This is a genomic window from Mesorhizobium sp. WSM1293 (assembly GCF_000513875.1).
GTDB classification, from domain to species: Bacteria; Pseudomonadota; Alphaproteobacteria; order Rhizobiales; family Rhizobiaceae; genus Mesorhizobium; species Mesorhizobium ciceri.
Map to the genome: position 1 here is coordinate 1 of NZ_AZUV01000013.1, position 55,507 is coordinate 55,507.

Here is a 55,507-nt window from a genome sequence, read left to right on the forward strand (position 1 = left end):
CTGAACGTGCTCATCGCCAAACTCGAAGGCAAGACCCAAAAGCAGAAGAACCCCCACCCCACGCACACGCTCGCCTGGGCCGCCTGGTGTATCGCCAGGCTCGGAGGCTGGAACGGCTACGAAAAGGAACGCCCGCCAGGACCCATCACCTTCACCCAAGGCCTCAGACGCTTCAACGCCATCGTCGACGGCTTCGTTCTCGCCTCACAAAAATGAACCCGAAGCAAATGTGTGCGCACGCTAGCCCCTGTGGGAGAAGGTGGATCGGCGCGCAACGCCGCGACGGTTGAGGGGTGCTCCAGCTTGGCGCAGCCCTCAAATCAAGCCTTGCCAGGCACAGTCCTGATCACCGTGCCCCATGGATCTTCGCGGGTCACCGGGCTGGTCACATTGTCCGAACGCATCTCGACCCAGGCCAGACCCGACCGGCTGGGATCGCGGCGGCCGGCGCCCGAACTCTGCCAGGCGTTGGCGCCGATGTGGTGGTGATAGCCGCCTGACGACAGGAACACCGCCTGGCCGCCATATTTGGCCACCGTGTCGAAGCCGAATTCCTGGTTCCACCAGGCTTCGGCGTCTTCCGGCCTGCCGACGCGCAGGTGGACATGGCCGACGACGCTGTTTTCCGGCGCGCCCTGCCAGCCGGCGTCACCCGCAGGCACTTCGGCAACGACGGACGGAATGTTCATCCGCTCGGTCGCCATCGCCACCTTGTCGCCATTCCACTTCCAGTCCTGCGGACGGCGGTCGGCATAGATCTCGATGCCATTGCCTTCGGGATCGGTCAGGTACAGTGCTTCGCTGACCAGATGGTCGGAAGCGCCCTCGATGGCGATCTTGTTTGATATGGCGTGGTTGATCCAGCGGCCGAGATCGGCACGGCTGGGCAGCAGGAAGGCAGTATGGAACAGGCCTGCGCTGCGAGGATCATCCGGCTTGGCCGAAGGATCGGCCTCGATGACCAGCAACGGACGGTTGGCGGCGCCCAGCGTGATCGCCCCATCGGCGCGGCTCAGTTCCTGCAGACCGACGATGCTGCGATAATATGCGGCAAGGCTTTCCGCGTCGCGCGCCTTCAGCCCGACGCGGGCAACGCTGACCGGGGTGGTGGCGGCAAAAGGCAACTCGCTCATCAAATGCTCCGTTCGACCGGCCTGCGATGAAGCTCCCAAAGCGAGAAACCCCACTCCGCCGATCATTGTACGTCGTGTCAGTTCCAAAGTCAGGGTTCCCGCGCACGGCTGTTTCTTTTCCTGACCACAGATCGTCCATCCGCATCGTTCACACAAGACGCGAAGAAGCGAACATGGTGTTCACTATTGTGATCAAACGTGGCGTTTCTGCCGGTTGCACGAAGCGATGCCGCTCGCTATCTCAGCGCCATGAAGGTCAGAGACGCAGATATTCTCATCGTGCCGGGCTACACCAATTCCGGCCCCGACCATTGGCAGAGCCGCTGGCAGTCGAAGCTGTCGACGGCGCGCCGCGTCGAACAGGCGGAGTGGTCGAAGCCGGTGCGCGAGGACTGGACGGCGAGCGTCGCCAAGGCGGTCAACGAGGCCGAGCGGCCGGTCGTCCTGGTGGCGCACTCGCTCGGCGTCGCCGCGGCGGTGCAAGCCATTCCGCAGTTCCGCAAGCCCGTTGCGGGAGCCTTCTTCGTGGCACCGCCCGATGTCGCCAATCCCGAGATCAGGCCCAGGCACCTGATGACCTTCGGCCCCTACCCGCGTGAGCCGCTGCCCTTTGCCTCGATCGTGATCGCCAGCCGCAACGATCCGTTCTGCGCCTTCGATGTCGCCGAAGACATTGCCGGTGCATGGGGCTCGCTGTTCATCGATGCCGGTGAGACCGGTCATCTGAACGCGGATTCAGGCTTCGGGCCGTGGCCCGAAGGTTCAATGACCTTCGCCAAATTCCTGACGGATTTGAAACCCTGAGCGTCTTCAGGACCCAATCGAATCGCGGACGCTCTTGATCAGCGTTTTTGCCCCAAGCCCGATCAGCGAATGCTCGGAGCCCATGGCCAGCAGGCGATAGCCCATCGACACGACACGGCCGGCAATTGCGGGCTCGACAACATAGATCGCCGCATGTTTGCCGGCCTTGCGGGTGCGCTCGGCAACCGATGCCACCGTCTCCATCATGCTTTCCAGCGTCGAATTGACCGTGGCGCCATTGCTCCAGGCGATCGAGAAATCCGATGGGCCGAGGAAGATGCCGTCGATGCCGGGCGTGTCGAGAATGCCGTCGAGCGCGTCGAGGGCCGCACGCGTCTCGACCATGGCGAAGGCCATCGTGCGCTGATTGGTGTCGCGCAGCCATTCGGCCTGGTCACCCTTGCCGTGGCGCGGAAAAGCGTAGGTCGGACCCCATGAGCGCTCGCCGAGCGGCGGGTATTTCATGGCGGCGGCGAACAGTTTTGCGTCGGCAACCGAGTTCACCATCGGCGCGATGACCGCCTCGGCGCCGAAATCGAGCGCGCGGCTTGCCATGTCGAAACGGCCAACGGGAATGCGCACAAGCGCCGGCTTACCGGTAGCGAGCACCGGCACCAGGCCACGCAGCACGCTGTCTTCGTGATGGCCGCCATGCTGCATGTCGAGCGTGACGGCATCGAAGCCCTGCTTGGCGACGATCTCGACGGTCAAGGCATCCGGCACGCCGGACCATGCGGTGAGCAGCGTTTCGTCGGCCGCGAGGCGGGACTTCAGGGACATGGATACTTTCCTTGTTAACTCCGGCAGTTTCAGCCGGAAATCGCGACAAAGGCAAAGAAAAACCGCCCGGATAGGCCGGGCGGTCGATTGGTCCAGCGTATGCCGGGATCAGCGCATGGCCCGGATCAGGTGTTCTTGATCTGCTCGATCGCCTGCGCCATCAGTTCGTCCATGGTGCGGCGGATCTGGTGGTCCGACTGCTCGACGCCGGCCGCGTCGAAATCCCCGCGGATCTTGCGGAACACGTCGTGGTCGCCGGCTTCCTCGATGTCGGAGATAACCACTTCCTTGGCATAGGCGTCGGCATCAGCGCCGGACTTTCCGAGCTTTTCGGCGGCCCACAGGCCGAGCGCCTTGTTGCGGCGCGCCGAGGCCTTGAACCGAAGCTCCTCGTCGAATGCGAATTTACGCTCAAAGCCCTCTTCGCGGTCTTTCATGCTGCTCATGGCGTCCCTCCGGGTCAAATTCGATTCGTTGGCGGTGAATATGTGCGTTGCCAAAGCACAAACCAAAAGGTCGCGGGCCGGTCAATACGCTTCATCGCATGCTGCGCTGCGGCATTTCAGTCCCGAAAGCGGTTGATTGGAAGGATTTGCCGATTGAGCAAACGATGTGATTGGGATAGACCCGGCATTGAACCCTACCGTAGCCGCACTATTTCAGGCAGACGGACAGGAAATGGTCTGATACCGCCCTGTCCGGAACCCCAGAGAAAAATCCAGATGAAAAATCGCCGCCGCATTTATGAAGGCAAGGCCAAGATACTCTATGAGGGACCCGAACCGGGCACGCTTATCCAGTTCTTCAAGGATGACGCCACCGCGTTCAACAAGAAGAAGCATGAAGTCATCGACGGCAAGGGCGTCCTCAACAACCGCATTTCCGAGTATATTTTCAACCATTTGAACCGCATGGGCATTCCGACCCACTTCATCCGCCGGCTCAACATGCGCGAGCAGCTGATCAAGGAAGTCGAGATCATTCCGCTCGAAGTGGTGGTGCGCAATGTCGCTGCCGGTTCGCTGTCCAAGCGGCTCGGCATCGAGGAAGGCACCGTTTTGCCGCGCTCGATCATCGAATTCTATTACAAGGCCGACGCGCTCGACGACCCGATGGTGTCGGAAGAGCACATCACCGCGTTCGGCTGGGCGAGCCCGCAGGAAATCGACGACGTCATGGCGCTGGCCATCCGCGTCAATGACTTCCTCTCCGGCCTGTTCATGGGCGTTGGCATCCAGCTCGTCGACTTCAAGATCGAGTGCGGCCGCCTGTTCGAGGGCGACATGATGCGCATCGTCGTCGCCGACGAGATCTCGCCGGACTCCTGCCGCCTGTGGGACGTGGCGACGCAGGACAAGCTCGACAAGGACCGTTTCCGCCGCGACATGGGCGGCCTCGTCGAGGCCTACCAGGAAGTTGCCCGCCGCCTCGGCATCATGAACGAGAACGAGCCGCCGCGCCCGACCGGCCCGGTGCTTGTCGCCTCGACCGACGGCCTCAAAGGCAAGCCGCACTAACACGGATTCGAACAGGAGCATGTCCAGCGTGATCAAGGCCCGCATTACCGTCACCCTCAAGAACGGCGTGCTCGACCCGCAGGGCAAGGCGATCGAACATGCCTTGTCCGGCCTGGGCTTCGGCGGTGTCGGCACGGTGCGGCAGGGCAAGGTGTTCGACGTCGAGCTGGCGGAAAGCGACAAGGCCAAGGCCGAAGCGGACCTCAAGGCCATGTGCGACAAGCTGCTGGCGAATACGGTGATTGAGAATTACGCGGTGGAGATCGCCTAAATTGAAAGCAGCCGTCGTCCTTCTGCCCGGCCTCAACCGCGACCGCGACATGATCGCGGCGTTGACCAAGATTTCGGGAACGCCGCCGGTCACCGTCTGGCAAACCGACACCGAAATCCCCGATGTCGACCTGATCGCCATTCCGGGCGGCTTCTCCTTCGGCGACTATCTGCGCTGTGGCGCGATCGCTGCGCGCATGCCGGTCATGCGGGCAGTGGCCGAAAAAGCGGCCGCGGGCGTGACGGTCATTGGCGTCTGCAACGGTTTCCAGATCCTGGTCGAGGCCGGCCTTTTGCCGGGCGCCTTGATGCGCAACACCTCGCTGAAATTCGTCTGCCGGCAGGTGAAGCTCGAGATCACCAACGCCAACACCATGTTCACCCGCCGCTATCAGCCGGGCCAGATCATCCGCTCGCCGGTCGCGCATCATGACGGCAATTATTTCGCCGACGCCGACACGCTTGCCCGTCTCGAAGGCGAAGGCCAGGTGGTGTTCCGCTATGCCGAGGACACCAACCCCAACGGCTCGATCAACGACATTGCCGGCATCGTCAACAGCCAAGGCAATGTGCTCGGGCTGATGCCGCATCCGGAAAACCTGATCGAAGCAGCCCATGGCGGTACCGACGGCCGCGGACTGTTCGAGAGCGCCCTCGGCATCGCTGCCTGACGATATCGAAGCGAACAGCTTGAAAACAGCCGGACATTCCTGTCTCTTTGGAGCAAGTCTGGTTCATTGGGGAGAGAGACGGTCATGAAACTCTATTCGCGGCCGTTGTCGCCCTACTCGTCGATCGTGCGAGCATTGGCCTACATCAAGGACGTACCACTCAAGATCATCGCGCCGCCGCCCGGTTTTCCCATCCCGGAAGAGTTTCGCGCCATCTCGCCGATGAACCGGGTTCCGGTGCTGATCACCGGCTCGGGCGAGACGATCGTCGAATCGGTGGTCATCGCCGAATATCTCGAGGAACGGTTTCCGGAACCGGCGCTGCTGCCGCCCGATTCCAAGGATCGCGCGCTGGTGCGTATGTTCGCCCGCATCACCGATCTCGATGTGCTGACCCCGATGATGAAGCTTTTCGAGCTTCATTCCGTACCGAAGCGAAACAATGCCGAGATCGACGCCCAGTTCGCCCGCCTGCATCATGGACTGGCGGCGATCGAGGCGCGCATGGCGCAAGGGCCCTTCGCACTCGGTGACGACATCAGTTTCGCCGATGCCTGGCTGACGCCGACACGGTTCATCTTCAACAATTTCCGCGCCATGACGGGACGCCACGACCTGCTCGACGCCTATCCCAAATTCGATGCCTATGAGCAGATCGCCTCGCAACACCCGGCATTGTCGCGTGTATGGGGCGAGATGACCGATGGTTTGAAGATTTTTCTGTCCGAACTCGAGATGGGTGCCGCTTGATCAGACGCAAGACGATCGCGCTGGTCGCCGCGGCGGGCTTTGTGCTGGCATCCTGCCAGTCGACGCCAAAGAGCACGCCTGTTCCCTCGGGCAAAAGTGCAGCGCTGCTGGCCATGGAACAAGTGGCGATCGCCGCCCACAAATGCTGGATCGCCAGCAAGGACCCGGCCTTCAAACCGTATCAGATGGCCAATGAGCTGAATTCGTTCAGCGGCACGCCGCGTTTCCTGCTGGTTCCGGCCAAGCACTATGGCGGCAAACCTTTGCTGGTCGTGCAGGCGCAAGGCAATTCTAGCCGTGTCGACGTCTTCGGACCGCTGATGAACGATCCGCTCGGCGCCCGCATCGGCTCCGACATTTCCCGCTGGCAGGCCGGCAATCCGGCCTGCGCCGCGACGGCCTAGCCCATGGGCCGCTTTCTGCAGATTGTGGGGCTGGTCATCGGTCTGGCCGGGCTCATCCTGCAGTTCTGCATCAGCATTCCTGCATCGATGGAAGCAGGCCGCAGCCTGCTTGGCTCCGTCATTTTCGTCTTCAGCTTCTTCACCATCCTGACCAACATCGGCGCGGTGCTGGTGTACACGTCCCTGCTGTCACCCACCTTCTATGCCTGGCTGCCGGCCTTTGCAGGGGCGCGGATGCGCACCGGCGTTGCGGTTTCGATCGCACTGGTCTTCATCATCTACGCAACGGTTCTGGCACGACTCTGGCAGCCGCAGGGACTGTTCCTGCTCTGCGATGTTCTCCTGCACTACGTCACGCCGGTGCTGTTCGTGCTGTGGTGGCTGATATCGGGCGCCGACGGCCGGACACGCTGGAGCGACATTTCGTGGTGGGTGATCTATCCCATCGCTTATCTGGTCTATGCGCTGGTGCGGGCGCCGCTTGCCGGCGAGGTGCCCTACCCTTTCCTGAACATCGCCAAGAACGGCGCGACCAGCGTCGTCATCTCAGCTGCAGCCATCACCGGACTTTTCCTCGTGCTGTGCGTGGTCGCCGTCCTTGCGGACCATGCCGTTGCACGCACCAGGGCGTCGAGGGTCCGTTAGAACTGTGCGGACCTTCTGTCCGGATTTCCCGGGACCATCATCTTTCCCAAACCGGTTCCCACTTTTGGGATCACGGTCAGTCCCAGAACGGCCTGATGCCCTCGCGGTGGGCGTCGCAGCGCGTGACGCCGATATCCTTGAGCTGGTCGTCGGTCATCTCCAGCAGAGCCAACCGGCTGCGGCGGCGATCCAGCAGGTTGTCGATCCATCCTGCCAGCGACCTCAGCACGCGCACAAGGCGGCTGACAAAGCCGCGCTGAGCCGACGGGCGTGTCGATTGGGCCGATAATGCAGCGCTCGAATGACGTATTGTCGCAATTGTATTCATTTTCTTTCTGCCAAAGTCCTAAATTGTACCCTTTTGGCACGCGATTGATATGTATTGACTCATCTATCGGTGCAATATAGAAAATTGTCACCATGACAAATTGGCTTCCAGATCTCACTGCCGGCTCCGGCCCGCTGTATCAGCGGCTGGCGGATTCCATCGAGACGGACATCGATCGGGGCGTGATCGATGCCGGCGCAAAGTTGCCGCCGCAGCGCGACCTCGCCTACGACATCGGCACCACCGTCGGCACTGTCGGCCGGGCCTATCAATTGCTGCGCGAGCGTGGGCTGGTGAGCGGCGAGGTCGGGCGTGGAACCTATGTGCTCGGCCAGCGCGCGAAGCCGGATTTTCCGACTCCGGACGTCGGCGGCGAAGGCACGCGCTATATCGATGCGCCTAAAGGCAAGCTGCGTTTCGACAGCACCGCAGCACCTGATATCGGCCAGGGCGACATTGTCGCCGGTGTCCTGTCGCGCACGGCGCAGGACCATCCGCATGAGATTTCGAGCTACACCAGGGATTTCCCCGAACGATGGTACGAAGCCGGCGCCCGCTGGTTGGCGCGCAATTCCTTTCGCCCGGATGCCGACACCATCGTTCCCACGCTCGGCACCCATGCGGCGGTGATGGCGGCGATCGCGGCGCTCACCATGCCTGGCGACTATGTTGCCTTCGAGCACCTCACCTACTCGCAGGTTTCCCGCAGTGCCGGCTTGATCGGCAGGCGCACCGCGTTGGTGGCATCGGACGATGAAGGCATCGATCCGCAGGATTTCGAGCGCGTCTGCGCGCAAAAGCATCCCAAAATGATCTTCCTGATGCCGACGGCGCAGAATCCGACGCTGGCCACCTTGTCGGCGGCGCGCCGCGAAGCGATCGCCCATGTCGCACGCGAATACAATGTCGTCCTCATCGAGGACGACCTCTATGGCAATCTGACCGATGATCCGACGCCGTTGCTGGCCGAATATGCTCCTGAGAGGACCATTGTCGCGGGCGGCCTGTCGAAGTCGGTCGCAGCCGGTGTGCGCGGCGGCTGGCTTTCCTGCCCGCCCGCCTACCGCCACCGCATCCGCGTCGCCCACAAGATGATGACCGGCGGCATGCCCTTCCTGCTGGCGGAGGTGAATACAAGGCTGGTGCTGTCCGGTCAGGCGGATGAGATACGAAAGCGCAGCATCGCCGAAATCAGCGCCCGCATCGCCATCGTACGCGAGACTTTGGCCGGCTTCGCCTTCAAGTCGCATGACAGGGTGCCCTTTGTCTGGCTGACCCTGCCCGACCCCTGGCTTTCCGGCACCTTCAAGAACGCTTGCCTGGAGCACGGCGTGCTGATCGACGACGAGGACGAATTCAAGGCCGGCCGTTCCGAGCAGGTTTTCCATGGCGTCCGCTTCGGCGTTTCGCAGCCGAGACAGCGCGGGGATATCGCTGAAGGCGTTGCAGTGATCCGGCGACTTCTCGATGAAGGCCGCGCCGGCTACGACAGCTTCTCCTGACACTGCGTGGCTTTGTCCGGTTTTCCGTCGTTTTTCGTCAATCCATGGGTGTATCGGCCGCAAGGCTTGCGATAAGACGGGACTCAAAATCCCAACGTCCCGGATAAAAATCGCCGCCCATGACCATTTCCAATTCCGTGCCGATCACCCCCGAGCTCATTGCCTCACACGGGCTCAAGCCCGACGAGTACCAGCGCATTCTCGACCTCGTCGGGCGCGAGCCGAGCTTCACCGAACTCGGCATCTTCTCGGCGATGTGGAATGAGCACTGCTCCTACAAATCCTCGAAGAAATGGCTGCGCACGCTGCCGACCACCGGACCTCAGGTCATCCAGGGGCCGGGCGAGAATGCTGGCGTGGTCGACATCGGCGATGGCGACTGCGTCGTCTTCAAGATGGAGAGTCACAACCACCCATCCTACATCGAGCCCTACCAGGGTGCGGCGACCGGCGTCGGCGGCATATTGCGCGACGTCTTCACCATGGGCGCGCGGCCGATCGCGGCGATGAATGCGCTGCGTTTTGGTGCGCCCGACCATCCCAAGACCAGGCACCTCGTTTCAGGCGTGGTTTCCGGCGTCGGCGGCTATGGCAACGCGTTCGGCGTGCCGACGGTCGGCGGCGAGGTCAATTTCGATGCCCGCTACAATGGCAACATCCTGGTCAACGCCTTTGCAGCGGGCCTTGCCAAGACCGATGCGATCTTCCTGTCCGAAGCCAAGGGAGTCGGCCTGCCGGTCGTCTATCTCGGCGCCAAGACCGGCCGCGACGGCGTCGGCGGCGCCACCATGGCTTCGGCCGAATTCGACGACAAGATCGATGAGAAGCGTCCGACAGTGCAGGTCGGCGATCCCTTCACCGAAAAGTGCCTGCTGGAAGCCAGCCTCGAACTGATGGCCTCGGGCGCCGTCATCGCCATCCAGGACATGGGTGCGGCCGGCCTCACCTGCTCGGCGGTCGAAATGGGCGCCAAGGGCGACCTCGGCATCGAGCTCGATCTCGACAAGGTGCCGGTGCGCGAAGAGCGCATGAGCGCCTACGAAATGATGCTTTCGGAAAGCCAGGAGCGCATGCTGATGGTGCTGCGCCCGGAAAAGGAAAAGGAAGCCGAGGCGATCTTCCACAAATGGGGGCTCGACTTCGCCATCGTCGGCAAGACCACCGACGATCTGCGCTTCCGCGTGCTGCACCAGGGCGACGAGGTTGCCAACCTGCCGATCAAGGATCTTGGCGACAAGGCTCCGGAATATGACCGGCCGTGGACCGAACCGAAGAAGCCGGCGCCGCTGGCCGCCAATGACGTTCCGCAGGCCGATGTTGCCGATGCGCTGCTGAAGCTGCTCGGCGGTCCCGACCTGTCTTCGCGCCGCTGGGTCTGGGAGCAGTATGACACGCTGATCCAGGGCAATTCGCTGCAGCTTCCAGGCGGCGATGCCGGCGTGGTGCGGGTCGAAGGCCATGCGACCAAGGCGCTCGCCTTCTCGTCCGACGTGACGCCGCGCTATTGCGAGGCTGACCCTTACGAGGGCGGCAAGCAGGCGGTGGCCGAATGCTGGCGCAACTTGACCGCCACCGGCGCTCTGCCGCTGGCCGCAACCGACAACCTCAATTTCGGCAACCCGGAACGGCCCGAGATCATGGGCCAGCTGGTCGGTGCCGTGAAGGGCATCGGCGACGCCTGTCGCGCGCTCGAATTCCCGATCGTCTCCGGCAATGTCTCGCTCTACAACGAGACCAACGGCCAGGGCATCCTGCCAACCCCGACCATTGGCGGCGTCGGACTGATCGCCGACTGGTCGAAGATGGTGCGGGCCGGCTTTGCGGCCGAGGGCCAAATGATCCTGCTGGTCGGCGCGCCGGCGTCCTGGGGAACGCATCTCGGGCAATCGGTCTATTTCAGGGACATACACGGCCGCACGGATGGACCGCCGCCGCCGGTCGACCTCGAGCATGAAAAGCGCGTCGGCGACCATGTGCGCGCGCTCATCGCCTCCGGCATCGTCACGGCGGCGCACGACGTTTCCGATGGCGGTGTCGCCGTGGCACTTGCCGAAATGGCGATGGCGTCCGGCATCGGCGCCACCGTCCCCGGGCTTGTCGGCACCGACCCGATCCCGGTCTGGTTCGGCGAGGATCAGGGCCGTTATCTGCTGACGCTGTCGATCGATCCGCATGGTGACGAATGGGACGCCATTCGCAAGCAGCAGGGCGAGCTTGGCATCTTCGCGCCGTGGATCGGCTCCACAGGCGGCAGCGCGCTGAAGCTTGGCGACGCCAGGGCAATCCCGGTCAGCGAACTCTCCTCGGCTCACGAAGGCTGGTTCCCGCGCTTCATGGATCAGGCTAGTTGACCACACTGGCTGCCCGGGCGCTGCTTGCAGTCGTTTTCTGGCCGTCGCTGTTCTTCTTCTGGTTCCTGGGACCGTTCGTCTTTTTCCTGCTGTCGACGACCTCGAGCGAGGTTTGTATGCGGCTGGAAACACGTGCGGAGTTCCTTGCCGCGGCGAACGGCGCCATCCCGATGCTGGCGCTGCAGAACGTCCTCTACGCGGTATCGATCATCTGCCTGGTGCTCTGGGGCCGCCTTTTCCCGGATCCGGCACGGGCAAGGCACATCGTCACCTGCGTCAAGCTTTTCGCCGGCACGGTGGTCGTGGGCGCGTTGTGGGAGTACGGCTCGTCGCTCATCTGCGACGGCTATGGTCAGGGGTTCTTCTCGCCGGCTTGGCAAATGACGAGCTATCTCCCCATTGTCAGCCTGCTGCTCAACGCGCCGCTCTATGTGCTTGCCTTCGGCCTTGGCCGCGCTTTCTCGACACGCGAGGACGTTGCCGAGGATGAAGCAAGCCCACCGGCCTAGTCTTTCTCTGAAGCCGTGTGGCCGTTGGCGGGACAGAACGGCTTCAATCCGGACCGGAAAGGCTTTAGGCTCACCCGACTCTCATCTTATGGCCGGCTACCGGCCGCTCGAAACAGGATTTTGCCATGGCAATGGATGCCCACGACATCGAAAAACTGATCAAGGACGGCATTCCGGACGCCAAGGTGACGATTCGCGATCTCGCCGGCGACGGCGACCACTATGCGGCCGAGGTGGTGGCCGAGAGCTTTCGCGGCAAGAGCCGCGTCCAGCAGCACCAGATGGTCTATGACGCGCTGAAGGGCAATATGGGCGGCGTGTTGCACGCATTGGCGCTGCAGACCAGCGTTCCCGACTGACCCTTAGCGCTTGGCCCAACACGGCTCATCCTTTGCGCCATTTCAGCCACGGCGCGGCTAACGTCTTGTTTCGAGCAATCGTTGGGTTTATTTGAAGGGTATGTTTCGAGCCTGACTCCCACAGGCGGGAAAGGATATTCCATGAGCGGCATCAACGACTACATTGACAATGAAGTGAAGGGCAACGACGTCGTCCTTTTCATGAAGGGCACACCTGGTTTCCCGCAATGCGGATTTTCCGGCCAGGTCGTCCAGATCCTCGACTATATCGGCGCCGACTACAAAGGCGTGAACGTCCTGGACTCGGCTGAACTGCGCCAGGGCATCAAGGAATACTCCAACTGGCCGACGATCCCTCAGCTCTACGTCAAGGGAGAATTCGTCGGCGGTTGCGACATCGTGCGCGAGATGTTCCAGGCGGGCGAGCTGCAGACGTTCCTCGTCGAGAAGGGCGTCAGCGTCAAAGGCGCCGCCTGATTTCTGTTTTGTGCATGCCCGAAATCGACGTTGATTTTCGGGCATCGAGCACCAGGCACCGGGGCAACCTCACCTCGGCAATTTTCATGTCCTGACCCCAGGACCAGGACGAGCCAATGCGCCGGCCCGCCGGCGCATTTTCGTTTGAAAGATCGGACTTGCCGTGGACCAGCCAAAACCAGCGCCGCAATCGGCAAGCAAACTGCCCATTCCGCGCTGGGAGTTCATCGCTCTGTGCGCGGCACTGATGGCGCTGAACTCGTTGGCCATCGATATCATGCTGCCGGCTCTGCAGCAGATCGGCGCCTCGCTCGGCGTCGAAAATGAAAACCACCGGCAGTACGTCATAACGGCCTACATTCTGGGCTTCGGTGGCGGGCAGCTGTTCTTCGGGCCGATCTCGGATCGCTTCGGACGTCGCGCACCACTGGTCGCCGGGCTGGTGATTTATGTCGCCGCGGCTGCGGCCGCCGCCGTTGCACCAAGCTTTGAAACACTTCTGCTGTGCCGGGCCGTGCAAGGCATCGGTGCAGCCGCCACCCGCGTCATCGCGGTCTCGATCGTGCGCGATACGTTCGACGGCCGGCGCATGGCCGAGGTGATGTCGCTGATCTTCATGGTGTTCATGGCGATACCGGTCATTGCTCCCGGCATCGGCCAATTTATCATGCTGTTTGCGACCTGGCATTGGATCTTCGTCACCATGGCCGTCGGTGCGCTGCTCGTCTCGGCCTGGTCGCTGCTGCGCCTTCCTGAAACGCTGCATCCCGAACATCGCCGGCCGCTGACGCTCAACTCCATTGTCGGCGGGTTTCGTATCGTTCTCACCAACCGCATTGCGATCTGCTATGCCTTCGCCAGCACCTTCATTTTCGGCGCCATGTTCGGCTTCATCGCTTCGGCGCAGCAGATCTATGTCGACATTTTCAAAGTCGGCGAGATGTTCCCGGTCATCTTTGCTGGGGTTGCGGGCGTGCTCGCCTTCTCCAACTTTCTGAACTCGCGCCTTGTCGGCCGCATCGGCATGCGCCGCCTGTCGCAGAGTGCGTTGCTGCTGTTCCTGGTCATCAGCCTTGCCTGGCTGGTGATTTCGCTGGAGATGAAGATGCCGCTCTGGCTGTTCATCACCTTCTTTGCCTGCGCCATGCTTCCATTCGGTGCGCTCGGCGCGAACTTCAACGCGCTGGCCATGGAGCCGCTCGGCCAACTGGCCGGCACGGCTTCGTCGATCCTCGGTTTCATGCAGACGTTTCTCGGCGGCATTCTCGGCACGCTGATCGGCCAGGCCTTCAACGGCACGGTGACGCCGCTGGCCGCCGGCTTCTGCAGCGTCTCGGTCGCCGCGCTGCTGATGATCTTCATCGCCGAGCGCGGCAAGATGTTCCAGCCACAGAACCCGCCCGTTTCAGGGCACATCACCGACTTGCATTAGGACGCACCTTCAAGGGCTGCCGTGAACCGAGGGGCAAGCATGCGCCCCGCAATTGCTTCGCCCATGCTGTCCGAAAAGTGCAATGGCAGAGCGTCATCGAGTGCCCTGAGGATGGATGCCACGAAGGCCCGGCTGCGCTGGGCATCGGTTCCCAGATCGGAATATGTGGCGCGAGGTTTGCCGATCAGCGTGCCGTTGCGGCGAAGCGAGAACCGCAGCGTGAGGGACATGCCCGCGGTTCCGGGTGGCGGCTTCCAGCAGGCATAGATCGCGTCCGACATCTCCTTTATCGTGTCGACGGGATCGGTACTGCGACAGCTGCGCTCTTGCGACCTTGCTTCCAGGGAACTGGCGAACAGACCGGCGGCAAGAGCCACCGCGACAAATGCAAACCGAGGTTTCATTCGAGAGCCTCCGGATTTGCGCGAGATTGTACTGCTTTCGGCTAACGCAGCAATCGATCCTACTGCGCCCAGAGCTCGCGGCGCAATTCGTGCCAGCTTTCCTTGTCTGGCGCGACAAGCAGGCCGCCGCCGAGATGCGAGGGCAGATAGGCGCTGCCGTCGAAGCGCGCCGCATGGCCGCCGGCCTCGGCATGGATCAGCACGCCGGCCAGGTGGTCCCACGGCATCAGCTTGTTGTAGACGACGAAGTGGGCATGGCCGCTCGCCAGCAGGCGGTATTCGTGCGCGGCGCAGCGATAGGCGAACTGCGACAGGATCTTGGTCTGGTTGCGCGCCAGCCGTGTCCGTTCCGGCTCGGCCATATATTGCCAGGAGACAGAGCCGGTCATCTCCGAGATCGGCGCGGGTACCGCTACATGCACCTTCTCGATGCTGCCGTGCGCATGCCGGATATGGCTGCCGGCACCCCTGGCGCCAATCAGCCAGTCCTTGCCGACGGGATCGTGGATGATGCCGGCGACAGTCTCGCCCTTGACCACGACCGCCAGCATGACGCCGAACAGCGGCACGCCGGAGGCGAAATTGAAAGTACCGTCGACCGGGTCGATGACGAAGGCCAGATCGGCATCGCCCAACCCGTTTAAAAGCGCTGGATTGTCGGAACAGGCCTCCTCGCCGACGACCATCGCTGAGGGATACCGCTCGCGCAGCCGCGCGGTGATCAGCCGCTCGGCATTGACGTCGGCTTCGGTCACCAGGTCGGCGGCCGACGTCTTCTGCCTGACATCGCCATCGCCCAACCGGCGAAAGCGCGGCATGATCTCGGCAAGTGCCGCCTCGGCCAGAATGCCGGCCAGCCAGTCGATCGCGGTGTCGTCAAATGTCATCGGCTTGCCTTGTGGTGAGGGTCTCGTTGAGGGCAGCGAAATCGAACAGCTTTCTGTCGAGCAGATGCGATGGCCTGCTGTTCGACAGCGCGCGCAGCATCGTATCCTTGCGGCCCGGCATGCGCTTTTCCAGGTCCTCGAGCATCGCCTTCATGGCGTTGCGCTGAAGACCTTCCTGGCTGCCGCAGAGATCGCAGGGAATGATCGGGAATCGCATGGCGGCAGCGAATTTTTCCAGATCAACCTCGGCGCAATAGCTCAATGGCCGCAGCACCATGACGTCGCCTTCGTCATTGAGCAGTTTTGGCGGCATGGCGGCGAGACGCCCGCCATGGAAGAGGTTCATGAAGAAGGTTTCGAGAATGTCCTCGCGATGGTGGCCGAGCACCAGCGCCGAGCACCCCTCCTCGCGTGCAATGCGGTAGAGATGGCCGCGCCTGAGACGCGAGCAGAGCGAGCAATAGGTGCTGCCCGCCGGCAGCTTGTCGGTGACGACGGAATAGGTGTCCTGATATTCGATCCGGTGCGCAATGCCGTTGCTGTCGAGATAGTCCGGCAGGATATGTTTGGGGAAATTCGGCTGGCCCTGGTCGAGATTGCAGGCCAGAAGATCGACCGGCAAGAGCCCGCGCCATTTTAGGTCGAGCAGCACCGCGAGCAGGCCGTAGGAATCCTTGCCGCCCGATAGCGCTACGAGCCAGCGCTGGCCGGGCTTGACCATCGAGAAATCCTCGATCGCCTGCCGGGTCAGCCGCAGCAGCCGCTTGCGCAGTTTGTTGAACTCGACCGAGGACGGCACGTCGGCGAACAGCGGATGGAAACCGCCTTCGCTGTCGGCGACCGGTTCGAGCGTTTCAATGTCTGGAAGCATGTTCATGGCATGTCGCTTTCAATGGCCCAGAGCGCCGGATTAGCGGACATGACCGACAAAGAAAAGGCCGCCTCGACGGGCGGCCTTCGCAGGATGTCGCAGAACGCGCTCGTTTAGCGCGAATAGAATTCGACGACCAGGTTCGGTTCCATCTGCACGGCGAACGGAACATCCGCCAGGCCGGGGATGCGCGAGAAGGTCGCGACCATCTTGTTGTGATCGGCTTCGATGTAGTCCGGCACGTCGCGCTCGGCGAGACCGACCGCTTCCAGAACGATGACCAGCTGCTTGGACTTTTCGCGGATTTCGACGACATCGCCCGGCTTGCAGCGGTACGAGCCGATGTTGACGCGCTTGCCGTTGACGTTGACGTGACCGTGGTTGACGAACTGACGGGCGGCGAAAATGGTCGGCACGAACTTGGCGCGGTAGACGACCGCGTCGAGACGCGACTCGAGCAGGCCGATCAGGTTCTCCGAGGTGTCGCCCTTGCGGCGGTCAGCCTCTTCATAAACCTTGCGGAACTGCTTTTCCGAAACGTCGCCATAGTGCCCCTTCAGCTTCTGCTTGGCGCGCAGCTGCAGGCCGAAATCGGAAAGCTTGCCCTTGCGGCGCTGGCCATGCTGGCCGGGGCCGTATTCACGCTTGTTGACCGGGGACTTCGGGCGGCCCCAGATGTTTTCGCCGAGACGGCGGTCGATCTTGTACTTTGCGGATTCGCGCTTGCTCATCGCATTCCCTTTTCAAAACAAACACACCCGGAACCTCATGGTCCGGGTGAAGGAAACGCGCCCTCCTCTGGCCTCCGTTTTCGAGACCTGACAGGGTTTTCCCACGCAACGCGGCGGAAAACCCACGGGACACGTCAGTTCAAACAAGATAGTAGAATTGGATTTCCACGCATCTTGCGCACATAAAGAAAACCACCGGGCATTGCGGCCCGGTGTTGGCGCGCTGATTAAACGGAGATTTAACCGGTGTCAAGCTTGTGGCTGGCGTAGGCCATGGCGACGATATAGCGTCTCTGGGTTGAGTACAGTGCCGGATGTGGCGGGAGGTTGCGCCAGCGGCATCAGGAAGGGACCGGAGCAGAGGAGCTACATTCGCATGAAGAAATTCTTCCTTACCCTGACAGGAGCCGCTGTGTTGGCGGGATCCATGGCGGTCATGACACCGGAGCCGGCTGAGGCCAGGCATTGGCAAGGGCACCGGCACCACCAGGCTTGCCGCATCGTGATCAAGAAGAAAATTATCTGGCGGCACGGCCACAAGAAGGTCATCCGCTACAAGATCAAGCAGTGCAGAGGGCGCTGGTAGGCTCCAATCCCGTCTCAGGCGGCCGACATCACTTCAAAGCCCGCGGTTTGGCCGCGGGCTTTCGATTCCGGCTCGTGTTCTTCGGCGTTTCCCTTGAACGGCGGACCGCACTCTAGCCTTTCGACTTCTTCTCCGGCAGGCCCTTGCGCTTCGTCTCGGCGAATTCCTCGAGCTGCTTTTCGCTCATCGATTCGTACATTCCCTTGGAAGCGCCCTGGAGTTCGCTCTTCTTGGTCTCGCCGCGCTTGGCCGACAGAGCCGCGCCGGCGGCTTTCTGCTGGGCTTTCGAGGTGGCTGGCATGGCTCTTTCTCCCGTTGGCATCAGGAGAAAAACGCAACGACTGCCGTGATGTTCCGCTTCGCAATCACGACATCGCCAACCCGAACCCCTGCATCAGGCGGCGGGTGGGGAAATCGGCTCTTTTCGATGTGAAGACGGCAAGGTCGGGCCCTTCAGGCAACATCTCGCCACGACCGCTCGGATCGATGTCGGCGAGAAGCGACAGCGCCCGGCGCGCGATCGCTTCGGCGGGGTCGAGCCAGTCGACCGGCCAAGGCGCCGTCTTGCGCATACGATTGGCCAGAAAGGGGTAGTGTGTGCAGGCGAGCACGACGATATCCGTACGCAGCGCATCACGTTCGACGAAGCATGGCGTGATCTCGGCGCGCACGGCCTCCTCATCGACGAAGCCCTCACGCATGTAGATCTCAGCCAGTCCCGCCAGCCTGTCGCTGCCGACCAGGCGGACATGGCATTTCTGCGCCCATTTGCTGATCAGGTCGCGCGTGTACTGGCGCTTGACGGTGCCAGGCGTCGCCAGCACCGAAACCAGCCCTGAGCGCGTGCGTTCCGCCGCCGGCTTGATCGCAGGCACCATGCCGACAAAAGGATGCTCGGGAAATCTGTCGCGCAGCGCGTCGATCACCAACGTCGAGGCGGTGTTGCAGGCGATGACCGAAATGGCCGGCGCAAACCGCTCAAGCAGTTTGCCGAACAATTCAAGGATATGCACCCTCAGCGCCGGCTCTTCCCAGGCGCCATAGGGAAACGCAGCGTCGTCGGCGACATAGATGAAGCGGCGGTCGGGCATCAGCACGCGCGCCTCGCGCAGTACGGTGAGCCCGCCGATGCCCGAATCGAACATCAGGATCGGCCGCTCAGTCATTGTCGGTTCCTTTTCCGCCAAGCGGCGGTATGTCATCGTCCTTGCCGGCGCCGGCAAGGCGCGCCGCTTCCGCCTTGCGGGCCCGCGCGGCGGCCGCGGGCAAGCGCCGTGGATCATCGCCAGGGGACCCGTCGCCGCGCGGCATCGCCGGCGAAAACCTGTCGAGCGACGAGATGATGCCGCGCAGCACCTTCAGCTCCGGTTCGGCAAAACCGGCGCGCGTCAGCACCGCACGCAGATTGTCGATCATTTTCGGCTTCTTCGGTGCCGGCCGGAAATAGCCGCGTGCTTCCAGTGCGCCTTCGAGATAGGCGAACAGGCCGTGCAATTCCTCCTTGCTTGCCGGCTTCATGTCCGGGCCGGAAAAATTGGTCTTGGTCTCGTCCTCCAGGCCGGACTTCATCCATTCGTAGGACATCAGAAGCGCGGCCTGGGCGATGTTGAGCGACGAGAAATCGGGATCGACCGGGAACGTGACGATCTCGTCGGCAAGGCCGACCTCGTCATTGTAGAGGCCGAAGCGCTCGCGGCCGAACAGGATGCCGGTGCGCTGGCCCATTGCGTGGCGCGCCCGCAGCAATCTGCCCGCCTCCACCGGCCCGCGCACGGATTTGAAGCCGTCGCGCTGCCTGGCCGTGGTGGCGAAGACGAAGTTCAGGTCAGCGAGCGCCGAGGCCAGATCGTCAAAGACGGTGACGGCGTCGATGACATGATCGGCGCGGCTCGCCGCCGCGCGTGCCTTCTCGCTCGGCCAACCGTCACGCGGATTGACGAGGCGCAGCTCCGACAGACCGAAATTGGCCATGGCGCGCGCGACCATGCCGATGTTCTCGCCAAGCTGAGGCTCGACGAGGATGATCGCCGGGCCGGCGACTGCAATGCTATCAGGATCTTTGGTGACGGGCATGATTGTCAATGAACTGCTGTTTGCGGCATTTCAGCGTCCCCTGCCATATTCGGCCGGGAAAATGAAGCCTTCGCAAATGACGACGGCTCTGGCCTCCAATTCGTGACCGATCGCCGTTTGCGTGGCCAAAAGCGCTTTGATATACGGGCGACATCTCCCGGCCCAACGCCACGCGGGCAAGGCCGTCCCACATCCCAGCAACGAGGCATTCTTTCCATGGCGAAGATCAAGGTGGCGAACCCGGTCGTCGAGCTCGACGGCGACGAGATGACCCGCATCATCTGGCAGTTCATCAAGGACAAGCTGATCCACCCTTATCTCGACCTCAGGCTCGAATATTATGACCTCGGCATCGAGCATCGCGATGCCACCAACGACCAGGTGACGATCGATTCGGCCAACGCCATCAAGAAATACGGCGTCGGCGTGAAATGCGCGACGATCACGCCCGACGAGCAGCGCGTCGAGGAGTTCAAGCTGAAGAAGATGTGGAAGTCGCCGAACGGCACTATCCGCAACATCCTTGGCGGCACGATCTTCCGCGAGCCGATCATCATGAAGAACGTGCCGCGCCTGGTGCCCGGCTGGACCAAGCCGATCATCGTCGGCCGTCACGCTTTCGGTGACCAGTACCGCGCCACCGATTTCCGCTTTCCCGGCAAGGGCAAGCTGACGATCAAGTTCGTCGGCGAGGACGGCAAGGTGATCGAGCACGACGTGTATGATGCGCCCGGCGCCGGCGTCGCCATGGCCATGTACAATCTGGACGAGTCCATCCGCGAGTTTGCCCGCGCCTCGCTGAACTATGGCCTGCTGCGCAATTATCCGGTCTATCTGTCGACCAAGAACACCATCCTGAAGGCCTATGACGGCCGCTTCAAGGACATCTTCCAGGAAGTCTACGAGGCTGAATTCGAGGCCGAGTTCAAGGCGAAGAAGCTGTGGTACGAACACCGCCTGATCGACGACATGGTTGCCTCCGCCCTGAAATGGTCGGGCGGCTATGTCTGGGCCTGCAAGAACTATGACGGCGACGTCCAGTCCGACACGGTGGCCCAGGGTTTTGGCTCGCTCGGCCTGATGACCTCGGTGCTGATGACGCCGGACGGCAAGACGGTGGAAGCCGAAGCCGCGCACGGCACCGTTACCCGCCACTATCGCCAGCACCAGAAGGGCGAGGAAACCTCGACCAATTCGATCGCCTCGATCTTCGCCTGGACGCGGGGGCTCGCCCACCGCGCCAAGCTCGACGACAATGCCGAGCTGAAGCGCTTTGCCGACACGCTGGAAAAGGTCTGCATCCAGACGGTCGAGTCCGGCTTCATGACCAAGGACCTGTCGCTGCTGATCGGCCCCGACCAGCCCTGGCTGTCGACCACCGGTTTCCTCGACAAGATCGACGAGAATTTGCAGAAAGCGATGGCGTAGGCATGTCGTCCAAAGGCTTCGCTCGATATTGATCTCGTGCGCGACAGCACTAAGTTAACGACAAAGACTTGAGGCGTGTCGAAGTGCAAATCTGTCTTCCGTGGATGAGCTGGATTTGCGAAAATAGGTAGATGTAAATGGCTATGTGGTTCGATCAGCAAGAACGGCTAAAGAGTACCAAGGGCAAAGAGCTCTTGGACTCCATGCCGAAGTTTGAGGTGCAAGCTGCCAATGTCGCTCCCGCTCCGGCGGAGCTTGGAGGCAAGATCACGCTCGTCATCGAAGATGGCAAGCCCGTTGTGAAGATAAAAGAATAGAGCGTCGCCCGCATCGATCATAGCGTCAACACCACATCGTCGAGCAAGCCCATCGTCTACGGGGCGGACTATAGCGTCTATGTGCGCATCGTCCGCCTCGTGCTTGAGGAAAAAGGCATCGACTACGAGCTTGTGCCGGTCGATGTCTTTGCCGCCGAGGGCGTTCCCGCCTGGTATTTCGAGCATCATCCGTTCGGCCGCATCCCGGCCTTCGCGCATGACGGGTTTCGGCTGTTCGAGACCAATGCGATCGCCCGCTATATCGACGAAGCCTTCGACGGGCCGGCGCTGCAGCCTGCCGATGCGCGCATCCGCGCAACCATGAACCTGATCATCGGCTTGCTCGATGCCTATGCCTACAGGTCGATGGTCTGGGATGTCGCCGTCGAGCGGCTGGAGAAGGCTCAGCCGGATGAGGCGTTGATCGCCGGCGGCCTTGCTCAGGCGAGCAAAGCGCTTCGGACGCTGTCCGCGCTGAAAGCGCCGGGACCGTGGCTGCTGGGCGGCCAACTGACGCTGGCCGACCTGCATGCCGCACCGATCATCGGTTATTTCGTCAAGGTCGCCGAGGGGCGAAATCTGCTGGCCGAGTTCCCTGATATCCGGGACTGGTATGCGCGCATTGCGGCTCGGCCTAGCTTCGTGCGGACTGAAAAAATCGGCTGATAAGTGACGTCCGCTGTCCCTCCAACCGTTGCTTTAAATTCAGTCCACTCGCCTACGCCGCTTCGAGTGCCGCCCTTACCGCAGCAATCGCATCATCGGCCTTGGAAGCGTCGGGGCCGCCGGCCTGGGCCATGTCGGGCCGTCCGCCGCCGCCCTGCCCGCCGAGTGCCGCCGAGGCCACTCGGACAAGGTCGACGGCGCTGAAGCGGCCGACGAGATCGTCGGTGACGGCCACCACGACGCTTGCCTTGTTGTCTTCGCCGGCGCCGACGAAGACGACGACGCCGGAGCCGAGCGACGTCTTGCCGGCATCGGCCAGCGGCTTCAGGTCCTTCGGTGAGACACCTGAGACCGTCTTGCCGAGGAAGCCGACACCGGCGACCGTCTCATTGGCGGCTGGAGCATCGGCAGACGATCCGCCGCCCAATGCCAGCTTCTTGCGCGCTTCGGTCAGTTCCTTTTCGAGCTTCTTGCGCTCTTCGAGCAGCGTCTCGACGCGCGCCGGTACATCGGCCGGCGAAATCTTCAACACGGCTGCCGTCGCCTTCAAACGCCTGTCCTGCTCGTCGAGATGTTTGCGCGCGGCTTCGCCCGTCAATGCCTCGATGCGGCGCACGCCGGCGGCGACCGCGCTGTCCGATACGACACGCACGAGGCCGATATCGCCGGTCGCCCGGACATGGGTGCCACCGCAGAGCTCGACCGAATAGGGCCGGTTCGCCTTGGCGCCGTGCAGGCCGGTGCCCATCGACACGACGCGCACTTCGTCGCCGTACTTTTCGCCAAACAGCGCCATGGCGCCCTCGGCGATGGCATCGTCGACCGACATCAGGCGCGTGGTCACCGGGCCGTTCTGGACGACGATCTCGTTGGCCATGCGCTCGACCTCTTCGAGGTCTTCGGCCGAAATCGGCTTGTTGTGCGAGATGTCAAAGCGCAGGCGCTCGGGCGCGACCAGCGAGCCCTTCTGTGCGACATGGCTGCCCAGCACTTCGCGCAGCGCCTCATGGATCAGATGCGTCGCGGAATGGTTGGCGCGCAGCCTCGAGCGCCTTGCATGATCGACCTTCAGCTCGACAGCCGCGCCCGTCTTGACGGTGCCGCTGGCCACCTTGCCGATATGCACGAACAGCCCGTCGGCCTTCTTCTGCGTATCCGAAACCTCGATCGAGAACCCCTCGCCGGAGATGACGCCGGTGTCGCCCATCTGGCCGCCGGACTCGGCATAGAACGGCGTCTGGTTGACGACGATCGCCACCGCGTCGCCCTTGCCGGCGCCGTCGACAGCCTTGCCGTCCCGGACAAGCGCCTGGATGATGCCTTCCGCAGCTTCAGTCTCATAGCCGAGGAACTCGGTGGCGCCGGCCTTCTCGCGCACCGAGAACCAGATGGTCTCGGTGGCGGCGTCGCCGGACCCGGCCCAATGCTTGCGCGCCTCGGCCTTCTGCTGCTCCATCGCGTTGGTGAAGCCGGCAATATCGACCGAGATGCTGCGCTGGCGCAGTGCGTCCTGCGTCAGGTCGAGCGGGAAGCCATAGGTGTCGTAGAGCTTGAAGGCCGTCTCGCCATCCAGCATGTCGCCGGCATGCAGCGTTTCGGTCGCCTCGGAAAGCAGGCCGAGGCCGCGCACCAGCGTCTTGCGAAACCTGGTCTCCTCGAGCTTCAGCGTCTCAGTGATCAATTGTTCGCCGCGCAGCAGTTCCGGATAGGCCTGGCCCATTTCGCGCACCAGCGCCGGCACCAGCTTCCACATCAGCGGTTCGTTGGCACCGAGCAGCTGTGCATGGCGCATGGCGCGGCGCATGATGCGGCGCAGGACGTAGCCCCTGCCTTCGTTCGAGGGCAGCACGCCATCGGCGACCAGGAAGGAGGACGAGCGCAGATGATCGGCAATGACCCGGTAGGAGGCGACCGTCTCCTTGTCGGGACCATGCCCGATCGCGGACGAGGCCGCGTCGATCAGGTGACGGAACAGATCGGTCTCGAAGACGCTTTCCACCCCTTGCAGGATGGACGCCATGCGCTCCAGGCCCATGCCGGTGTCGATCGAGGGGCGCGGCAGGTCGATGCGCTCCTCCTTCGTCACCTGTTCATACTGCATGAACACCAGGTTCCAGAATTCCAGGAAACGGTCGCCATCTTCCTCCGGGCTGCCGGGAGGGCCGCCCCAGATGTGCTCGCCGCGGTCGATGAAGATCTCCGAGCACGGCCCGCAGGGTCCGGTGTCGCCCATCGCCCAGAAATTGTCCGAGGTCGCGATGCGAATGATGCGGTCGTCGGAAAAACCGGCGATCTTCTTCCAGAAGCCGGCCGCCTCGTCATCCGTGTGATAGACGGTGACCAGCAGCTTGTCCTTGCTCAGCCCGAATTCCCTGGTGATCAGGTTCCAGGCAAGCTCGATGGCGCGCTCCTTGAAATAGTCGCCGAAGGAGAAGTTGCCGAGCATCTCGAAGAAGGTCAGATGACGCGCGGTGTAGCCGACATTGTCGAGATCGTTGTGCTTGCCGCCGGCGCGAACGCTCTTCTGGGCGGTCGAGGCGCGCGAATAGGGCCGCTTCTCCAGGCCGGTGAAGACGTTCTTGAACTGTACCATGCCGGCGTTGGTGAACATCAGCGTCGGGTCGTTGCGCGGCACCAGCGGACTCGACGCGACGATCTCGTGACCCTCCTTGCGGAAGTAGTCGAGAAATGTCGACCGGATTTCGTTCACGCCACTCATGAATGCTGCCTTTTCGGAAGGGCCGCCGGCAAACCGGCGGAAATGGGCTCTGCGTTTTAGAAGATTAGGACTTGGCCTTTTAGCCGCCGCGCTTCACCCTGTCCAGAAACACGGAATTGGTCCAATCCACGGCCTTTGCCGGCCGTTCGAACCGGCCTGTTTTCGCCGCCGAAACGCAAAACCGCCGGCACTGGGCCGGCGGTTTCAAAACGCATTAACGCGGAACTCGATTACTTAAGCCCGAGATAATAGAATGCGATTATGGCCGAACTCCGGCCGACCTCGCGAGTTGTCACATCGCGCCGGATTCCTCCTCGAACCCGTCGTCGCCACCTTCGGAGCCGCCATTCTCAAGGAACTTTTCGGCGATCAGCCCGGCATTCTGTCGGAGCGCCAGCTCGATCTCGCGTGCGGTGTCGGGATTGTCGCGCAGGAACAGTTTGGCATTCTCGCGGCCTTGGCCGAGACGCTGCGAATTGTAGGAGAACCAGGCGCCCGACTTCTCGACCACGCCGGCCTTGACGCCGAGATCGACCAGTTCGCCGGTCTTGGACACGCCTTCACCATACATGATGTCGAACTCGACCACCTTGAAGGGCGGCGCCAGCTTGTTCTTGACCACCTTGACGCGGGTCTGGTTGCCGACGACTTCGTCGCGGTCCTTGACCGAGCCGATGCGGCGGATGTCGAGGCGCACCGATGCGTAGAATTTCAGCGCGTTGCCGCCGGTCGTCGTCTCGGGCGAACCGAACATGACGCCGATCTTCATGCGGATCTGGTTGATGAAGATGACCATGGTGTTGGAGCGCGAGATCGAGGCGGTCAGCTTGCGCAGCGCCTGGCTCATCAGGCGGGCCTGCAGGCCGGGCAGCGAATCACCCATCTCGCCTTCGATTTCGGCACGTGGCGTCAGCGCCGCGACCGAATCGACCACCAGCACGTCGATGGCGCCGGAGCGCACCAGCGTGTCGCAGATTTCCAGCGCCTGCTCACCAGTGTCGGGCTGCGAAATCAGCAGGTTTTCGAGATCGACGCCAAGCTTGCGGGCATAGACCGGGTCAAGCGCGTGCTCGGCATCGACGAAAGCGCAGATGCCGCCCTTCTTCTGGGCTTCGGCCACGGTGTGCAGGGCCAGCGTCGTCTTGCCCGAGCTTTCCGGCCCGTAGATCTCGATGATGCGGCCGCGCGGCAGGCCACCGACGCCAAGCGCGATGTCGAGGCCAAGCGAGCCGGTCGGCACCGTTTCGATCTCGACGACCTGCTCGTTGGCGCCGAGCCGCATGATCGAGCCCTTGCCGAAAGCCCGCTCGATCTGCGACAGCGCCGCATCCAGAGCCTTTGATTTGTCCACTGCCTTGTCCTCTACCAGCCGCAAAGAATTCTGAGCCATGATACATCACCCCTTGGTCGTCAATGAAGGCCGGACAATCCGTAATCCCTGCCTATTTGTACCTTTTTTGTTCTCATTTGGCAAGAGGGGTCAAATATCTGAAAAACAAGCAATATCCGGATTTGTTCTTTTTTTGTCCAAGGATTCGATCAGGGATGCACCGCACGTTGGGCCAGACGGCCGGTTGTTTCGATCTGCCGAATCGCCGCCTTGCATGCGAAGCTCGGTCGCACAGCCTAGCGCTTGTGCGGCTGGAATAACAAAGGTCATATCGCCGGCATGCTGAAATCCGCGAAAATACTGGCCGTAGGCGGTGCCCATATCGACCGGCGGGGCCAGGTGTCCGGCGCTTACGTGCCCGCCGCCTCCAATCCGGGCACAATGCGCGAGGATGTCGGCGGCGGCGTCTTCAACGCCTTGCGCAGTGCCGTGCGGCGCGGCGTCTCCGCGTCGCTGATGTCGGTTCGCGGCGGCGATCCCGCTGCCGACACCGTTTCGCGAGCCATTGCCGGGGCAGGCATTACCGACCTGTCGGCGGTCTTCCTCGACCGCACGACGCCGAGCTACACGGCACTGATCGACAGCGAGGGCGAGCTGATCGTCGGCTTTGCCGACATGGCGCTCTATGATTTGGCGTTTCCCAAGCAGATCAGGCGCTCCAAGGTGCGGGAGGTGATCGCCGCCGCCGACGCGATCCTGTGCGACGCCAATCTGCCCTCTTCGGCGCTGGAACGGCTGGTCGCGCTCGCTGCGGGCAAGCCGGTTTTCGCGATTGCCATTTCGCCGGCCAAGGTGGTGCGGTTGCTACCGGTGCTGAAGGAGCTTTCGCTGGTCTTCATGAACCGGCGCGAGGCCATGGCGCTGGCCGGCGTCGCCGCGAATGCCACGAAGCGCGAGGTCGTCGACGGGTTGCGATGCAGCGGCCTCGTCAGCGGCGTGGTGACGGCAGGCGGCGGGCCCATGCTGGGCTTCGATGAAGCCGGCGCCTTCTCTATCCTGCCGCCGCCACCAAGAAAGGTCGCCGACGTCACCGGCGCCGGCGATGCGCTGGCGGGCGCAACGGTCGCTGCCTTGCTGCGCGGACTGCCGCTGCGGGCAGCTCTGCGCGAAGGCATTGCCGGGGCGACGCTTGCCATCGAAAGCGCCGCCGCCGTTCCGGAGTTCACCGCGGCGAGCTTCGCGGAAGCGTTGGCTCTTGTGCCGGATGCCAGGGAAGTGGCATGAGACCGGCGAATTCATAGTGCCGCGATGTTGCCGAGCGTCCGACGGACGCGCCGCATTCCGGATAGGAGACCTTGATGACCCCTGAGACCGCCCGCCCCTTCATCGACATCCACGCGCCGGTGGCGCAGGCCCTGGCCGACGGCCGGCCGGTGGTGGCGCTGGAAAGCACCATCATCACCCATGGCATGCCCTACCCCGACAATGGCGCCATGGCGGCTGATGTCGAAAAGATCATCAGCGATGGCGGCGCCGTGCCGGCGACGATCGCCGTGGTTGGCGGCCGCATCAAGATCGGGCTTTCGGACGGCGAGCGCGAATCGCTGGCGATGACGGGCGACGCCATGAAACTGTCGCGCGCCGATCTCGGTTTTGCCGTGGCGCAAGGGCGCACCGGCGGCACCACGGTCGCCGCCACGATGATCGCGGCGCATATGGTCGGCATAAAAGTGTTCGCCACCGGCGGTATCGGCGGCGTGCACAAGGGCGCCGAAAAGAGCTTTGACATTTCCGCCGATCTCGACGAGCTGGCGCGCACCCCGGTGATTGTCGTCTCGGCCGGCGCCAAGGCCATCCTCGACATCGAAAAGACGCTGGAAGTGCTGGAGACGCGCGGCGTGCCGGTGATCGGCCATGGCTGCGAGACGATGCCGGCCTTCTGGTCCAGGCAATCGCCGTTCCGCGCGCCGCTGACCTTGCACGAGCCGGAAGAGATCGCGCATTTCTACCAGACGCGGGCGGCACTAGGGCTCGCCGGCGGCATGCTGATTGCCAATCCTGTGCCGGAAAACCAGGAAATCCCGGCTGAAGAGATGACGGGCTATATCGAGGCCGCGCAGAAGGCCGCCGAAGCGCTCAACGTGACCGGCAAGGCGGTGACGCCGTTCCTGCTGGGAAAAATCCTCGAACTGACCGGCGGCAGGAGCCTCAAGACCAACATCGCGCTGGTGGAAAACAATGCACGGCTGGCGGCGAGGATAGCCAGGGCATTGTAGGGCACGGCCTCCAAGGTCGGCGGGACAGAGGGGGGTGCTGTCCCTCCGCTGTGCCAAGAAGGCTGGCATCACTTCCCCGCCCGCCGCCCCGCCTCATAGGCCCGCCGTGCCCAGACCGTCATCTCGTCGGGATCATCGAAAGCGCTGTCGGGAACGCTCCAGTAGGGCATGGCGACCAGCTTGCCGTGGCGCGAGCCGGTATAGGTCCATTGCGTGCAGCCGGCGGCCTCGAACTCGGGCGCGCTTTGCTCGTCGGCTTTCAACAGCAATTCGCCACGCAGCACGATGGCGACGATGACGCCGTCGAAATAGATGCCCTTGCCGCCGAACAGTTTGCGGATGCTGACAGGGCCGAGACCCTCGAACAGTTCGGCGATGCGTTCATTGTCCATGCCGCGATCATGTCACCGGCATCTGGCCTTGTCATCGCCGCAACCAAAATCATGCTGACAGGTTGAGAGAGGTATCGGAGTTTTCCCGCCATGCCGCTTCTGCTGAAAGGGTCCTGTCGCTGCAATGCCGTGCGTTTCGAGGTGGAAAGCCACACGCCGGCGCCGTTCATGCTGTGCTACTGCTCCATCTGCCGCAAGCAGCAAGGCGGCGGCGGCTTCGCCATCAATCTCGGTGCCGACAACGAGACACTGAACATCAGGGGCAAGCGCAGCCTCGGCGTCTTTCGGGCGGAGATCGAGGACGACGAGCATCCGCATTGCGAAATCTCAACCGGCGAGCGCAATTTCTGCAAGAAATGCGGCTCAGCCCTTTGGCTCTACGATCCGACATGGCCGGAACTGGTGCACCCCTTCGCCTCAGCGATCGACAGCGATTTACCCATTCCGCCGAGCCGAGTGCACCTGATGCTGAAATACAAAGCGAACTGGGTGGAACCGGTGGTTGGCAAGCACGACAAGGTCTTCGACGTCTATCCCGAGGAATCGATCGCCGATTGGCACAAGCGGACGGGCATGTGGGTGGAGTGAGTTTCTTCGCCCCGTTTACGGGGAGGTGAGGAGTGATCCGCGCACCGAACGAAAAGCCAATTGCTTGGATTTTCTAACGACGTACGCCGGCAGGCTGGGCGGAGCTAACTCTGGAGAGGCTGGCGCTGCCCCTCATCCGTCACTTCGTGACACTTTCTCCGCGTAAACGGGGCGAAGGAAAAAATCAGGCCGAAGCGCGTGCCTCTGCCAGTGCCTTCAGGTCGGCCGGCTTCAGTTCGACGGATTCGCCGCAGCCGCAGGCCGAGCTCTGGTTCGGGTTGTGGAAAGTGAAGCCGGTGCGCAGCGTCGTCTGCTCGAAATCCATCTCGGTGCCGAACAGGAATAGCGCAGCCTCGGGCGCGACATAGACATGCGCGCCGTCGCGCTCGATATGGTCGTCCTTGGTGTTGGGCTCGGTCACCAGATCGACCGTATATTCCATGCCGGCGCAGCCGCCCTTCTTGATGCCGAGGCGGATGCCATGCGCGTTGTCGCGGGTGGCGACGATCTCGCGCACCCGGTCGGCGGCCTTTTCGGTCATGGTGATGACGGCGAAGCGTCCCATTCTTTTTCCTTCCATTCCATGCAGGTTCAAGGCCTGCCGAATGATTCCTCACCTAAAATGGTGAAGTTTTATCCATGGCGCAAGTGCACCAGCCTCTGTCGGGCTAGTACCAACCCACCGCCACCTGCGCCTCTTCCGACATGCGGTCGGCCGACCAGGGCGGGTCGAAGGTCATGTTGACCTCGACGCCGGACACGCCTTCGACGGCGCCGACGGCATTTTCGACCCAGCCGGGCATTTCGCCGGCAACAGGGCAGCCGGGAGCGGTCAGCGTCATGTCGATCTTGACCGAGCGATTGTCCTCGATGTCGATCTTGTAGATGAGGCCGAGCTCGTAGATATCGGCCGGGATTTCCGGATCGTAGACCGTCTTCAGCGCCGATACGATGTCGTCGGTCAACCGCGCCAGTTCGTCGGCTGGGATGGCCGATCCCGAAACCAGCGCATTGGGCGCGGTTTCCGGAGTGGTCTCGGCAGCGATGCTTGCATCATCCATGGTCGTCACCCAAAAAAATCGTCATCCGAAGAATTTGCGCGCTTTTTCAAGCGCCTCGGCCAAAGCGTCGACTTCGGCCCTGGTATTATACATGCCGAACGATGCCCTGCATGTGGAGGTTACGCCGAAACGTTTCAACAGCGGCTGGGCGCAATGGGTGCCCGCGCGGACTGCAACGCCCTGCCTGTCTATCACCATCGACACGTCGTGCGCATGAATGCCTTGCAGTTCGAACGAGATGATGGCTCCCTTGCCGGGCGCATCGCCGAAGATGCGCAGCGAATTGATGGCGCGCAGCCGCTCATGCGCATAGTTCTTAAGGTCTTCCTCATGCGCGGCGATGCGCTCGCGGCCGATCGTTTCCATATAGTCGAGCGCGGCACCCAGTCCGATCGCCTGCACGATCGGCGGCGTGCCGGCTTCGAAACGATGCGGCGGCTCGTTGTAGGTGACGATGTCTTCCGTCACCTCCTCGATCATCTCGCCACCGCCCATGAAGGGGCGCATGCCCTGGAGAATGTCCTTCTTGCCGTAGAGCACGCCGATGCCCGAAGGGCCATAAACCTTGTGCCCGGTGAAGACGAAGAAGTCGCAGTCGAGATCCTGCACATCGATCGGCATATGCACGGCGCTCTGGCTGCCGTCGACGAGGACGGGAATTCCACGCGCATGCGCGATGCGCACGATTTCCTTGATCGGCGTCACCGTGCCCAGCGCATTCGACATCTGCGTGACGGCGACCAGTTTGGTGCGGTCGGTCAGCCGTTTTTCGAATTCCTCGATGTGGAAGACGCCGAGATCGTCGACCGGCACCCAGACCAGCTTGGCGCCCTGCCGCTCGCGGATGAAATGCCAGGGAACGATGTTGGAGTGGTGCTCCATGATCGACAGCACGATCTCGTCGCCCTCGCCGATGTTGGGCATGCCATAGCCATAGGCCACGGTGTTGATGGCCGAGGTCGTGTTCGAGGTGAAGATGATGTTGTCGGTGCTTGGCGCGTTGAGGAAACGGCGTACCGTTTCGCGCGCCTTTTCGTAGGCGTCGGTCGCGGCATTGGACAGGAAATGCAGGCCACGATGGACGTTGGCATATTCCTGGCTGTAGGCGTGCTGGACAGCGTCGAGCACCACCTGCGGCTTCTGTGCCGAGGCGCCATTGTCGAGATAGACCAGCTTCTTGCCATAGACTTCCCGCGACAGGATCGGGAAATCGCGGCGGATCGCTTCGACGTCGTAGAAATCTCCGATCTTGCCCGGTGCGTTCATCAGGTCACCCGTGTGCCACGAACCAGCCGTCGAGCCGCGCTTCCAGCGCTTCGACGATCGCCTCGTCGTCCAGTTCCTCGATCACCTCGGCGACAAAGGCCTTCACGAGCAAGCCCCGCGCGCTTTTCTCGTCGACGCCGCGCGCCATCAGGTAGAACAGATGATCGTGGTCGATCTCGGTGACCGTCGCGCCATGGCCGCAAATCACGTCGTCGGCGAAGATTTCAAGCTCCGGCTTGGTCGAGAACTCGCCGTCGTCCGACAGCAACAGCGTGTTGCATGCCATCTTGGCGTTGGTCTTCTGCGCATATTGATGGACGTTGATGCGGCCCTGAAACACGCCGCGCGCCTTGCCCGTCACCACGTTGCGGATGATCTCCGTCGAGGTCGTGTGCGGCACGGCGTGGTCGAGAACCATGGTCACGTCGGTGTGGGTGTCGCCGGCCAAGAGGTTGATGCCGCGCAGCTTGAAATCGGCGCCTTCGCCAGTCGTCCTGACCATGATCTCCTGGCGCACGAGCTTGCCGCCGGCGTTCATGACGAACAGCGTCAGCTTGGCATTCTTGCCGATATGGGCCTTGAACTGCGCCAGATGCGTCGCCGTTTCCGGCTGTTCCTGGACAATCAGCCACGTCACCTCGGCGCCTTCGCCGAGCACGAGCTGGCTGACCGAGCTGCCCAGGGCAGCGCCGTCACCTGTCTGCCGTTCGACGATGACGGCCTTGGCGCCGGCGCCGACACGAACGGCCAGGCGCACATGGGTCTGGCCGCCGGCCTGCAGGTTCTGCAGCTCGACCGGCTTTTCGAGTTCCACGCCATCGGCGATGTCGACAAAATATCCGTCGGCGACGAAAGCCGTGTTCAGCGCGCCGATGGCGTCGTCGCTGCCATAGGGGTCGAGCCCAGGTGCTGCGCTGCCGTCGACCAGCTTTTCCGACAGGCGCTGGAAAGAGACGCCTTCAAGAACCGGCGCTTTGGCGTCGGACTTGCCGTTCAGGATCGACACCACGGTGGAACCGTCGACGATCGGCGCAATGACTTTGGCCAAGGCGGCCGGGTCGAAGTCCGGCACGGTATTCAGCAACCGGCGCAGGTCGGTATAGTGCCAGGATTCGACGCGCCGCGTCGGCAGGCCGTGCTTGATCGTCTCGATGGCGTCGTCGCGCTTCAGCATCACCGCGCCGTCGCCGGGCAGCAGCGACAACCGGTCGCCGAACGCGTCGATCAACGCTGTCTCGGCCGGTGTCCGCTGCGGTTGTGTGTGCATGTTCATCGGTATTACCTCTGGCATCTCACGCGGCTTCGCCGATCACGCCGGCGTAGCCGTTGGCTTCCAGGTCAAGCGCCAGCGACTTGTCGCCCGACTTGATAACCTGGCCCTTGTAGAGCACGTGCACGGTGTCGGGCACGATGTGCTCAAGCAGGCGCTGGTAGTGGGTGATGACCAGGAACGCCCGGTCCGGCGCGCGCAGCGCGTTGACGCCGTCGGAAACGATCTTCAGCGCATCGATGTCGAGGCCGGAATCGGTCTCGTCGAGCACGCACAATTTCGGCTCCAGCAATTTCATCTGCAGGATCTCGGCGCGCTTCTTTTCGCCGCCGGAAAAGCCGACGTTGAGCGGCCGCTTCAGCATCGCCATGTCCATGCTGAGCGAGGCGGCGGCTTCCTTCACGCGCTTCAAAAATTCCGGGATCTTCAGCGGCTCCTCGCCGCGCGCCTTGCGCTGCTCGTTCATCGCCACTTTCAGGAATTCCATGGTGGCGACGCCCGGTATCTCCATCGGATACTGGAAGGCGAGGAAGATGCCTGACGTGGCGCGCTCGGCCGGATCCATTTCGAGGATCGACTGGCCGTTGTAGAGGATGTCGCCCTCGGTCACCTCATAGTCCTCGCGGCCGGCGAGGATGTAGGACAGCGTCGATTTGCCCGAGCCGTTCGGCCCCATGATCGCGGCGACCTCGCCGGCTTTCACCGTCAGGTTCAGGCCGCGGATGATTTCGGTGCCGTCATCGACGATGCGGGCGTGCAAATTTCTGATTTCAAGCATTTTTTCGTTTCCTGAATATCTGTCCGGTCAGCCGACCGAGCCCTCAAGCGAGATACCGATCAGCTTCTGCGCTTCGACCGCGAATTCCATCGGCAGTTGCTGGATGACGTCCTTGACGAAGCCGTTGACGATCAGCGCGATCGCCTCCTCTTCAGGGATACCGCGCTGCATGACGTAGAATTTCTGGTCCTCGGAAATCTTCGACGTCGTCGCTTCGTGCTCGAACTGCGCCGTCGAATTCTTGGCTTCCATGTAGGGCACGGTGTGCGCGCCGCACTGGTCGCCGATCAGCAGCGAGTCGCAGTTGGTGAAGTTTCGGGCGTTGGTCGCCTTGCGGTGCGCCGAGACCTGGCCGCGATAGGTGTTCTGCGAGAAGCCGGCGGCGATGCCCTTGGAGATGATGCGGCTCGACGTGTTCTTGCCGAGGTGGATCATCTTGGTGCCGCTGTCGACCTGCTGATAACCGTTCGAGACAGCGATCGAATAGAACTCGCCCGAGGAATCGTCGCCGCGCAGGATGCAGCTCGGATACTTCCAGGTGATCGCCGAGCCGGTCTCGACCTGCGTCCACGAGATCTTCGAGCGATCGCCACGGCAGTCGCCGCGCTTGGTGACGAAATTGTAGATGCCACCCTTGCCCTCGGCGTCTCCGGGATACCAGTTCTGCACCGTCGAATATTTGATCTCGGCATCGTCGAGCGCCACCAGTTCGACGACGGCGGCATGCAGCTGGTTCTCATCGCGCTGCGGCGCCGTACAGCCTTCGAGATAGGAGACGTAAGCCCCCTCCTCGGCGATGATCAGCGTGCGCTCGAACTGGCCGGTGTTCTTCTCGTTCATGCGGAAATAGGTCGACAGCTCCATCGGGCAGCGCACGCCCTTGGGCACGAAGACGAACGAGCCGTCGGTGAACACGGCCGAATTCAGCGTGGCGTAATAATTATCGGAGGTCGGCACAACCGAGCCGAGATACTTCTTCACCAGTTCGGGATGCTCGCGGATGGCTTCCGAGATCGAGCAGAAGATGACGCCGGCCTGCGCCAGCTCCTTCTTGAAGGTGGTGACGACGGAAACGGAATCGAACACGGCGTCGACGGCGACGCGGCCCGATTTGTAGACATTGTCGCTGACTTCCTCGAGTTCCGAGGCGTCGGTCTTCTGCACGCCGGCGAGGATTTCCTGCTCGCGCAGCGGAATACCGAGCTTCTCGTAGACCTTCAAGAGTTCGGGATCGACATCGCTGAGCGAGGTCGGGCCGGGCGTGCTCTTGGGCGCCGCGTAGAAGTAGATGTCCTGGAAATCGATCTTGGGATAGTGGACGCGCGCCCAGGTCGGCTCGTCAAGCGTCAGCCAACGGCGATAGGCTTCCAGACGCCATTCCAGCATCCAGGACGGTTCATCCTTCTTGGCCGAAATGAAACGGATAATGTCTTCGCTGAGGCCTTTGGGGGCCTTATCCATCGCGATTTCGGTCTGGAATCCATATTTGTATTGGTCGACGTCGATCTTTCGGACCCGATCGATCGTGTCCTGCACAGCAGGCATATGCGTTCTCCATCCACGCCGGGGTCAAGGCCCGACAGTTTTCAAACTATGGCACCGCCAAAAACGAACCCCAAAAGGCGCTTGCGGCAGCGTAAGTTTCATATAGTGCGCTTCGACCGGAAATTCACCCGGCCAGCATGAAACGCACGGCTCTACCAGGCCGAATGGCCCAAATCATTTTCGTCAAGCATCGGATTTTCCCGAAAACCGCTACGCGCTTTTCGGTCCGATGCCCCAACCGCTCACGCGGCTTTTTCTCTATCCGCCCGACGCGCGGCGATTCCCGTCAGCGCAACGCGAAACAACTCGATGTCTTCCGCGCCCGTCGCCGGACCGATCGACACGCGCAAGGCGCCAAGGCTGTCACCGTGTCCCATGGCTTTCAGCACATGGCTCGGTCCGACCTTGCCGGACGAACAGGCAGAGCCGGCCGACAGCGCTACGCCGGCCAGGTCGAAGGCGATCTGCGCGGTTTCGGCTTTGACGCCCGCAATAGCGAAGAATGCCGTATTGGCAAGCCTTGGCGCACCGGTTCCGAAGATTTCCGCGTCCGGCACCAGCGTTTTCACGATGGCCTCGATCTCGTCGCGGCGCCGGCGCACCGCATCTATGGCCGGCAATCCGGCCAGGGCCTCGCGAGCGGCCGCGCCAAAACCGGCAATGGCAGCGAGGTTTTCAGTCCCGCCGCGATGGCCCTTTTCCTGACCGCCGCCATTGATCAACGGCTTCGGCATCATCAGATCCGAAGCCGCGACGATGGCGCCGACGCCCTTGGGACCACCTATCTTGTGCGAGGACAGAATCAGATAATCGGCGTAACCCGCTGATAGATCGATCGAAACACGCCCGACGGCCTGCACGGCGTCGACCATGAGGATGCCGCCCGCCGCCTTGACGATCCCGGCGATGCGATCGATCGGCTGGATGACGCCGGTCTCGTTGTTGGCGGCGTGGATGGCAACCAGCGGCAGGCCTTCGCTCTTGTCATGACCACCGAGCGCTGCCGCCAAAGCGTCGAGATCGGCGATACCGTTGGCGTCGACGCCGACCCGCGTCACCTGCGCTGACGGGAAATGTCCGCCGTTCAACAGGCAGGGATGATCGGCCTCCGACACGTAAAGCCGGCTCATGCGCACCGTGCCGCGCCCCATCTGCCAGTCGGGTGACAGCAGCGTCGAGGCTGCTTCCGTGGCACCGGAGGTGAACACGACGTGCTCGGGCTTGGCGTTGACGAGCGCCGCCACGTCACGCCTTGCGGTCTCGATCAGACGGCGGGCCGCCCGCCCCTCGGCGTGAACCGATGACGGATTGGCGGCGACTTCGAGCGCCGCGACCATAGCTTCGCGGGCCGCGGCAAGCAGCGGCGCACTGGCATTGTAGTCGAGATAGGCGCGTTTTGCGGCCATTTTCGTTCGTCAAGTCCCGTCAGAAGCCATTCCGCCGTCGTATGGCGTTATTTCCTTGAAATTCCAAGGCGAGCCGTCCTATTTACGCGGCTTGCGGCGCGGGTGGCCGGGCTCGATGTCTTGCCACTCAGTTTTGAACAATTCTAAACTAGCTTCTAAGAAGACGCTCGCCCTGCGTCAAGGCCAGAGGAAACGTTCCAGGCACCGCGCATTCGTATTACCTAGTGGAGTATTTTATGCCTGAGGTCATTTTCACCGGTCCTGCCGGCCGCCTGGAGGGTCGCTACCAGCCTTCCAAGGAAAAGAGCGCGCCGATTGCCATCGTCCTGCACCCGCACCCGCAATTCGGCGGCACGATGAACAACAAGATCGTCTACGACCTCTTCTACATGTTCCAGAAGCGGGACTTCACCACGCTTCGCTTCAATTTCCGCGGCATCGGCCGCAGTCAGGGCGAATTCGACCACGGCACCGGCGAGTTGTCGGATGCCGCTGCGGCGCTGGATTGGGTGCAGTCGCTGCATCCCGATTCCAAGAGCTGCTGGGTCGCCGGCTACTCGTTCGGATCCTGGATCGGCATGCAGCTTCTGATGCGCCGGCCCGAGATCGAAGGCTTCATCTCGATCGCGCCGCAGCCCAACACCTATGATTTCTCGTTCCTGGCGCCCTGCCCGTCATCGGGCCTGATCATCCATGGCGATGCCGACAAGGTGGCGCCGCCAAAGGATGTGCAGGGCCTGGTCGACAAGCTGCACACGCAGAAGGGCATCACCATCACCCAAAAGACGTTGCCCGGCGCCAACCATTTCTTCTCCAACGATGCCGACCTGCTGCTCGAGGAATGCGCCGACTATCTCGACCGCCGGCTGGCCGGCGAATTGTCGGATCCGCGGCCGAAGCGGCTGAGATAAGCAAAGAAAGCAGGGACGGCGATGTACGAACCTCCTCATTTCAGGGAAACGCGGCCGGAAATCCTGCACGGGCTGATCCGGACGCATCCGCTGGGCCTGTTGATTTCCAACGGGCCCGATGGGCCGGTCGCCAACGCCATCCCGTTCCTGCTCGACGCGGAAATCGGGCCGAACGGCAGGCTGCGCGCCCATCTGGCGCGGGCCAACCCGCAATGGCGCCTGTTGGCCGACAATCCGGCGTCAACCGTAGTGATCGTCTTCCAGGGCAGCGATGCCTATGTGACGCCGTCCTGGTACGAGACCAAGCGCGAGACCGGCAAGGTGGTGCCGACCTGGAATTATGCCATCGTGCAGGTTCGCGGCACCGTCAAGGTGATGGATGATCAGGACTGGCTGGCGCAGCAGATCGCCGATCTGACCGTCTCCCAGGAAGGCGCCCGCGCCGCGCCCTGGGCGGTGACCGATGCGCCGGAGCCCTTCATCCAGTCGCAGATCAAGGGCATTATCGGGCTGGAAATCGAGATCAGCGAAATCCACGGCAAGTGGAAGGTCAGCCAGAACCGGCCGGTCGCCGATCGCGTCGGCGTTGCACAGGGGCTCGAAAGCGAAGACCACCAATCGCCCGGCATGGCCGACCTGGTCAGATCCTATGGCGGACTGGACGGCAACTGAACTTCGAATGCTCAGGCAGTCTTCCTTGTCGGTCCGATCAGCCGAAACGTTCTCTTGCGGACCGGCAGTCCCGACGGCGTCGGCCGGAAGATGAAGCCGAGCCGGGCAAAGACCAGCCCGCAGGCAAGCGCGAAACCGCAGCCAAGGCCGAAGCCGGCGACGGTGTCGCTGGGATAGTGCGCGCCAACGAAGATACGGGTCGAGGCGATGCAGGCGGTGATCGCCAGGGCGATGTACCATCGCCGCGGAAACAACAGCAAAGCGACCCCGAACACCGCGCCCATTGTCGTACCATGGCCGGACGGAAAGCCGGCGAAGCGCGCATCGAAAGCGAAGGGGTGCAGGGTCAGCACGCCAAAGTCCTCGTAATAGAGCGGGCGAGCCCGGCCAATGGCATATTTCAGCACATTGACGGCGATCCCCGACAGGCCGGTGGCGCACAGCACCAGAAAAGCCAGGCAGGTCCAGTTGTAGAGCAGCATCAGCGAGCGCCGCGACAGGCTTCGCCAATCCGTCAGGTTCGCGGCGACAAGCAGAAGCACTGAGGGAATGATATACCAGCCTCCCAGGCCGAACTGGGTGAAAAAGTCGGCAGTCCTGGCAAATCCCGCCGACCACTTGCCGTGAAGCATTCCGGCCGGGGTGTCGAGACGAACAAACGCCGCCGCCGTCAGCAAGACCCAGACCAGCACCCAGACCGACCACAAAATATTCGGGTATCTGGCCGGCCGGGTGGCAAGGCGGCTTTTGGCGATCTGCATCGTATCGCGAAAGTTGTCGAGCGACCGGCGCCCTATGCCAAGGAGCAGGCTCGAAACCGGCGGGCGTGATTTCACCAGCATAGGAAATTCGACCCCATTGTTGCCGTCATGGGCATCGGCGAGCCGTCACTGGCTTACACGATAGAGGCCGAGCGACAGTTTGTCTCCCGACGAATAGTTGAGGCCGTCGACCTCGGCGACGCGGCTCGCCGACTTGCCTTGCGCCTCCAACAGGCCATTCAGCTTCTGCTCGTCGCCGATTTGTGCCAGCGCCAGCGCGCAGGTGGGGTCGCCGAGCAGATGCTTGGCGACGCCATCGACATCGGTCAGGACGGTCTTGGTGCCGACCAGGAACACCAGGCTCGGCTCGTGATATTCCGCTGAGGCGAGCACCGTGGTGTCGCAAGGCCTGTTGGCCTGGACTGCCGCCTCGATCGCCGGGCTCAGCCAGATCGGCTTCAGCGAAGGCGCGATGACGCCGAACAACAGCCCATAGGTGATGCCGGCGCAAACCGCGATGGCGCCGATGCGGGAGAGCGGCACTTGCAGCTGTCGCGAAAAAGCGAAATACCCTGCCGCCAGCGCGGCCGCGGCGGCCGGGATGCTCCACCAGGAAAAGGAGCCGGTGAGATAGATCGGCGCTCCGACGCAGACCGCCGCCAGGCCAAGGCTGACCACGGCAAGACCGAATGCGGTCGACCACCACAACCAGTCCTGCCAGCGCCTGAGCGGCGCATTCGCCTCCTGCGGCGACAATGTCAGCAGCCAGCCGATCAGCAGCGCCATGCCGGGATAGGCTGGCAGGACATAGTGCGGCAGCTTGGTCGGGATCAGCTCGAACACCAGCCAGAACGGAATGTACCAGGCGAGGCAGAAACGCAGCCGGGGATCGTCGCGCAGACGGTTGAGGGCCTGCAGCCCGGCGCCGACCGCGATCAGGCCGAACGGCCACATGAACAAGGAATAGGTCAGCATGTAGAAACCGGGCGGCAGGCCGTGCGATTCCTCGCCCGAGGCGACCTTGGCCATCATGTCCTTGCCGACGGCATCGTTGAGAAAGGCGCCGCCGCTCTTCCAGGTGATGAGGGCGACCCAGGGCAACACGATGAGCACCACCAGAGCGACACCGCGCACGAGCTTCAGCTTCAGGAGCCAGCGCCAGTCGCGCTCGAAGGCAAACAGGGCAGCGACCGTGAGCACCGACAGGAGCGGAGCCACCGGCCCCTTGATAAGGATTCCAAGTCCTTGAGCGGCCCAGAATATCCACGGCAGATGGGCGGCTACCGGTTTGTTGCGGCGCGCTGCCAGATAGATCTGGGCGAGCGCGCCTTGCGCCGCCACGCAGCAGGCCAGCAGCATGGCGTCGGTCTTGGCGTCACGGCCCTCGAAGGCGGTGGCGAAGATCGCCGCCATCATCAGGCCGGCGGCGAGACCGGCATTGGCCCCGAACAGCTTCGTGCCCGTCCAGGCGATGCCGACGACGGCCAAGGCAATGCCAAGCATGGAGACGAGGCGGTAGACCCAGATCGGCGCCGCCGCCCCCTCGCCGCTCAGCGCCACGGCCGCCGATTGCAGCCAGTAGATGCCGATCGGCTTCTTGTAGCGCGAGGCATCCTGAAAACGGATGTCGACATAGTCGGAGGTTTCGACCATCTGCTTGGTGGCCTGGACAAAACGGGATTCGTCGCGGTCGATGGGGGGAAGGCTCGCCAGTCCGCTGAACGTCATCAGCATGCTGAACAGAAAGAGAAAAAGATAGTTCCTGTTCATCGCGGAGCTTTCCGGATCTGATCTGCGGGATGGCCCCGTCGCGGCGCCTCAGGCCCTGCCCTGCGCGGCGCCTCAATACGCCAGCCCAAACGACGAAGCAAGGATTCGCAAACGCCATCCGCGCGGGCTGCAAAACCGGAAAGCACTTTTGCTGATCCCTGGACCTTTGTCCTGCGCGCGATCAGTCGCAAAACCGGAAACCACTTTTGCTGATCGCGCTTGGATGCTAAACGCGCGCGTTCATGCACGCCTGAGCCACAGCGGCCGGACGCTTTCGGGAATAGAAAAAATGCCTGCCTTCAAATCGGATTTCCTGCGCACGATGAGCGAGCGCGGTTTCATCCACCAGACTTCGGATGATGCCGGTCTCGACAATATCTTCGCCAAGGAGACTGTGACCGCCTATATCGGCTTCGACGCGACCGCCAAGAGCCTGCACGCCGGCTCGCTGATCCAGATCATGATGCTGCACTGGCTGCAGCAGACCGGTCATCGGCCGATCGCGCTGATGGGCGGCGGCACCTCGATGATCGGCGACCCGTCGTTCAAGGATGAGGCGCGCAAGCTTTTGACCCCGCAGGACATCGAAGACAATCTTGCCGGTATCCGCCGCAACTTCATGCCCTACCTCAAATTCGGCAGCGGTCCCAACGACGCCATCATGGTCAACAACGCCGATTGGCTGATGGAGATCAACTACGTCAATTTCCTGCGCGATGTCGGTCGTCACTTTTCGGTCAACCGCATGCTGGCCTTCGATTCCGTCAAGCTGCGGCTCGATCGCGAGCAGTCGCTGTCGTTCCTCGAATTCAACTACATGATCCTGCAGGCCTATGATTTCGTCGAGCTCTACAAGCGTCTCGGCTGCCGCCTGCAGATGGGCGGCTCCGACCAGTGGGGCAACATCATCAACGGCATCGATCTCGGCCGCCGCATGGAGGACGCGCAGCTCTATGCACTGACCACGCCGCTGCTCACCACCTCGTCGGGCGCCAAGATGGGCAAGTCGGCGTCGGGCGCGGTCTGGCTCGACGCGGAGATGCTGAGTCCCTACGAATTCTGGCAGTACTGGCGCAACACCGAGGATGCCGATGTCGCCCGCTTCCTGAAGCTCTACACGACGCTGCCGCTGGACGAGGTGGCGCGGCTCGAGCGGCTCGGCGGATCCGAGATCAATGAGGCCAAGAAGATCCTCGCCACCGAGATCACCGCCCTGCTGCACGGCCGCGCGGCCGCCGAGCAAGCCAGCGATACGGCGCGCAAGACGTTCGAGGAAGGCGCGCTCGCGGAGTCGCTGCCGACCGTCGAGGTCGACAAGACAGCGCTCGAAACCGGCGTCGGCATCCTGTCGCTGCTGGTCACCGCCGGACTGGCGGCGTCGAACGGCGAAGCGCGGCGGCATGTGCAGGGCGGCGCCGTGCGCCTGAACGACGAGCCGGTGAGCGACGAGCGCCGGCTGGTGACCCCTCAGGATTTGAGTCCGGAAAACGTCGTAAAGCTTTCCTTGGGAAAGAAAAAACACATTCTGGTGCGACCGGCCTGAACTCGCTCACCTATATTCGAAGATCGACCTGAATATTCCGGGCGCGATCACCGACAGCGGATTGATGTCCAGCAACGGCTTGTTGGCGTTGCCTTTGAGCCGGTAGGTGACGCCGATCAGGCCACGGTCGCGGCCATTGCCGAGCAGCGCGCCAACGATGGGCAATTCGCCGAAGATGCGATTGAGGCCATAGACCGGCATGAACGTGCCGGTCATGTCCATGTTGTTGTTCTGGTCGTAGAGCGTGCCCTGGAACGTCGTGCCGATGCGCGGTCCGCGCAGCACGCCATTGGCCAGTTTCAGATAGCCGCTGCCCTTGTCGATCTCGGCGTAGCCGCGTTCGAACTTCACCCGTGACGTGTCCAGCTTGCCCTTGACCGCCTGGTTGAGGCTGCGGTTGTCGCCGGCCGGCGTGGTCGAGACGATGGAGGCGAGTTTCGGTTCGTTGACGACGAAAAAATTGCTGGTGTCGACCTTGCCCTTGAGCGATCCGTCGCTCGGCCCGGCCAGTGCGAGCGTGATCACGCCGCCTTCCATATGTTCGTAGATGTTGAGGAACCTCAGGATGGCGCCGGCGTCCGCGGACTGCATGTTGAGCGTGCGCCGGCCGGCGCCGGTCGTGTTGCTGATCGATATGGCCGCACCTGAACTGGCCGTGGCGCTGACCTTCAGCCCGTTCACCCGCGAGCCGGCCGCGCTGTAGTCGAGCTTCAGATTGGACAATTGCTCGTCGTGGAAACCGGTCAGCCGGTCGACATCGGCGCTGACGGAAATGGCATCGGACCCGGTGGTCTTGGTAGCCGTGTCGACGTCGGAGGTGAACTGCTTGATGAGCGAGCGGGCATCGAGCGCGTTGCCCGATATGTCGACCGCATAGCCCTTGCCGGACCGCTTCACCGATACGGCAACGTCGTCGCCCCTGTTCAAGGTGACCTTGCTGAACCGCGCCGACGACAAGGCGCCATTGACCAGCACGATGCTGCCGTCGACGGAGAACGTCTTTCCGTCGAGATTGAAATCGGACAGCGTCGTGGTGTCGCCGGACTTGGTCATGACGAAGGTGACGTTGGCGGGCACCCCCGCCCCCTTGCTCCAGCCCGCCCAGGGAATGTCCAGCCTGGCGTTGGTCAGGTCGGCCGAGACGTTCTGGTCGCCGCTGCCGTTCTTGTCGATCGCCACCTTCACAGTTCCGGCAAGCAGCGGCTTCAGGCCGGGCATGGCGGCGGCGCGGATCTTGTCGTCGAGCACCAGGGCCACCTTGCGGCTGCGCGCCGGCCCCTCATCCCTGAGCGGCTCGATCAGATCGAGTTCGGCCGGAATGCCGTTCAGCAACGCCTTGGCGGAGATCACCGCCTTCTCGGGGTCGACCGTGATCGAACCGTCGGCATCCGTCACGACCTGTCCTTCGAAGGGCTTGGCCAGGGACATGCCGGTGTAGTCGAGCGACACCAGCCAATCGAGCTTCGACGAGTCGACGCCGGACTGCAGCGGAATATCCGCCTTGACGTGACCGGTGACGCTGCCCGACAGGTCCTCCGGCAGAATGCCGACATGGCGCATGGCGTTGATCGGCTCGTAGGATGCGAGTTCGGCAACGGCGGATGCGTCGCCGTCGACATCTATGTCGAGCGCGCCGACGACCGGCGGGCGGTTCGCCGCCTTGACCGTCAGCGTGCCGTTGCTGGCCGCCACGGTGCGGCCGCTGGGCATGTAGACGGTGCCCGAGGAGAGCGAGATATCGACATCGTTGCCGTGGAAACCGACGACGCCGACCGCGTCGCGTATCGGCGGGATGCGGCCGGCGGTGTCGAATCGCGATCCCTCGATCTGGAAGCGGCCGAAGACCTCATCGGCCGAAAGCGGCACGCCGTTGCCGAGCCGGCCCGGCACCACCTGGAACTGAAGGTTGGCGTCGACGACACGGCCGCCGAACAGATTGGCCAGCACCCACAGCCGGGCATTGCGCGCCGAAAACCACGGCCATAGCTGCTTGACGTGAGAGACCTGCATATCGTGGATGTTGAACGCCAGATTGATCCCCGGCACTTTGCCGTCGACGAACGCCACGGCGGCGGTGCCAAGCACCTCGCCGGAGCCGGCGGACCGAAGCGCGATCTGCTCTGCGACCAGTTTGTGGCTCACCGTGTTGTAGACACCGGCGATCCGGGCGAGGAAGGTGAGCGCCGGCTCGGGCGACTCCGAAGGCGCAAGCGACGATCCGTCGCTGGTCAGGTCGTAGCGATAGGAGGGTTCTTCACCCACCGCTCCGCTTGCCGGCTTCGGCCCGATCGAACCGGCGAAATCGAATGTCGAGCGGCCGGTCTTCAGCAGCAATCTGTCGACCTGGACCTTGTTGCTGCCAGCAACCAGCGTCGCATTGATATCGACGTCCGCCGCCAGCAATCCTCGCGTGCCGAGATCGAGGACAGAGCCCGTCGATGACAAAGCGGCCGTCAGCCGCGATGCGTTCACGCCGAACCCTTCCGATCCCGTCAGCTTCAACGCGACGGGTCCCAACTTGCCGGCAGCGGCCGCGCCGGTGTCGGCCAGATCGACGCTCGCATCCAGCGCCGTGACCCGGTGCGCCGCGATATCACGGGTGGCGGTAGCGGCAACCGTAAGCGTCCTGCCGTCGATGTCCGCCTTCGAGGAAAACTGCATGCCGCCCGGTCCCGACTGCACGACGGTGGCGTCGGTGATCTTGACGAGCTTGATCGCTCCGGTTTCGGGCAGCACGAATTCGACATTGCGAAGATCGATGCGTCGCAGCGAATCCTCCCGCACGGCATCGAGTGCGTGGTTGATGTTTCCGAACACCGCGGCGGACAGCTTCTCCGGATCGATGAGGCCGTCCGCATTGCGCAGGCCGGCGGTCCAGTCGCCGCCTGACGGCATCGCCGCCACGACGATGCGGGCATCCGAGATCCTGGCGCTGGTCAGCCGCACATCTCCCCACAGCAGCGGGAACAGACGCACGCCGAAGCGCACGCGGCCGGCATCGGCCATCGGCTTGCCGTCTGATGTCTTCAAGCTGACGTCGCTGACCTGAAGCGCGATGAAACTCGAACCGTCGAGCGTGATGCGGGCAGGCCCGACCGCGACATTGACATCGACGCCCGCCAGTTTCTCAAGCGCCGTTTCCGCCTCGGCGCGAAGCCGGTCGGCTCCGATGCCGGAGGCGCCAACCAGATAAACGAGCACGGCGGCCAGCAGCACGAAAGCGACCAGACCGGCGAACAGTCGCGACAGGATGCGAAAACCGCGTCCGATCGACGCCTGACCAAGCGGCGGCACACGGCAGGCGGACGGAAAGGTCCCCAGGTCGGTGATCTCATCACGCCTGAACCGGATCTTCTCGTGCTGCGGTCGCTCCTGATCCACGCAATTTTCCGTTGTACGAACTCGATCGTGGACGAATCCCCGTCCGACACTATATCGGTGTGGCTTCGCGCGTAACCTCAAACAAGGGCATCGGTATGGCTGACCTCGACGTAGGCGATCTTGCGCCGCAATTTGACCTGCCGCGGGACGGCGGCGGATCGGTCAGCCTTGCCGCATCGTCCGGCAAGCCCATCGTGCTCTATTTCTATCCGCAGGACGACACAACAAGCTGCACGCAGGAGGCGATCAGCTTCTCGCAGTTGAAGCCGGAGTTCGAGAAGGCCGGCGCCGTGGTGATCGGCCTGTCGCCCGACCCCGTCAAGAAGCACGACAAGTTCAAGTCGAAATACAATCTCACCATCGACCTCGCCGCCGACGAGGAGCGCAAGGTAATCGAGGCCTACCATCTGTGGGTCGAGAAATCGATGTATGGCCGCAAGTATATGGGCGTCGAGCGCGCGACCTTCCTGATCGGCCGCGACCGGCGGATCGCCAGGATTTGGCGCAAGGTCCGCGTCAAGGGCCATGCCGAAGAGGTACTCGAGGCCGTTCGAGCGCTTTGAGGTTTGCCGGCGAGGCTGGCCCAGGTTCCCTTGCAACCTTACGCACGCCTGGCGGGCAATCGCTGTGAGCAAGCTATCGCTGCAAGCCTTTGTTAACCCTAATAATGTGTAATCAAGCTGTCGTGGTGTCGTAAACGAAAGCTTGGTCCCGTGAACGCAACCGGTCAGTCCGCAGTCTTCGGCAAGCGTAAGGAGCCCCATACGGTCATCATCGCCCGGGGCAACGAGATCAGGCATTTTACGATCCGACCGTGGCTGGCGGCCTTTATGGGCTCGGCGCTGGCCGCCATTGCCGTCGGCTACCTCATGGCCACCTCCTATCTCGTGCTGCGCGACGATTTGATCGGCGCCACAACGGCGCGTCAGGCGCGCATGCAGCAAGCCTATGAAGATCGCATTTCGGCGCTTCGCGCCCAGGTCGACCGCATCACCAGCCGGCAGTTGCTCGACCAGCAGCTGATGGAAACCAAGGTCAGCGAACTGCTTGAACGCCAGAGCCAGCTGAGCCAGCGTCATGGCCGCCTTGGTCCGCTGCTCGAACGCGCCGAGAGCGAAGTCGGCGCAGCGCCGGCCGAAGATCCGGCAGCGGCTGCGAAGCCGGACAAACGCGCCGAAGCGACCGGCAGCATCAAGGAGCCCGCGCGGAATTATGCGGTCGCCAGCCTGAGCGCCGATCTCGGCGCCGGCGACACAAGGCCGTTCTCGCTGTGGTCAACCCGCTCCGATCCGCTGCCCAATGATTCAGCCGCCGATCGTGCCGACAAGCTCTTCGTCTCGATCAACCAGTCGTTGAAATCCATCGAGAGCGATCAACTGACCCGCATCAGCACGCTTGCCGACAATGCCTATAAGAGCGCCGATGCCATCACCCAGGCGCTCGAGGCGGCCGGACTGCCCGTCGACAGCGACTTCGGCAAGGGCGACAGCGACGTCGGCGGACCGCTGATCCCGCTCGACAGTTCGATGATGTTCGACAGCAAGGTCAAGGAATTGGACGAAGCGCTTGATGCGCTCGATCATCTCAAGAAAGAAGCGCGCCAGCTGCCGCTGACCAACCCCGCGCCGGGCCACTCCGTCACCAGCCCGTTCGGCGTGCGCACCGACCCGATCCTCGGCACCGCGGCACTGCATTCCGGCATGGATTTCAGGGCGCCGATCGGCATGGCCGCAAAGGTCACGGCGCCCGGCACCGTCACCAAGGCCGGCTGGAACGGCGGCTATGGCCGCATGGTTGAAGTCGACCACGGCAATGGTTTTGCGACACGTTACGGGCATCTCAGCGAGATCGACGTGACCGTCGGCGAGAAACTGGACGCCGGCGCCGTCATCGGCAAGACCGGTAGCAGCGGCCGCTCGACCGGCCCGCATCTGCACTACGAAGTCCGCCACAATGGCGAAGCGATCGATCCCTTGCGCTTCCTCACGGTCGGCAAGAAGGTCGCCCAGTATCTGTAAGCGATCCCAGGCTCCTGCCCCGTGCGCCGATGACCATCATGATGGCTGACTAAGGCGCTCCCGTCGACAGAAACGCCATCGCTGCCGCAACCAGGGTGGTCGCGCCGACCTTCAACGCGGCCTCGTCGACACGAAACCGGGCGTGATGGAGCGGAAAGACCGATCCGATCTCCTCGTTCCGGATTCCCAGCCGAAAATAGACCGAAGGACGTTTCTCGCTGTAGTAGCCAAAGTCGTCCGCGATCGTCCATCCGGGCGTGTTGAGGACGTTGTCGGCACCGATGCAGGCCTTGGCGCTGGCGGCAATCAGCTCTGTCATCTCGACATCGTTGACGACGCCGGGTTCGCCCTTGTGGATGTCGACCTCGACACGCGCGCCGTGGCTCGTCGCCATACCCTCGGCTATCGTACGAACGCGGTGCCAGGCCCGCTCGCGGGTTGCATCGCTGCCGCTGCGGATGGTGCCTTTCAACGTGACCCTGCCGGCGGTGACATTATATGCGTTGCCGCCATTGATGGCCGTGACGGAAATCACCAGCGGATCGTACGGATCGGTCTCGCGCGAAACGATCTTCTGCAATTCGCTCACCAGGGAGCAAGCCACGGCCAACGCATCGACACCTTCATGCGGTTTTGCCGCGTGTGCCGCCGAGCCGATGACGGCCACATCGAACGTGTCACAGGCCAGAGTATAGGGACCGGAGCCGACGGCGATCTTGCCGGTCGGTGTGTACGGATCGACGTGGACGCAGATGGCGGCGTCGATGTCGTCGAGAAGCCCCTCTTCCACCACCCGCTTGCCGCCCGACGGTTCGTCCTCCTCCGCCGGCTGGAAGATCAGGCGAACGGTACCGCCAAAACTGTCCCGCGACTGGTGAAGATGCGCGGCCACCGCGAAAGCCATCGATGCATGGGCGTCGTGACCGCAGGCATGCATCACGCCTGGATTCGTCGATGCATAATCGACACCGGACTCCTCCTCGATCAGCAAGGCATCGATGTCGGCGCGAATGGCGATCTTTCGATTTGACGGCCTGCCGGCGCCGACAATATCGACGGCAAGGCCAAAGCCGGCGACGTCGCGAATGTCGACGATTCCCTGAGCCACCAGCATCTGCCTGAGGTAACGCTGCGTGCCGGCCTCTTGGTTCGAAAGCTCGGGATTGCGGTGCAGATGGCGACGGACCTCGATCATCCGGTCGAGAATTCCGGCGTCGATATCGGTCGTCACGGTTTTCGCAACACCACCCGCCGTGGCCGAACCCTCAGGATTTGACATGGATCTCTCGCGGGAACTTCGTCAGGGTCTCGTGGCCGGTTTCGGTGACCAGGATGGTCTCGCTGACCTCGATGCCCCAGCCGTCCATCCACATGCCAAGGATGGAATGAACGACGTTGCCCGGTTCAAGCACCGTCTTGTCGCCCGGCCTGAGGCTGATCGTGTGTTCGCCCCAATCCGGCGGATAGGCGACGCCGATGGAGTAGCCGATGCGCGATTCCTTCTTCAGTCTGTAGCGCTGGATGACCTTGCGCCAGGCAGCTTCGACCGCTTCGGCAGTCGTTCCCGGCCTGACCGCGTTGAGCACCGCGTCCATGCCCTCGATCACCGCTTTGGCGGTATCCGAGACATTTGTCGGCGTCTTGCCAAGCTGCATGGTCCTGGCGAGGCCGGCGGCATAGCGGCGGCAAACGCCGGCAAGTTCCAGCGCAATCGTCTCGTTTTCTCCGAACCGCCTGTCGCTCCACATGATGTGCGGCGCCGAGGCATTCTCGCCACCGAGGATTGTCGGCGGAAGCGCTGTGATGTCGCCGGCAAAATCCTGGCTGCCCGCGATCTGCGCCGCCTGGATGGCGGCGATGGCATCGCATTCGCGAACGCCCGGCGCGATCACCTCGAAGGCTCGCGTGACGGCCGCTTCGGCGAGCGTCGACGCCTTGCGCAAATAGGCGATCTCCGGCGCCGATTTGACCGCCCGGATCCAGTTCACCAGCAGGTCGGCATCGTGCCATTTTGCATTGGGAAGTCCGGCGACAAGCCGGGCGTGCGCCTTGGGGGAGAAATAATAGGCTTCGAGTTCGATGCCGATATGGCGACTCCCCCAGCTCTTGGCGACGATCCAGTTCGCAATCCAGTCCATGGGATGGCGATCGACGCGCTGGACATGGTCTTCCGGAAAGCCGACCACGTTTTCCGGCTTCATCCAGGCTGTCAGAAGACCGCCGGCCGCATCCATGGCGCGCCCGATCCAGACCGGCTCGACCTCCTCGATTGGAACCAGCACCATTTGCGGCGTGTAGAACGACCAGCCGTCATAGCCGGTGATGTAATGCTGGTTGGCAACGTCGTTGACGACAAGGAGCTCGAGACCGCGCTTGGCCATCTCGGTGCGGATCTTGCGAAGCCGTTGTTGGTACTCGTCGCGGGCAAACGGCAATTCGATCATCTTTGCTCCATGCTTTGTCAGATCAACGGTCGCGGGGTTCGCTCACCATTGAAGAGGTTTCGCCATGGCGGCAATCGGCCAGGGCGGCGTGTGGGCAGGTCCTGAACCGGGTACGTCCATACCCGGCCTTCCCAAGATTTGTGTTTCACTATCATTTATTTTTGAATTCCATTTGACTGAATAAATAAGCGGTGCCAAGCTATCCTCTCCTAAGGGGCGCAAGGCATGGCACTGCGGGGGACCAATCAGGAGTTCGGGCGGCCATACAACCGGCGCATCGTGCTTGAGTCCATCCGCCTGCACGGGCCGATCGCGCGCGGCGAGATCGCCCGGCGCGTCGGCCTCACCGTCCAGACGGTATCGACCATCGTTCGCGAACTGGAAGATCAGGACTACATCCTGTCGCTGCGCGAAGAGCCGAAGGGGCGCGGCCTGCCGCCGGCGACGCTCCGGATCAACCCCGAGGGCGGCTATGCCGTCGGCATCCACATCACTCCGCTTGGTATCAGCGCCGCCTTGATCAATCTGAGCGGCGACGTGATCGAGAGCATCTACCGCGAAGCGCCGAACGCGACGCCGGACCACGCCTTCGAGTTGATCGGGGCGATGGTGGTGGAATTGACCAGACTGCGGGCTGGCGGACGGGTGCTGGGCGTCGGCATGGCCCTGCCTGGCCCATTCGACGTGGAGTCCATGAGTTTCGTGGGGCCGACCACCATGACCGGCTGGAAGGACGTCGCGCTGCGCGAACGGCTGGCGGCCTCCACCGGATTGCCGGCCTTCTTTGAAACCGATATGGCCGCGGCCGCCATGGGCGAGCGTCTCTACGGCCTCGGCGCCCAGTTTTCCGAATACTACTATCTCTATTTCGGCGTCGGTCTTGGCGGCGTCATGGTTCATGACGGCAGCGCCTTGCGCGGCGCCTGGGGAAATGCCGGCGAGATCGGACACATTCCCGTCATTCCCGGCGGCGAGGCCTGCCCGTGCGGCAACAGCGGCTGCCTCGAAAGATATTTGTCGCTCGAGGCGCTCCGGCGCTGGAACGGCAGCGAGGCCGACTGGGTGGCCGAAGTCGCACCGATCTTTCACAACGCCGTCGCCGTCATCGAGAACCTGTTCGACCCGGAGACGGTCATCCTCGGCGGGCTGGCGTCCACCGACCTGCTCGAAATGCTGGCTGGTTCGGCCGCGGGCCTGCACAACTCCGTCTCGGCCCGCAAGGACCGCACGACGCCCAGGGTCGTGGTCGCGCGCGGCGGACAGCATTCCGTGCTGCGCGGCGCCGCCGCCCTGGCGGTTTCCGGGGTTCTGTCACCTCGCTTCGGGCAGATGTTCGCGGCCGAACGCGAACGCGAGCGCGACCTTCTCAAAGCCGGGGAGATTGCGGCATGAGTGAACCCCTGCTGGTGCTCGACAACGTCACCAAGAACTATGGCGCGATCGAAGCGCTCAAGGGGATCAGCTTCTCGATCGGCAAGGGCGAGGTCGTGGCGCTGCTGGGCGACAACGGCGCCGGCAAATCGACACTGGTGAAGATCATATCAGGCGGACTGGAGCCGACATCGGGCCGCATGCTGTTCGAGGGCAAGGAATTCCTCGCCAAATCACCGGCCGAGGCCAAGGCGGCCGGCATCGAGACCGTCTACCAGGATCTCTCGCTGTGCACCAATGTCGACGTGGTCGCCAATTTCTTCATGGGCCGCGAGATCACCCGCAAGTTTCTCGGCATTCCCGTGCTTGACGAGCGCGCCATGGAAGCCGTCGTCGGAAAGGCGCTGGCCAATGCCGGCACCCGCATTCCCTCGCTGCGCGCCAATGTCGAGCATCTTTCGGGCGGCCAGCGGCAAGCCATCGAACTCAACCGCTTCGTGCACTGGGGCGGCAAGCTGGTGCTGCTCGACGAACCATTCGCCGCCCTCGGTGTCGAACAGACGCGGCGCGGTCTCGACATGATCCGCCAGGTGGCCAACCAGGGCATCGGCGTCGTCATCATCACCCATATCATGCAGCAGGCTTTTCAGGTCGCCGACCGGATCGTGGTGATCCGCCAGGGCGTCGTGGCCGGCGATGTCGCACGCAATAAAACAAGTCCCGACGCGGTGATCAACATGATCACCGGTGAGACGCTTGCCGGTGCCGGACCGACAGGCTGAGGGACAAAAGAGGGGTCCGGCTTAAGAGGAGCGAACGACATGAAGCGAATACTTCTTGCTGTCTTCGGTATCCTTGCACTGGCCTTTGCCACGCTCACGCCGGCATTCGCCCAGTCCAAGGGTATCGTCTACTATATGGTGCCGACCCTGCTGGACGAGTTCCAGACCGGCTCGGTGAGCGCGCTGGAACTGTTCCTGAAGCAGACCGGCTACGAGATGAAGACGCTGAACGCCGACAACAAGACCGACGCCCAGCAATCGCAGATGAACGACGTCATCGCGCTGAAGCCGGCGGCCATCATCCTGGCTGCAGTCGACTTCAATGCGCTGAAACCGTCCATCGAAGCCGCGCGCGCCGCCGGCATCCCGGTGGTCGAGTTCGACCGCCAGATCACCTCGACCCCGTCCGACTTCACCTCTGTCGCCGGAACGGTCGAGATCGGCTACGTCGCCGCGGATCAGGCCGAGAAGCTGCTGAAAGCCAAGAACGGCTCGGTGAAGGGCAAGGTTCTGCAGGTGCTCGGCGACCCCGGCGATCCCTACACGCTCGACATCCAGAAGGGTTTTGAGGAGAAGATGAAGGCATTTCCGGACGTCAAGATCATCTCGCTTCCGGCCATGCAATGGGAAGCCAGCAATGCCGGCACAATCGTTGCCGACCAGATGCTGGCCAACCCCGACATCGACCTGATCTTCAGCCATGCCGCGCACCTATCGGTCGCCGCCGTCGCCTCGCTCGAGGCGGCCGGCAAGAAGCCGGGCGACGTCATGCTGATGAGCTCGAACGGCGCTCCGGTCGGCCTCGACCTGATCCGCAAGGGCTGGCTCAACGCCGAAATCGAGCAGCCGCTTTACGCGCAGGCCGCGGCTGTCGCCATGTTCATGGACAAGATCGTCAAGAAGCAGGAAATCAAGCCCGGCGAATACGACGTGCTCGGCCTGAAATCGACCGTGACCAAGGAATCCTGGGGTCCGAACATCAAGATCCCCGGTGCCGCGATCACCAAGGAAAACGTCGATAATCCGGCCTTCTGGGGCAACCAGAAGCCGCCGACGGACACCGTCAAGTCGGTCGAATAGTCATCTGAAGCGCTCCGGGCCGTAGCGGCCCGGAGCCTGCCTTTTCACAACGCCGCGTCCGAAAGGATGCCGTGGCGAATTTGAATCCGCGCCTGAACCCGACGGAATCGAGTTGATTTCGCGGGGGCGCCAACCGGATCAGCCCATGAACCCGCGCACACGCAAAGCCCTGGAGTTCGTACTCGACAACCTCGTCTGGTTCATGCTGCTGTTCGTGCTGGTGGTCTTCTCCATCTTCGTCCCGAACTACTTTCAGCTCGGTATCTTCGCCAACATCATCGAGGCTTCGAGCGTGCTCGGCGTCATGTCGATCGGCCTGGCGCTGGTGATCATCGCCGGTCACATGGATCTGTCGGTCGAATCCGTCGCAGCGCTCAGCGCCATGGCGGTCGGCATCCTGTTTTGCTCGTCGGGCATCGGCATGGGCGTGCAGCTGCATCCCGAGTGGCTGATGGTTCCGGTTTCGCTGCTGCTGGCGCTGGCAGTCGGGGGTCTCATCGGCGCCTTCAACGGCTATCTGGTGGTCAAGGTGAAGATGAGCGCCTTCATCATCACGCTGGCGTCCTACATCTGGGTGCGCGGCCTCGTGTTGGTCGTGTCGGGCGGCCGCTCGGCGCAGGACCTGGCGCCAGCCATCCGCTGGTTCGGCATCCAGCGCCTTGTCGGCCTGCCGCTCACCGCCTGGATCGCGGTTGGCTGTTTCGTGGTCTTTTCGCTGATCATGGCCAAGACGCCGTTCGGCCGGCATCTGGTGATGATCGGCGGCAACGAGACGGCGACCTTCCGCGCCGGCATCCGGGTGAACCGCAATCTCATCATCGCCTTCGTGCTCGCCGGCGCCATCGCCGGCCTCGCTGGCTGGCTGCTGGCGATCCGCACGTCGGGCGCCACCGCCAATCTCGGCGTCGGCTTGCTGTTCAACGCCTTCGCCGCGGTCGTCATCGGCGGCGTCAGCCTCAAAGGCGGCGTCGGCACCCTCCCCGGCGTCTATGCCGGCGTGCTTTTGCTCTCGGCCATCAACACGGCGATCAATTTGATGGGCCTGCCGGCCAATTTCACCCAGGTGATTCATGGCCTGCTGGTGCTGGCCGCGGTGCTGCTCGACGCTTTCAAGCAAACCATTCGCCAAAGACTCGCATGACAGGACGGCTCGCATGACAGGACGGCTAAAAGACAAGGTGGCGCTCATCGTCGGCGCCGCCCGCGGCATCGGCAAGGGCATTGCGCTCCGCTTTGCCGAAGAGGGAGCGCGGCTGGTGCTCGCCGACACCGAAGTCGAGGCCGGGCAAGCGACCGCTGGCGAGTTGGGCGTCCCCTTCATCCGCACCGACATCTCGCAAATGAGCGACGCCGAGGCCGCCGTGGCGCTGGCGCTGAAGCAGCATGGCCGTCTCGACATCATCGTGCAGAATGCCGGCATCTATCCCTGGCAGCTGATCGAGAACACCAGCGCCGACGACTGGGACCGCGTCATGGCGGTCAATCTGCGCGGCACCTTCAATGCCAGCCGCGCGGCCCTGGTGCCGATGAAGGCGCAACGCTTCGGCCGCATGCTCTACACCTCCTCCATCACCGGTCCGCATGTCACCAGCCCGGGCCATGGCCACTATTCGGCCAGCAAGGCCGGCATCAACGGCTTCATCCGCGCCGCGGCACTGGAATTCTCCGGCTACGGCATCACCGTCAACGGCGTCGAGCCCGGCAACATCCTGACCGAAGCGATCGAGCTGCATCGCGGCGAGGCGTTCATCAAGAACATGGAGGATTCCATCCCGCTTGGCCGCCTCGGCAGCCCGCGCGACGTCGCCAATGCCTTCCTGTTCCTCGCCTCGGACGATGCCAGTTACATCACCGGCACGACCATCGTCGTCGATGGTGGGCAGTTGCTGCCCGAAGGCAGCGATTTCCGGCTCGTTCCGCCATGATCATCGATTTCGGCGATGGCTTCTTCCTGCGCCAGGCGACCGAGGCCGACCATCCAGCACTTGCCATGATCTGCCTCAAGACCGGTGATGCCGGCCAGGATGCAACCGGTCGCGAAGACGCTCCGGATCTGTTGGGCCAGATCTACACCATCCCCTACCAGGTGCTGGAGCCCGACCTCGCTTTCATCGTCGATGGGCCAACGGGCGCCGCGGGCTATCTGCTGGGTGCAAAAGACACAAAGGCTTTCAATGCAGGCCTGGCAGCAAGGTGGTATCCGCGCCTTCGCGCGCAGGTGACCGATCCCGGACCCGACCGCACGCGC

General features: G+C 62.8%; 57 protein-coding genes and 1 pseudogene (1 of these 58 cut by a window edge). 32 read left to right on the forward strand and 26 right to left on the reverse strand.

All coding sequences use genetic code 11. From position 1 onward, the window contains the following. Positions 1 to 216 (forward strand): annotated as a pseudogene (locus M729_RS1000000138860) (transposase); the annotation flags it as partial. A gap of 104 nt (positions 217 to 320) precedes the next feature. Here M729_RS1000000138860 and M729_RS0117460 read toward each other — a convergent pair. Then, positions 321 to 1,133, reverse strand: a complete 813-nt coding sequence (locus M729_RS0117460; protein ID WP_013532122.1) for a VOC family protein — start codon at positions 1,131 to 1,133, stop codon at positions 321 to 323. A 249-nt stretch (positions 1,134 to 1,382) separates the two neighbouring features. Here M729_RS0117460 and M729_RS0117465 point away from each other — a divergent pair, with 249 nt between their 5' ends. Beyond that, the gene (locus M729_RS0117465; RefSeq protein WP_027162359.1) at positions 1,383 to 1,937 is read left to right on the forward strand and encodes an alpha/beta hydrolase; all 555 of its coding nucleotides are present in this window, start codon (positions 1,383 to 1,385) and stop codon (positions 1,935 to 1,937) included. 6 nt (positions 1,938 to 1,943) lie between these two features. Here the strand turns inward: M729_RS0117465 and M729_RS0117470 are convergent, their stop codons facing one another. Together M729_RS0117470 and M729_RS0117475 are read right to left on the reverse strand one after the other, a co-directional pair. Beyond that, positions 1,944 to 2,717, reverse strand: a complete 774-nt coding sequence (locus tag M729_RS0117470; protein WP_027162360.1) for an HpcH/HpaI aldolase/citrate lyase family protein — start codon at positions 2,715 to 2,717, stop codon at positions 1,944 to 1,946. Between the two features lie 125 nt (positions 2,718 to 2,842). After that, positions 2,843 to 3,163 (reverse strand): DUF1476 domain-containing protein, encoded by a 321-nt coding sequence (locus tag M729_RS0117475; protein ID WP_013532126.1) that lies wholly within the window; start codon positions 3,161 to 3,163, stop codon positions 2,843 to 2,845. Positions 3,164 to 3,439: 276 nt separating this feature from the next. On the opposite strand from M729_RS0117475, the gene purC reads away from it, so the two are divergent. The 6 genes from purC to M729_RS0117505 all read left to right on the forward strand — a co-directional run bounded on the left by purC (position 3,440) and on the right by M729_RS0117505 (position 6,974). Further along, a complete protein-coding gene (purC, locus tag M729_RS0117480; RefSeq protein WP_013532127.1) occupies positions 3,440 to 4,234 on the forward strand; it encodes a phosphoribosylaminoimidazolesuccinocarboxamide synthase in 795 nt (264 codons plus the stop codon). A gap of 28 nt (positions 4,235 to 4,262) precedes the next feature. Next, on the forward strand, positions 4,263 to 4,505 hold the full coding sequence (gene purS, locus M729_RS0117485) for a phosphoribosylformylglycinamidine synthase subunit PurS (RefSeq protein ID WP_027162361.1): 243 nt from the start codon (positions 4,263 to 4,265) through the stop codon (positions 4,503 to 4,505). Between the two features lies 1 nt (position 4,506). Further along, complete coding sequence (gene purQ, locus M729_RS0117490) at positions 4,507 to 5,175, forward strand: phosphoribosylformylglycinamidine synthase subunit PurQ (protein ID WP_027162362.1); 669 nt, start codon at positions 4,507 to 4,509, stop codon at positions 5,173 to 5,175. Positions 5,176 to 5,259: 84 nt separating this feature from the next. Then, positions 5,260 to 5,925 (forward strand): glutathione S-transferase family protein, encoded by a 666-nt coding sequence (locus M729_RS0117495; protein WP_027162363.1) that lies wholly within the window; start codon positions 5,260 to 5,262, stop codon positions 5,923 to 5,925. Then, the gene (locus tag M729_RS0117500) at positions 5,922 to 6,329 is read left to right on the forward strand and encodes a hypothetical protein (RefSeq protein ID WP_027162364.1); all 408 of its coding nucleotides are present in this window, start codon (positions 5,922 to 5,924) and stop codon (positions 6,327 to 6,329) included. The genes M729_RS0117495 and M729_RS0117500 overlap by 4 nt, the downstream gene beginning before the upstream one ends. 3 nt (positions 6,330 to 6,332) lie before the next feature. Continuing rightward, positions 6,333 to 6,974 (forward strand): Pr6Pr family membrane protein, encoded by a 642-nt coding sequence (locus M729_RS0117505; protein ID WP_013532132.1) that lies wholly within the window; start codon positions 6,333 to 6,335, stop codon positions 6,972 to 6,974. A 76-nt stretch (positions 6,975 to 7,050) separates the two neighbouring features. Here M729_RS0117505 and M729_RS0117510 read toward each other — a convergent pair whose 3' ends face one another. After that, positions 7,051 to 7,302, reverse strand: coding sequence for a DUF1127 domain-containing protein (locus M729_RS0117510; RefSeq protein ID WP_027162365.1), 252 nt, complete (start codon positions 7,300 to 7,302; stop codon positions 7,051 to 7,053). Positions 7,303 to 7,394: 92 nt separating this feature from the next. Here M729_RS0117510 and M729_RS0117515 point away from each other — a divergent pair, with 92 nt between their 5' ends. The 6 genes from M729_RS0117515 (at position 7,395) to M729_RS0117540 (ending at position 13,932) form a co-directional block, all read left to right on the forward strand. Beyond that, positions 7,395 to 8,804: a PLP-dependent aminotransferase family protein gene (locus tag M729_RS0117515; protein ID WP_027162366.1), complete on the forward strand. Its 1,410-nt coding sequence runs from the start codon at positions 7,395 to 7,397 to the stop codon at positions 8,802 to 8,804. Between the two features lie 119 nt (positions 8,805 to 8,923). Beyond that, positions 8,924 to 11,155 (forward strand): phosphoribosylformylglycinamidine synthase subunit PurL, encoded by a 2,232-nt coding sequence (gene purL / locus M729_RS0117520; RefSeq protein ID WP_027162367.1) that lies wholly within the window; start codon positions 8,924 to 8,926, stop codon positions 11,153 to 11,155. Further along, a complete protein-coding gene (locus tag M729_RS0117525) occupies positions 11,152 to 11,664 on the forward strand; it encodes a hypothetical protein (RefSeq protein WP_027162368.1) in 513 nt (170 codons plus the stop codon). The genes purL and M729_RS0117525 overlap by 4 nt, the downstream gene beginning before the upstream one ends. A gap of 125 nt (positions 11,665 to 11,789) precedes the next feature. Beyond that, the gene (locus tag M729_RS0117530) at positions 11,790 to 12,023 is read left to right on the forward strand and encodes a BolA family transcriptional regulator (RefSeq protein ID WP_010909092.1); all 234 of its coding nucleotides are present in this window, start codon (positions 11,790 to 11,792) and stop codon (positions 12,021 to 12,023) included. Between the two features lie 141 nt (positions 12,024 to 12,164). Continuing rightward, on the forward strand, positions 12,165 to 12,500 hold the full coding sequence (gene grxD, locus M729_RS0117535; protein WP_013532137.1) for a Grx4 family monothiol glutaredoxin: 336 nt from the start codon (positions 12,165 to 12,167) through the stop codon (positions 12,498 to 12,500). A 163-nt stretch (positions 12,501 to 12,663) separates the two neighbouring features. Then, positions 12,664 to 13,932 (forward strand): multidrug effflux MFS transporter, encoded by a 1,269-nt coding sequence (locus M729_RS0117540; RefSeq protein ID WP_082826441.1) that lies wholly within the window; start codon positions 12,664 to 12,666, stop codon positions 13,930 to 13,932. Here M729_RS0117540 and M729_RS0117545 read toward each other — a convergent pair. From M729_RS0117545 to rpsD, 4 genes are all read right to left on the reverse strand, one after another. Continuing rightward, on the reverse strand, positions 13,929 to 14,336 hold the full coding sequence (locus M729_RS0117545; protein ID WP_013532139.1) for a hypothetical protein: 408 nt from the start codon (positions 14,334 to 14,336) through the stop codon (positions 13,929 to 13,931). The genes M729_RS0117540 and M729_RS0117545 overlap by 4 nt on opposite strands. Before the next feature lie 59 nt (positions 14,337 to 14,395). Next, positions 14,396 to 15,223 (reverse strand): inositol monophosphatase family protein, encoded by an 828-nt coding sequence (locus M729_RS0117550; RefSeq protein WP_013532140.1) that lies wholly within the window; start codon positions 15,221 to 15,223, stop codon positions 14,396 to 14,398. Further along, complete coding sequence (ttcA, locus tag M729_RS0117555; RefSeq protein ID WP_027162370.1) at positions 15,213 to 16,100, reverse strand: tRNA 2-thiocytidine(32) synthetase TtcA; 888 nt, start codon at positions 16,098 to 16,100, stop codon at positions 15,213 to 15,215. Before ttcA ends, M729_RS0117550 begins: the two co-directional genes overlap by 11 nt. A 107-nt stretch (positions 16,101 to 16,207) precedes the next feature. Continuing rightward, positions 16,208 to 16,825 carry a 30S ribosomal protein S4 gene (gene rpsD, locus M729_RS0117565; RefSeq protein WP_013532142.1) on the reverse strand — a complete coding sequence of 206 codons (618 nt, stop codon included), beginning with the start codon at positions 16,823 to 16,825 and terminating at the stop codon, positions 16,208 to 16,210. Between the two features lie 376 nt (positions 16,826 to 17,201). Here rpsD and M729_RS0117570 point away from each other — a divergent pair, with 376 nt between their 5' ends. Beyond that, positions 17,202 to 17,411 (forward strand): hypothetical protein, encoded by a 210-nt coding sequence (locus M729_RS0117570; RefSeq protein WP_013532143.1) that lies wholly within the window; start codon positions 17,202 to 17,204, stop codon positions 17,409 to 17,411. Between the two features lie 112 nt (positions 17,412 to 17,523). On the opposite strand, the gene M729_RS0117575 is transcribed toward M729_RS0117570, so the two are convergent. The 3 genes from M729_RS0117575 to M729_RS0117585 all read right to left on the reverse strand — a co-directional run bounded on the left by M729_RS0117575 (position 17,524) and on the right by M729_RS0117585 (position 19,484). Beyond that, positions 17,524 to 17,712 (reverse strand): DUF3008 family protein, encoded by a 189-nt coding sequence (locus M729_RS0117575; protein WP_013532144.1) that lies wholly within the window; start codon positions 17,710 to 17,712, stop codon positions 17,524 to 17,526. 64 nt (positions 17,713 to 17,776) lie between these two features. Beyond that, the gene (murI, locus tag M729_RS0117580; protein WP_013532145.1) at positions 17,777 to 18,577 is read right to left on the reverse strand and encodes a glutamate racemase; all 801 of its coding nucleotides are present in this window, start codon (positions 18,575 to 18,577) and stop codon (positions 17,777 to 17,779) included. Beyond that, positions 18,570 to 19,484, reverse strand: coding sequence for an RNA methyltransferase (locus M729_RS0117585; protein WP_050596293.1), 915 nt, complete (start codon positions 19,482 to 19,484; stop codon positions 18,570 to 18,572). The genes murI and M729_RS0117585 overlap by 8 nt, the downstream gene beginning before the upstream one ends. Positions 19,485 to 19,700: 216 nt before the next feature. Here M729_RS0117585 and M729_RS0117595 point away from each other — a divergent pair, with 216 nt between their 5' ends. From M729_RS0117595 to M729_RS0117605, 3 genes are all read left to right on the forward strand, one after another. After that, positions 19,701 to 20,912 carry an NADP-dependent isocitrate dehydrogenase gene (locus M729_RS0117595; RefSeq protein ID WP_027162372.1) on the forward strand — a complete coding sequence of 404 codons (1,212 nt, stop codon included), beginning with the start codon at positions 19,701 to 19,703 and terminating at the stop codon, positions 20,910 to 20,912. Between the two features lie 137 nt (positions 20,913 to 21,049). Then, complete coding sequence (locus M729_RS0117600) at positions 21,050 to 21,229, forward strand: hypothetical protein (RefSeq protein WP_027162373.1); 180 nt, start codon at positions 21,050 to 21,052, stop codon at positions 21,227 to 21,229. A gap of 12 nt (positions 21,230 to 21,241) precedes the next feature. Then, positions 21,242 to 21,895 carry a glutathione S-transferase family protein gene (locus tag M729_RS0117605; protein WP_027162374.1) on the forward strand — a complete coding sequence of 218 codons (654 nt, stop codon included), beginning with the start codon at positions 21,242 to 21,244 and terminating at the stop codon, positions 21,893 to 21,895. Between the two features lie 52 nt (positions 21,896 to 21,947). On the opposite strand, the gene alaS is transcribed toward M729_RS0117605, so the two are convergent. Together alaS and recA are read right to left on the reverse strand one after the other, a co-directional pair. After that, entirely contained in the window at positions 21,948 to 24,614 is a 2,667-nt protein-coding gene (gene alaS, locus M729_RS0117610) for an alanine--tRNA ligase (protein ID WP_027162375.1), read from the reverse strand. A 292-nt stretch (positions 24,615 to 24,906) separates the two neighbouring features. Further along, a complete protein-coding gene (gene recA, locus M729_RS0117620) occupies positions 24,907 to 26,004 on the reverse strand; it encodes a recombinase RecA (RefSeq protein ID WP_013532151.1) in 1,098 nt (365 codons plus the stop codon). Positions 26,005 to 26,283: 279 nt separating this feature from the next. On the opposite strand from recA, the gene M729_RS0117625 reads away from it, so the two are divergent. Together M729_RS0117625 and M729_RS0117630 are read left to right on the forward strand one after the other, a co-directional pair. Continuing rightward, a complete protein-coding gene (locus M729_RS0117625) occupies positions 26,284 to 27,228 on the forward strand; it encodes a carbohydrate kinase family protein (RefSeq protein ID WP_027162376.1) in 945 nt (314 codons plus the stop codon). Positions 27,229 to 27,302: 74 nt separating this feature from the next. Further along, entirely contained in the window at positions 27,303 to 28,220 is a 918-nt protein-coding gene (locus tag M729_RS0117630) for a pseudouridine-5'-phosphate glycosidase (RefSeq protein WP_027162377.1), read from the forward strand. A gap of 68 nt (positions 28,221 to 28,288) precedes the next feature. Here the strand turns inward: M729_RS0117630 and M729_RS0117635 are convergent, their stop codons facing one another. Then, positions 28,289 to 28,612: a TfoX/Sxy family protein gene (locus M729_RS0117635; protein ID WP_024504570.1), complete on the reverse strand. Its 324-nt coding sequence runs from the start codon at positions 28,610 to 28,612 to the stop codon at positions 28,289 to 28,291. Positions 28,613 to 28,702: 90 nt separating this feature from the next. Between M729_RS0117635 and M729_RS0117640 the strand changes: the two genes are divergently transcribed. Further along, on the forward strand, positions 28,703 to 29,200 hold the full coding sequence (locus M729_RS0117640) for a GFA family protein (RefSeq protein WP_024504571.1): 498 nt from the start codon (positions 28,703 to 28,705) through the stop codon (positions 29,198 to 29,200). Positions 29,201 to 29,384: 184 nt separating this feature from the next. Here the strand turns inward: M729_RS0117640 and sufA are convergent, their stop codons facing one another. From sufA to M729_RS0117675, 7 genes are all read right to left on the reverse strand, one after another. Continuing rightward, positions 29,385 to 29,765, reverse strand: a complete 381-nt coding sequence (gene sufA, locus M729_RS0117645) for a Fe-S cluster assembly scaffold SufA (protein WP_013532156.1) — start codon at positions 29,763 to 29,765, stop codon at positions 29,385 to 29,387. A 103-nt stretch (positions 29,766 to 29,868) separates the two neighbouring features. Next, complete coding sequence (locus M729_RS0117650; RefSeq protein WP_013532157.1) at positions 29,869 to 30,261, reverse strand: SUF system Fe-S cluster assembly protein; 393 nt, start codon at positions 30,259 to 30,261, stop codon at positions 29,869 to 29,871. Positions 30,262 to 30,282: 21 nt separating this feature from the next. Beyond that, positions 30,283 to 31,527 carry a cysteine desulfurase gene (locus tag M729_RS0117655; protein ID WP_027162378.1) on the reverse strand — a complete coding sequence of 415 codons (1,245 nt, stop codon included), beginning with the start codon at positions 31,525 to 31,527 and terminating at the stop codon, positions 30,283 to 30,285. Positions 31,528 to 31,531: 4 nt separating this feature from the next. After that, positions 31,532 to 32,800 (reverse strand): Fe-S cluster assembly protein SufD, encoded by a 1,269-nt coding sequence (sufD, locus tag M729_RS0117660; protein ID WP_050596294.1) that lies wholly within the window; start codon positions 32,798 to 32,800, stop codon positions 31,532 to 31,534. A 19-nt stretch (positions 32,801 to 32,819) separates the two neighbouring features. Next, the gene (gene sufC / locus M729_RS0117665; protein WP_023810312.1) at positions 32,820 to 33,575 is read right to left on the reverse strand and encodes a Fe-S cluster assembly ATPase SufC; all 756 of its coding nucleotides are present in this window, start codon (positions 33,573 to 33,575) and stop codon (positions 32,820 to 32,822) included. 27 nt (positions 33,576 to 33,602) lie between these two features. Beyond that, positions 33,603 to 35,120, reverse strand: coding sequence for a Fe-S cluster assembly protein SufB (sufB, locus tag M729_RS0117670; RefSeq protein WP_013532161.1), 1,518 nt, complete (start codon positions 35,118 to 35,120; stop codon positions 33,603 to 33,605). 242 nt (positions 35,121 to 35,362) lie between these two features. Continuing rightward, the gene (locus M729_RS0117675; RefSeq protein ID WP_027162380.1) at positions 35,363 to 36,526 is read right to left on the reverse strand and encodes a cysteine desulfurase family protein; all 1,164 of its coding nucleotides are present in this window, start codon (positions 36,524 to 36,526) and stop codon (positions 35,363 to 35,365) included. A 236-nt stretch (positions 36,527 to 36,762) separates the two neighbouring features. On the opposite strand from M729_RS0117675, the gene M729_RS0117680 reads away from it, so the two are divergent. Continuing rightward, entirely contained in the window at positions 36,763 to 37,437 is a 675-nt protein-coding gene (locus M729_RS0117680) for an alpha/beta hydrolase (protein ID WP_013532163.1), read from the forward strand. 21 nt (positions 37,438 to 37,458) lie between these two features. Then, positions 37,459 to 38,109, forward strand: coding sequence for an FMN-binding negative transcriptional regulator (locus M729_RS0117685; protein ID WP_027162381.1), 651 nt, complete (start codon positions 37,459 to 37,461; stop codon positions 38,107 to 38,109). 11 nt (positions 38,110 to 38,120) lie between these two features. Here the strand turns inward: M729_RS0117685 and M729_RS0117690 are convergent, their stop codons facing one another. Further along, on the reverse strand, positions 38,121 to 38,951 hold the full coding sequence (locus M729_RS0117690) for a phosphatase PAP2 family protein (protein WP_027162382.1): 831 nt from the start codon (positions 38,949 to 38,951) through the stop codon (positions 38,121 to 38,123). A gap of 45 nt (positions 38,952 to 38,996) precedes the next feature. Beyond that, complete coding sequence (locus M729_RS0117695) at positions 38,997 to 40,640, reverse strand: glycosyltransferase family 39 protein (protein WP_027162383.1); 1,644 nt, start codon at positions 40,638 to 40,640, stop codon at positions 38,997 to 38,999. A 289-nt stretch (positions 40,641 to 40,929) separates the two neighbouring features. Between M729_RS0117695 and tyrS the strand changes: the two genes are divergently transcribed. Next, on the forward strand, positions 40,930 to 42,183 hold the full coding sequence (gene tyrS, locus M729_RS0117700; RefSeq protein ID WP_013532167.1) for a tyrosine--tRNA ligase: 1,254 nt from the start codon (positions 40,930 to 40,932) through the stop codon (positions 42,181 to 42,183). Between the two features lie 6 nt (positions 42,184 to 42,189). Here the strand turns inward: tyrS and M729_RS0117705 are convergent, their stop codons facing one another. Continuing rightward, complete coding sequence (locus M729_RS0117705; protein ID WP_027162384.1) at positions 42,190 to 45,564, reverse strand: DUF3971 domain-containing protein; 3,375 nt, start codon at positions 45,562 to 45,564, stop codon at positions 42,190 to 42,192. A 95-nt stretch (positions 45,565 to 45,659) separates the two neighbouring features. On the opposite strand from M729_RS0117705, the gene M729_RS0117710 reads away from it, so the two are divergent. Next, complete coding sequence (locus M729_RS0117710; protein WP_013532169.1) at positions 45,660 to 46,127, forward strand: peroxiredoxin; 468 nt, start codon at positions 45,660 to 45,662, stop codon at positions 46,125 to 46,127. A 150-nt stretch (positions 46,128 to 46,277) separates the two neighbouring features. Then, the gene (locus tag M729_RS0117715) at positions 46,278 to 47,582 is read left to right on the forward strand and encodes a M23 family metallopeptidase (protein WP_027162385.1); all 1,305 of its coding nucleotides are present in this window, start codon (positions 46,278 to 46,280) and stop codon (positions 47,580 to 47,582) included. Positions 47,583 to 47,631: 49 nt separating this feature from the next. Here the strand turns inward: M729_RS0117715 and M729_RS0117720 are convergent, their stop codons facing one another. Together M729_RS0117720 and M729_RS0117725 are read right to left on the reverse strand one after the other, a co-directional pair. Then, complete coding sequence (locus M729_RS0117720) at positions 47,632 to 48,861, reverse strand: amidohydrolase (protein WP_027162386.1); 1,230 nt, start codon at positions 48,859 to 48,861, stop codon at positions 47,632 to 47,634. Continuing rightward, positions 48,848 to 50,026 (reverse strand): M24 family metallopeptidase, encoded by a 1,179-nt coding sequence (locus tag M729_RS0117725; RefSeq protein ID WP_027162387.1) that lies wholly within the window; start codon positions 50,024 to 50,026, stop codon positions 48,848 to 48,850. Before M729_RS0117725 ends, M729_RS0117720 begins: the two co-directional genes overlap by 14 nt. A 225-nt stretch (positions 50,027 to 50,251) precedes the next feature. On the opposite strand from M729_RS0117725, the gene M729_RS0117730 reads away from it, so the two are divergent. From M729_RS0117730 to M729_RS0117755, 6 genes are all read left to right on the forward strand, one after another. Beyond that, complete coding sequence (locus tag M729_RS0117730) at positions 50,252 to 51,418, forward strand: ROK family transcriptional regulator (protein ID WP_027162388.1); 1,167 nt, start codon at positions 50,252 to 50,254, stop codon at positions 51,416 to 51,418. Further along, positions 51,415 to 52,179, forward strand: a complete 765-nt coding sequence (locus M729_RS0117735) for an ATP-binding cassette domain-containing protein (RefSeq protein WP_013532175.1) — start codon at positions 51,415 to 51,417, stop codon at positions 52,177 to 52,179. The genes M729_RS0117730 and M729_RS0117735 overlap by 4 nt, the downstream gene beginning before the upstream one ends. Positions 52,180 to 52,218: 39 nt before the next feature. Continuing rightward, entirely contained in the window at positions 52,219 to 53,259 is a 1,041-nt protein-coding gene (locus M729_RS0117740) for a sugar ABC transporter substrate-binding protein (RefSeq protein WP_027162389.1), read from the forward strand. Positions 53,260 to 53,404: 145 nt separating this feature from the next. Continuing rightward, the gene (locus M729_RS0117745; protein ID WP_013532177.1) at positions 53,405 to 54,400 is read left to right on the forward strand and encodes an ABC transporter permease; all 996 of its coding nucleotides are present in this window, start codon (positions 53,405 to 53,407) and stop codon (positions 54,398 to 54,400) included. Between the two features lie 13 nt (positions 54,401 to 54,413). Further along, entirely contained in the window at positions 54,414 to 55,184 is a 771-nt protein-coding gene (locus M729_RS0117750) for an SDR family NAD(P)-dependent oxidoreductase (RefSeq protein WP_013532178.1), read from the forward strand. Next, positions 55,181 to 55,507 carry the 5' portion of a GNAT family N-acetyltransferase gene (locus M729_RS0117755; protein WP_027162390.1) on the forward strand. 327 nt of this gene lie beyond the right edge of the window, so the window shows 327 of its 654 coding nt (coding positions 1-327); it begins with the start codon at positions 55,181 to 55,183; its stop codon lies beyond the right edge, outside the window. Before M729_RS0117750 ends, M729_RS0117755 begins: the two co-directional genes overlap by 4 nt.

Excerpts from the sequence above, each read along its gene's own strand:
- M729_RS0117460 (WP_013532122.1), bottom strand. The coding sequence starts at position 1,133 with ATGAGCGAGTTGCCTTTTGCCGCCACCACCCCGGTCAGCGTTGCCCGC.
- M729_RS0117465 (WP_027162359.1), top strand. The coding sequence starts at position 1,383 with ATGAAGGTCAGAGACGCAGATATTCTCATCGTGCCGGGCTACACCAAT.
- M729_RS0117470 (WP_027162360.1), bottom strand. The coding sequence starts at position 2,717 with ATGTCCCTGAAGTCCCGCCTCGCGGCCGACGAAACGCTGCTCACCGCA.
- M729_RS0117475 (WP_013532126.1), bottom strand. The coding sequence starts at position 3,163 with ATGAGCAGCATGAAAGACCGCGAAGAGGGCTTTGAGCGTAAATTCGCA.
- purC (WP_013532127.1), top strand. The coding sequence starts at position 3,440 with ATGAAAAATCGCCGCCGCATTTATGAAGGCAAGGCCAAGATACTCTAT.
- M729_RS0117495 (WP_027162363.1), top strand. The coding sequence starts at position 5,260 with ATGAAACTCTATTCGCGGCCGTTGTCGCCCTACTCGTCGATCGTGCGA.
- M729_RS0117505 (WP_013532132.1), top strand. The coding sequence starts at position 6,333 with ATGGGCCGCTTTCTGCAGATTGTGGGGCTGGTCATCGGTCTGGCCGGG.
- M729_RS0117510 (WP_027162365.1), bottom strand. The coding sequence starts at position 7,302 with ATGAATACAATTGCGACAATACGTCATTCGAGCGCTGCATTATCGGCC.
- M729_RS0117515 (WP_027162366.1), top strand. The coding sequence starts at position 7,395 with ATGACAAATTGGCTTCCAGATCTCACTGCCGGCTCCGGCCCGCTGTAT.
- purL (WP_027162367.1), top strand. The coding sequence starts at position 8,924 with ATGACCATTTCCAATTCCGTGCCGATCACCCCCGAGCTCATTGCCTCA.
- M729_RS0117530 (WP_010909092.1), top strand. The coding sequence starts at position 11,790 with ATGGCAATGGATGCCCACGACATCGAAAAACTGATCAAGGACGGCATT.
- grxD (WP_013532137.1), top strand. The coding sequence starts at position 12,165 with ATGAGCGGCATCAACGACTACATTGACAATGAAGTGAAGGGCAACGAC.
- M729_RS0117545 (WP_013532139.1), bottom strand. The coding sequence starts at position 14,336 with ATGAAACCTCGGTTTGCATTTGTCGCGGTGGCTCTTGCCGCCGGTCTG.
- M729_RS0117550 (WP_013532140.1), bottom strand. The coding sequence starts at position 15,223 with ATGACATTTGACGACACCGCGATCGACTGGCTGGCCGGCATTCTGGCC.
- ttcA (WP_027162370.1), bottom strand. The coding sequence starts at position 16,100 with ATGAACATGCTTCCAGACATTGAAACGCTCGAACCGGTCGCCGACAGC.
- rpsD (WP_013532142.1), bottom strand. The coding sequence starts at position 16,825 with ATGAGCAAGCGCGAATCCGCAAAGTACAAGATCGACCGCCGTCTCGGC.
- M729_RS0117570 (WP_013532143.1), top strand. The coding sequence starts at position 17,202 with ATGAAGAAATTCTTCCTTACCCTGACAGGAGCCGCTGTGTTGGCGGGA.
- M729_RS0117575 (WP_013532144.1), bottom strand. The coding sequence starts at position 17,712 with ATGCCAGCCACCTCGAAAGCCCAGCAGAAAGCCGCCGGCGCGGCTCTG.
- murI (WP_013532145.1), bottom strand. The coding sequence starts at position 18,577 with ATGACTGAGCGGCCGATCCTGATGTTCGATTCGGGCATCGGCGGGCTC.
- M729_RS0117585 (WP_050596293.1), bottom strand. The coding sequence starts at position 19,484 with ATGCCCGTCACCAAAGATCCTGATAGCATTGCAGTCGCCGGCCCGGCG.
- M729_RS0117595 (WP_027162372.1), top strand. The coding sequence starts at position 19,701 with ATGGCGAAGATCAAGGTGGCGAACCCGGTCGTCGAGCTCGACGGCGAC.
- M729_RS0117600 (WP_027162373.1), top strand. The coding sequence starts at position 21,050 with ATGGCTATGTGGTTCGATCAGCAAGAACGGCTAAAGAGTACCAAGGGC.
- alaS (WP_027162375.1), bottom strand. The coding sequence starts at position 24,614 with ATGAGTGGCGTGAACGAAATCCGGTCGACATTTCTCGACTACTTCCGC.
- recA (WP_013532151.1), bottom strand. The coding sequence starts at position 26,004 with ATGGCTCAGAATTCTTTGCGGCTGGTAGAGGACAAGGCAGTGGACAAA.
- M729_RS0117625 (WP_027162376.1), top strand. The coding sequence starts at position 26,284 with ATGCTGAAATCCGCGAAAATACTGGCCGTAGGCGGTGCCCATATCGAC.
- M729_RS0117630 (WP_027162377.1), top strand. The coding sequence starts at position 27,303 with ATGACCCCTGAGACCGCCCGCCCCTTCATCGACATCCACGCGCCGGTG.
- M729_RS0117635 (WP_024504570.1), bottom strand. The coding sequence starts at position 28,612 with ATGGACAATGAACGCATCGCCGAACTGTTCGAGGGTCTCGGCCCTGTC.
- M729_RS0117640 (WP_024504571.1), top strand. The coding sequence starts at position 28,703 with ATGCCGCTTCTGCTGAAAGGGTCCTGTCGCTGCAATGCCGTGCGTTTC.
- sufA (WP_013532156.1), bottom strand. The coding sequence starts at position 29,765 with ATGGGACGCTTCGCCGTCATCACCATGACCGAAAAGGCCGCCGACCGG.
- M729_RS0117650 (WP_013532157.1), bottom strand. The coding sequence starts at position 30,261 with ATGGATGATGCAAGCATCGCTGCCGAGACCACTCCGGAAACCGCGCCC.
- M729_RS0117655 (WP_027162378.1), bottom strand. The coding sequence starts at position 31,527 with ATGAACGCACCGGGCAAGATCGGAGATTTCTACGACGTCGAAGCGATC.
- sufD (WP_050596294.1), bottom strand. The coding sequence starts at position 32,800 with ATGAACATGCACACACAACCGCAGCGGACACCGGCCGAGACAGCGTTG.
- sufC (WP_023810312.1), bottom strand. The coding sequence starts at position 33,575 with ATGCTTGAAATCAGAAATTTGCACGCCCGCATCGTCGATGACGGCACC.
- sufB (WP_013532161.1), bottom strand. The coding sequence starts at position 35,120 with ATGCCTGCTGTGCAGGACACGATCGATCGGGTCCGAAAGATCGACGTC.
- M729_RS0117675 (WP_027162380.1), bottom strand. The coding sequence starts at position 36,526 with ATGGCCGCAAAACGCGCCTATCTCGACTACAATGCCAGTGCGCCGCTG.
- M729_RS0117680 (WP_013532163.1), top strand. The coding sequence starts at position 36,763 with ATGCCTGAGGTCATTTTCACCGGTCCTGCCGGCCGCCTGGAGGGTCGC.
- M729_RS0117685 (WP_027162381.1), top strand. The coding sequence starts at position 37,459 with ATGTACGAACCTCCTCATTTCAGGGAAACGCGGCCGGAAATCCTGCAC.
- M729_RS0117690 (WP_027162382.1), bottom strand. The coding sequence starts at position 38,951 with ATGCTGGTGAAATCACGCCCGCCGGTTTCGAGCCTGCTCCTTGGCATA.
- M729_RS0117695 (WP_027162383.1), bottom strand. The coding sequence starts at position 40,640 with ATGAACAGGAACTATCTTTTTCTCTTTCTGTTCAGCATGCTGATGACG.
- tyrS (WP_013532167.1), top strand. The coding sequence starts at position 40,930 with ATGCCTGCCTTCAAATCGGATTTCCTGCGCACGATGAGCGAGCGCGGT.
- M729_RS0117710 (WP_013532169.1), top strand. The coding sequence starts at position 45,660 with ATGGCTGACCTCGACGTAGGCGATCTTGCGCCGCAATTTGACCTGCCG.
- M729_RS0117720 (WP_027162386.1), bottom strand. The coding sequence starts at position 48,861 with ATGTCAAATCCTGAGGGTTCGGCCACGGCGGGTGGTGTTGCGAAAACC.
- M729_RS0117725 (WP_027162387.1), bottom strand. The coding sequence starts at position 50,026 with ATGATCGAATTGCCGTTTGCCCGCGACGAGTACCAACAACGGCTTCGC.
- M729_RS0117730 (WP_027162388.1), top strand. The coding sequence starts at position 50,252 with ATGGCACTGCGGGGGACCAATCAGGAGTTCGGGCGGCCATACAACCGG.
- M729_RS0117735 (WP_013532175.1), top strand. The coding sequence starts at position 51,415 with ATGAGTGAACCCCTGCTGGTGCTCGACAACGTCACCAAGAACTATGGC.
- M729_RS0117740 (WP_027162389.1), top strand. The coding sequence starts at position 52,219 with ATGAAGCGAATACTTCTTGCTGTCTTCGGTATCCTTGCACTGGCCTTT.
- M729_RS0117745 (WP_013532177.1), top strand. The coding sequence starts at position 53,405 with ATGAACCCGCGCACACGCAAAGCCCTGGAGTTCGTACTCGACAACCTC.
- M729_RS0117750 (WP_013532178.1), top strand. The coding sequence starts at position 54,414 with ATGACAGGACGGCTAAAAGACAAGGTGGCGCTCATCGTCGGCGCCGCC.